The following is a 55,546-nucleotide window of genomic DNA, read 5'->3' on the forward strand; positions in this document are numbered from 1 at the left end:
AGCACAAATTCGTTATTTTTTCTCCTCCGTGTCTAAATCTGAGGCTTATTATATTTTAAGAATTCTTTTACAACAGAATCAAAATCTTTTATATAGTTAGAAGAATTTCCATAAGCTGTATCACGTGCAATATCAACAAAATTATTTACATAGGATTTAAAAATATATGGTGTATTATTACTAAAACTTTTCTTTAACTCATTTAAAAATTGTATTTTTTCAGCTTCGTAATTTACAGTTCCTCTTATTAGGTTATAAAATATTCCGACTAGTTCTGGCTTCTTTCCAAAAATTGTCTTTGCAATTACAGAATCTTCATTTTTATCATTTTCACAATAATCTGAATAAATTCTTTCTACAACTTTTATATAATGAACAACTCCATTTGTACTCAAATGATCCAAAACGGAAGGAATCAAATAATAATCGGAACTTAAAAATGCAGATTGTGTAATCACAGTATTTGAAGGCGGACAATCAATAAGTATATAATTATAATCATTCTTAAATCTATTCAATAAATCTCCTAAAATTGACAAATACTCAAGATTAGGCAACATCTGCATTGCAAGAGTATCAAGTCCCACACCTTTTTTATAAAACAAACTTGAAGGAATAAAAAAATAGTTGTCATCTCTTTTATGAATTATCTTTTCTGGAAAAGGAATATTTAAAGCCGGATATTTTTTTATTTTCGTTATATATAAATCAAAAATGTGATTCAAAACTTCATCATCTTCAAGTTCAGCCAAAGTTTTTGATAAAAAACTTGATATTTGTATTTCACTTAATGAAGATTGAGGATCAAGGTCAATGGTTAAAACTTTATGCTCTTCTTTTGAAAGATAATTTGCAAAATTTACTACAGTCGTAGTCTTCCCGACTCCGCCCTTGTAATTTCCAATAAAAACAATCTTACCCATAAAAATACTCCAACTTATCTCTTCAAAAACTCATCAAGCATTTTTTCATCCAGCTTTTCATACACTGCAGGGATGTCTTCTTTCGTAAATTTATCGAACAAGGCGGCAACATCTATTTTTTCAAGTTTTTTACGAAGGCTTTCGTCCAGTCTGTACTTTATGAACTTTGCAGGATTTCCCCCGACTATTGCATAAGGCTCGACATCTTTTGTGACCACAGCACCTGCCGCAACAACTGCTCCCTGCCCTACCGTAACGCCTGAACAGATTATGGCATTTTGACCAATCCAGACATCGTCTTTTATAACAATATCTCCCTTGCTTCCGGCTTCGCGCTCTTCTCCAAAAAGCCGCACCTTAAACGGATAAGTCGAGATTGTGTCAAGATTGTGCTCGCCGCCCAACAGGAAAGTCGTTCCGCCTGCAATCGAACAGTAGTTTCCGATAATGAGCTTTGTATCGGCCGGCGAAAAATCTATCACGCTGATTGCCCCATAAGATTTTCTTCCAACCTGAACACGGTTCATGTCGCACATATTCACAACGCACACAAGATTGTGCCTGTTCCGCAGACGAAACAGCCTGTGGAAAATTTTGAGTTTTAAAACAGATAAAAGCATTGTTTTTCCTAACGAATGAGAAAATTATAGAAATTTTTTTTTTTTGTTTTATTCAGACTATTCCGAAAGAACGCACAGAATGTTTTTTGCTATTCTGTCCATTCCTATATCGCCAGGATGAGCACCGACTCCCGGCTTTCTGTATTTTTTATAGCTTGAAGCAAAATTTTCTGGGTCAATTCCGCTTCCTAAATGACTCAAGTCACAGATTCTGCTGCCAGTTGAAAAAGCGACATCGGTAATTATGTTTATTTTTTCTTTTACTGGCCAAAAAGGAATGCACACAACCCTTTTTGAATTTTTAAAGCCTTCTATAAGTTCGCAATAACGGGTAAAGAAAACTTCTCCGTAAACGGAAATATCTTCATAACTTACATTTTCACCAATCTGAAAAACAACAACATCAGGATTCTTTACCTGTATGTTTTTTAGTTTATCTTTTGAAAAAACTGAATCTCTAAACCCGCGCTCAAAGTCCGAAATATTTACACAAGAAAATTTTACGTTGACTTCGTATTTGTTTGCATACATAGAAACAAGTTTATGAACATAGTCATTTTCGATCTTTGTAGAAGTAAGTCCTCGTTTTGTTTTATCCGGCTCTTCATCAGGAACACCGCAATATGTAAGAGAATTTCCAAGAAAAAGGAACTCAACGGTTTTAGCGTCTTGATTTACAATATATTCGTCATCCAAGAAATCATCATAAGCATCATTGTTGAAAGTCTTTAAAACTTTTTCCGAAGTCTGGGATTTTAGTTTTTGCTTCAGATAAAAGGTCTGAATTTTCAGCTTTACTGCATCAAATTTCCAAATCGCTATTGCCGAAAATAACAATAAAAATAAAAAGTTAGCAATAAGGGAAAGTTTTAGTACCCCCCCCGAATTTTAGATTAGTTTTTGTTTTCATAAAAAAAACTCCTTTTTTATCTAATTAAATTTTATAGATACAAATCTTTCAAGAACTTTTTTATTTCCGAAAAGACACTGTTTTCAAAATCGAATACATTCTTTGCAACCGCAACTCTTATGGTATTGCAAATTTTTGGCAGACCAGCCAAGTATGTCTGTAATAAAGCTTTATGAATATTATATTTTTCTTTATCTGATTCAGACTGCAACATCTTTGCATTCTGCACATAAGAGTCCGCAATAGGAAACAAACTTGTATGCTTTACTGAATCAAGACATAAATCTTCAAGCATTCCACTTCGTTTATTGTCAGGCATAATAAAGATTCCACATGCAATTTCAGCTTTAACAACATTGCCAGATTTCTTAGGTATACATTCTGCCGGAAATATTTTTTTCAAGTTAGATTCAAAACTTTGAAAAGTAGATTTTGCTTCATTCTTCTCTGCATCAAATACAAATCCAATATGGGTAACTTTGTCAAAATTTGTAATAATAGATAACGCTTCCAAAGTATTCTTTAGATTCTCCCGGCCAGCGACATTTATAATCTGAACAGTATTTATATCTAAGTATTTTAGTAATGCGGCAAAAAAGCCTTTTTCATCCTGTCCCTCAACTATTAAAAGCTGCTCACTTTCTATAGAAAGATTATTACTCTCTTCAAACTTCATCTAATCTCCCATCTTTTTGAAATAGCGTTTCTTGCAGCTTCGTTAGAAATATAAGTGCTTTTATGTTCAAAATTATTTCTTTCTATTCTAAAAATAGAAGAATTCTCAGTTGATGTAATTCTTGTAAAAGAATCAATACATTCATAAGAATGTGTTGTTGCAAAAATCTGATTATTTTGCCTTTCACACAACTCTGCAACTGCTTTCCACAATCCATCCATGGCTGTATAATGCAACCCATTCTCAAATTCATCAATTAAAATTATGCCATTTGAAATTGTCGCAATGCAAGAAACCAATCCAACGATTTTTTCTATTCCTTGTCCTACCATCCTAAGAGGCAACAATGAAGAAAGCCCTGTGTCAACAAAAATAGAACCATTTGAACCTAACTGAATATCCTTTATAGAAGAGTCAACGCTTACCAAAACATTTAGCAGCAAGTCTTTCTTTTTTGAGATTATCAATGACTCAAGTTGAGCAGTTGGATTAAAATTATTCCATTGAGCAGTCCAGTAAAAAACAGGACAACGCCCAGAATCTTTTTTTATTAATTCTATTTCATCAGAAGTAAAAGGAACTTTTCCTAAACCCCAGTCAGCTTGATTATATAAGACTGAATATTTATTAGAAAAATCGTCTATAGATATTTTAAAGCTAGAAATACGTTTTTCGTTCAATAACTGTCCAGTCATTGTTATATATTTAGAATCATTACCAAAAACACATTCAATATCTAATTTTCGTTTTTGCTCCCCATTTATCCTTGTAATTTCCACAGGATTTGAAACATCTATATTATGGAAAATAACACTTAAATCTTCATTAGTTCTTACCACATTGCTCCGGCAAGTATTAATCTGATCGAGCGGCATATTTGGAATATCGCAAGAAGCATAAACAGACTCCAACAATGTTGACTTTCCGCAATTGTTTTTTCCAATCAATAAATTAAATTGCTTACAATTAGCCAATGATAATTTTTTTATAGAGCGAAAATTCTTAATATCAAGTTCTGTTATAAGATTCATAATGTTTTTAATATACAAAATTATTTATAATTTCTCAATAATCGATTCAATGCAGTGTTTATCTCTCATTTTTATAAGGCTTATTTTAACTTTCCATCACTTTCAGTAAACGTTCAAAGAATTTCTGAATTCTTACATAGCTATCTTCAAGACTTTTAAAACCTATGTTAGATATTTCTCCATGCGCAATTTTATTGCGGTTGTCATAAATTGACTGCAAGGAATCCTTATATTCCTGATAATCCGCATCTTTTTTCAGTGTTTCAACCCAACACTCATCAAATTTACATAATATTTCTTCTATTTTCGTCATCTGCAAATTTGTTGTATGTTTTATTGAATTTGACAGGTATTTTTTAAGTTTTGGATGTGCTTTATTTTCAAAATATTTATTTAAATAATAAACAAACATTTTTTCTGTGTACCCTGCGATTAAAATACACAGATATTTTGAAAGATTAGAAATAATTTCATCACAATCATCTTGCTTGTACAAAGAATTGATCTGCTCAATAAGAGAATTAATTCTTCTTTCAAATGTCTGTTTTACTTCATTACTCATTGCATTCTTGAATTTTCTTAATTGCAATTTCTATGCGCTCTTTGAGCGGAATGCTGTGATGAGTCTTTCCAGTTTCTATATTTTTCTGAAAATCAGAGGAATTTACCATTGCCCTTATTGCAGAAGAATACTTATTAAAATCAAGATTTTTTCCAGTTTGCAAATATTTATAAGTTCCGACAAAAACAGCATCTAAGATTGCAAGGTTAAGTACTTTGCTTGGTCTAAAAATATTAAAGTCTAACTGACTTAAAAAACTAAAAGTCTGGTTGAATAAATTAACCTGAACAGAACAATCAGCTTCAGACTTGTTTTTATTTATGTCACAATACTGATTCAAGAATTCTTTCATATTTCCAGTATATTCTTCATAAGAATTAGCCAAAGAAAGCAATCTAATAACAATTTCCTGATCTTTTTTTCTTTTACTGGAAACAATTAAAACTTTTTTAAAATTTTCATCTTTTACTAAATTCTGAATAATCTTTTGGAATGAACCATGATAAACACAAGAGCGAATTTCCTGCGGTGTAAGATTTACTCCGCCTGTATTCAATCTTTCAAAAATCAGATAGACAGCGTTATAATTCTGTTCCTGCGGCTCATCAGCTTTTACAACGGTTGCATGAATCAAAGTGTCATCAAGCTTTAACCTTAGTTCTTCATCCAAATCCTCAATAGTTTTTCCCTCAAATGAAGAATTTACAGAAACTAAAGCAAATTTAGAGCCATCGGAAAATTTCTTGCTATAAAAAAGCCGGATACTTTCAAGACGCTGAAAACCATCTATAATAATCTGCTTGTTATCTTCTTCCTTGTACAAACACACACTAGGAATCGGAAGCCCCAATAAAAGTGATTCTATAAATTTTGAAGCCTTCTTTTTACTCCAAACATAATTTCTTTGAAAATCTGGCAAATAAATAGAATGTGAGTTCTGCCGTCTGACCAAACCATTGACATCAAAATCTATTCCATAACTATTAAGTTTATATGTTGTAGTATATTCGTGTTCTTCAGTCTCGTTCTTTTCTAGTTCGTCGAGTTCGTTTTTTGATTCTTCCATAAAGCTATACCTTCTTTTAATTTCCGCAATCAAAATCTTTTATAGATTCCTTTTTCCAAATGTCGCAATTTTCAGTAAGTTCAGGCTTTACTATATGATTCAATGTCAGCAAAACTTTCTCCGAGCAAAAAAATGACCTACTGGAGATACACTAAAAGTGTTTTATATAAAACCTCGTTTTCGGTCAGTTAGCAATAATGCACAAAAGCAACATATTTTTGTCAAGGTTTATATTATTTCTTGTAAAAATGGTCTTTTAATGTATTTTATGCAATTAAAACACACAAATAATCACTGTTATTATATTAATAATCATTTTTTTCAAGTTCATTTTTTATAATAGAAACAATCGCTTCAAATTTTTTATCATCAATGTCTTTTAAAATAGAATGTAAATCCGAAATTCTTTTTATACCCTTTTTAAAATTTATTCCATAATTCATTTCATTTTCATCTTTTAACGGTATCATATTCTGATACAATGATGTATAAGCTCTTCCTATTGCTCCTTCAAAAAATACTAATTTTGGTCTGTTTTTTCTATCTCCATTATTTAGAATCTGACTTTCTGAAATTCCTGGATAAGGATCTATAGCATAAATCGTTTTTATTCCAAGCTGAAAAGCTTTTTTTGAACATAATTCACAAGGACTAGCTGTAGAAAAAAGAATGCCCCCATCTTTTAATTGAATTCCATTTTTTACTAATTGCAGGAAAGCATTTTCTTCTGCATGAAGTGCCCTTGTATATACTTGATTTTTATCATTCTTAAAGCCGTTATATGTATCCTTAAAACAAAATGGAACGATTCTTTGTCTAGAAATTTCTTTATCATTTATAAAATTGCTCTTTACAAAAGTTCTATAGTTTTTATCTTTCAGTTCAAAATCACTAAATGCCTCTTTATCATTATTGGTAAGCAAATGATTAATATCACATAAATTGCATGGAACCTGCCCTTTTGGAGCATCGTTCCAACCAACAGAAAGAACAGAAAAAACTTTATTAGTAACAACAGCGCCAACTTGCCTAGAAATACAACCTGAATTAACTTTAGTATTATAAGCAATTTGCATACAACGCTCTTGTGCTGTTGGTGCTACAAGACCAGGGTGAAGAATCAAAGCATAATAACGAATAATCAGCGCTGCTAATTCTGATAAATCCGCAAGATTGTCTCCATTATTATGAAAATATATATCAGCTAATTCTAAACAACGAGGAATATCCTGCGATATAAAATACTTTTCACCTTTTTTTGACTCTTCATTGTTTTTTGCCTCATAAAAATTCTTATAATCAATCCCCTTTTTAAAAAGTCTTTGTTTCACTAAGATTTCAGTAGCAGATATTGCAAGTAAATAAAAAGAAGAATATCTCTCTTTAAAATAAAAAATTTCAAAAGGATTTCGAAAAGCGTCTATAACTACATGCACAACTTTATCATTATCAATCGTTCGTTTTCGCAAAATTTTTATAAACATATTCAATCGTTGTGCAAAGAGAAACATTTTTTCAGGCTGAAATAAAGAATTAAAAGCTTCACCAGAAGAACGAATATTATCTCCAATTTTTTGCCATAACTTTGTGTAAATTCCTTTGTTAACTCTATCAAAAGAATCACGAATTTTCTTATGAAAAGCAGGAAGTTTGTCAAAATAGAAATCAAACAAGTCTGGTTTACACAGATTATTTTCTTTATCTTTTTCTACAAGTGCTTTCAACTCAAGTCTTTTTTTATTAAGTTCATTATACTCTTTTTCAAAAAGTGAAAACTCCTTTTCTATTTTATTTTTTACTTCTATCTCATCTTTATATTCATTAAGTACAAAATCTTTAAATTCTGAGAATTTATTTTCCAATATGAAAGTTAAAATTACAGAACTTGCAGTTATAACAGTAAATTTTTTCCATCTGCTTTTTGCATAATCATAAAGAATAGCGTAACTTCTGTCATCTTTTCCTTTATAACAGTTACTTTTAGGAATCGGTGCATTTAAATCCTCAAATTCTGATGAGAATAAATTAGCTACAGTTGAACAGCCGGAACCAGTATATCCTGTTAATCCAATTATAATAAACTTATCCCTTTCTTTGTATATTTCATCTATATATTTATGTTGATTACTCTGATTCATTTTCATCTTTATTTAATTATTTCATAAAACTTCCACAACATCTGGAGAAACATTCAGTCGCTTTGCAATATCATTTTTCATCTCATATTCAGAATGATATTCCGTATTATCTACAACATTATCATCATATTCACTATGACCTTTGTCATAAACAACTTCGCACAAGCCACATCTAATAATTCCGTCCATATATTCAGGCATATTTTCATCTAAATATACTTTTACTTTTTCAATTTTCATTATGACATATCTCCTTTATTTGTTTTATAAGCATATTTCATTTTTTATCCTCTCATCTCCTTCAAAAAACCAACAACTCTTTTTCGTCCCAAAATTCCAGCAACACAAATAACACCAATCACGCACCATCGAACGATAGAATTCATATACAAAGCGGGCATTATTCCTACAATCAAAATCAATACACTGCTCAACAAAAAAATGAATTTATTGTCATAAATATTTTTATTGAAGTTGTGCTTTTTCAAAACAAGATTCATCGCAAAAAAATGGAAGAGCGACATTGTCATATAACAAAAAAGTGTTGTATAAGCTGCTGCTATAAAGCCAAATAATTTTATGAACACAAAGTTTAATATAACATTTAAGGCTGCCGCAAAAGCAGTTGCGAATGTAACATATTTACGTTCCTCAAAATAAAACTCTACAGAACCAAACATCGGGTACAGAAACATAAAAAAAACTGCTCCGATAACAGGAGGTATAACCCATATAGCAGAATAATAAGAATCTGGCAGCAATAATTTAAAAAAGTCAGGAATTAGACACATTGCAAAAACTGACAGCACCATTAAAAAGACAAGCAAAATATCCATATTTTTCTTCATCTTCAAAATTGAATTTTCTTTTATTGCTTTATAAATATAAGGCGTCGTTGAAGATTCAAGTCCTGATGTTACCAACGTTAAAAGCATTCCGAATGTGTATGCTACACTATAAATTCCCGCATCACTGCTTCCGCAGATTTTATTTATCATAAGTCTGTCTGACTGGCTTAAAACTTGCATTGAAAGATAATGCGGTATCAAAACAACATTAAATCTAAAAGCATATTTCCAAATAGCTTTATCAAAGAAAACTTTTCCGTTCCGCAAGTTTATAAGGAAGAAAGAGATTCCTAAAATGCAGTTTACGATAAGCTCGGCAAAGATTCTCGCCTCAGCTTTTCTGTCTGTATTTATTACAAAAAAATAGCCAAGCAATGGATTCAAAACACTTGTGACTACCGTTATTGCCACAAGCATTTTATATTTATAAGCAAATCTTTGTTTTGCCGACCACAAAAGAAAAGGAATTGTCGCAAGAATATTTATAAAAACAGAAACAGCAAGAAAAGGTGACAAAGCCAACAATGACGACGAAACTGTTTCAAAAACAATAGAAAAAGCCAAAAAGACGGCTGTTATTGTTATCGCCAAGCCTTGAAAAGCCGCAATATATTTATTCTGATTATCAGGATTTTTCACCATAACAACATTGAATACGCCACCCCAAAGAGTCAATGTCGTAAATATTGTGAAAATAGAAATCCATGAATGATAAACTGACATTTCCCCATATTGCTCTGTCGTCATCAATCGAGAAAACAAAGGCAACGTAATGAATGAAATTCCGCGAAGCATTACATTGCTAACAACGAACCAAAAGGAAGCCTTTGCAGGTGCTGAAAAGTTTCTGTATTTTTCTAAAAATTTATTAGGCATTATTATAATTAAGAACTTTTCTTATTTATTAAATCCATAGCAATCATATTTTCACTTTTCTGATAGTTTCTTTTTCTAAGAGAGTAAATAAAATCAGGAATAAGAAAACATTGCTGTCTATGTTCATAAATAATATCTTGAAAACAAACTACATCTTCAAGGTTTTCCTCTTGCAGGCACTCCAAGTTATTTAGTTTTATAGACATTTTTTCAAGTCTTTTTACATCTTCGGTTAGCTTATGAATAGAATCAAGCAGACAGTCTACAATGATAAGAAGAAAAGACGAATATCTCATAAGTTGATTAAACTTTTCATCCAAAATAATTCCATAAAATACAATTCCTAGAAAAATTAAAGCCATAAAGATTTTCAAGATTCTACAACAATATATTCTTACTTTTCTATCCCATCTGATATTTTCTTTTTGAGAAAATAAAATTTGTTTGTAAGCTGATAATTTTGAATAGTTACTATACCAATTTCTTACTTTGCTACAATCTTCTAACTTTACAGAAGATATTATTTCAGCAATTTCTGAATCAACAAAAATATTTTTCTCGGATATCAATTTTTGACCAGAAACACAATTAAAGCAAGTCGCGTCAATATATTGCTGAATTCTAGCAGCATATCTTTGATGTTTTGCCACAAAATTGTCAAAATATTTTGTAAAAATCAAAAGTATAATTGTGGACAAGGTTAGCATTGAAGAAAGCATATCATTTTGAAAAATGCCGTCTAATACTGTGAGTATTGTAACAAGTACGACTGAAACAAAAATTTTTATGCTCTTAAGCCTTTTTACAAATGTATACTCTTTGCGTTGTGCAAAAAGGCATTTTATAAGTTTATCTTCATTTTGTTTTTCGTAAATACTAATCATCGTATTCAGGAAACTCATCGCCAAAAATATCTCTCCAAATATTTATAGCTTTTTGCTGATTAACTTCTTTTGTTTCTGCCTTATTAGCCTCTTTTGCTTTTTCATAATCTGAACTAGCTCTATTTGCAATATTAATTTTATCAGAAAAATCTAATGTATTTATATCGCCCTGAATTCCCTTCACATCTTCTACAGCATTATAAATACCTGTGCGTAAAAAATCTAAAAAATTAATAAATCTAACTTCAATATAATCGTTTAGCTTATCTACAGATGAACAATAATCAACAATAAGAGTCTCAAATAAGTATGATGGAATTGTTTTTACATGTTTAATCTTATTCCATTTCTTGCACAATCGAATTAGTTGAAGCACTTTACCATCTTTTGATTTATTAATATCTGAAAGATATTTTTTATCTATATTGGGATCTGTTTTTAACCATCCTCCGCTTCCATTTGGAATTAAATAATAAGAACGACCATCATATTCTTCTACAGTATGAAAGCATGGAACAATATCAAAATTCCATTCTTTTGACAGAAGCGTTAAAGTAACTGCTTGCCCATTTTTATGCAAATCAGAATTCAAATATTCTCTTACTTTCTCAAGTTTATTCCTAAAAGAATTTATGACTTTTGTACTATTAAGAGTTCCATCTTCATTAGAACACTCTATCTGTTTTTTATTTGTAGTACTAGCTGTAATTGCAACATCATTCCATGTGGCAGAACCATCATAAGTTGCACCATCAGCAGAAATACCAATCATTAAATCTATGTCATCAAGTTTACGACACTTTGTTTTTCTGGCAAAAGAACCATACTGAATATTTATTTCTTTCCACAAATGAAAAAAATCATCATTATCAAATTCATTTATATTTTCTAGAAGATTATCCCGGCTTTTGCGAGCCTGTGCTACGACATCTTTATCCAAATCTACAGAGTTATACATAAATTCATCAAATGCTTCATTTACAGTTTTTATTGACATATCCTAGTACCTCAAAAAAAATCTTATCGAACTACTAATAAATGGCATTATAACCTTTTTCTGTCAAAACCAACATACCCAATTGATTAAAACATATATAGCCTTCTTTTGCTAAGCCGATTACGGCTTCCTGCGCATACTTCTGTTCTACGGGATTCAGAGTTGGCATATACATCAGGGTAATCCATTTTTGTTCCAAAGTATCTCCAACACGACTATTATTGTGAGCAAACTGTTCTAAAATAGCTTTTTGAATTTTCTGAATTATATTTTCTCTGTCATCATCATATATTGTATCAAAGCCTTTTTGTGTAAGAACCAGACATACCATGCCAGCCCGTTTTTCAATTTCTATAAATCCATTTCTTTCTAGTAACTCTATTGCATCGTTTACAGAGTCTTGCTCTTTTGTATTTAATTGTGGCATAAGCTTGAATTGAATCCATTTCTGGTCAACAACATGATCAACTTTTGAATTTAACTCTCTGAACCGATTCATTATTTTATTTGCTATATCTTTTACTGACATAAAAAAAACCTTTATAAGCTTTTGACTTTATTTTTTAAATTTATATCTATGTTTAATAACAAAAGAAATATTGCCTATTTTTTTCTGATAAACTTACAGGGAAAAACAATTTCAGTGTGTGGGAGAAATTCAACTTTGTTTAATTGTATTCCATATCGTTATACATATTTGAATTTTTCCGATTTCAAATAGAGCAATATTTTTTGTATTATAAGAAAAGACAACATCACTTACACCGATAATCAACTTTTTTCACAATTGATTTCTTCCTTTATAAATTTTGCAAGCTGTGTACTGCTGATTCCATCTGTATGTGGCAAGAATTCAACTTTTACCTCAACGGCTCTTAATTTTTCCTCAATTTCATTATACATAGATGAATTTTGCCAGTCGCTTCCATGGAACATAACATTATAATGAAACTTCTCCCATGCCTTGAATTTATCCATCTCCGCCTGCTCAACCACATAGTCCACGTAACGGATTGCCTTAACAATCTGAATACGTTCCGCAAACGTCACGGTCGGCACTTTATGCTTGTAAGAAAACACGGCTTCGTCCGTACTTACGCCTACAATCAGTTTGTCACAGCGTTCCTTTGCACGGCGAAGTATATTCAAATGCCCGATATGGAACAAATCGAATACGCCAGTTGTATACCCTATACTACCATACCCCCCCCGTTACTATGAATAGCATTTATTTCTTCAAGCTCCTTTTTTATAAAAGCTGTGAGTTGAGTACTCGAAATACCATCTGTATGCTGAAGATAAACAATCTCAACACCAAGCGGCCTAAACTCCTCTTCAATTTTTTTCCACTGCGGTGTACCCTGCCAGTCAGAGCCAACAAACATTTTGTCAAAATGAAACTTTTCCCAGGCTTCCTTCTTATTCTTGTTTTCCTGCGGAACAACCTGATCAACATAGCGGATAGAGCCGACAATCTCGGCGCGTTCTGCATAAGGAATTACAGGAGTCTTATTTTTTTCTTTCTGAACAAGCTCGTCCGTGCTGACTCCAACAATAAGGTAATCGCACATAGACTTTGCTTTTTCCAGAATATTCAAATGCCCGATATGGAACATATCATATACACCTGTGGTGTAGCCTATGATTTTCTTTTCCATTCTACCCTCGCCTTAAAATCTTTTTGATTTTCGCTCGTGCTGTTTTAGGAAGGAGCCTCCAGTATTTGCCAACAACTTTTCTTGCATAAAAATTTGCGTACTGCTTCCAATACACTTTATGGATTGCCTTATCAAAGCCGATTTTGTAAATCAGTTTCCAAAGTCTTTCTCTTTCTTCATGCGTTTCTGTTGGCTCTTTTAGTGTCGTGTTTTCTTTCAAAGCCTCTTCAAATGGACGCTCAAAAAACACAAGCCGGTCTTTTATCTGGTCAAAAAATTCTTGCCCGTTTTCTGTATGAGTTAAAACCAGGCTTTCACCTTTTCCTTCTGCCTTTACAAAAATCTCTTGAGTTAAACCTTGAAAATCTGCAAGCGTTATGTCCGAAATTCGGCGGGCTTCTGCAAACGGACATCTATGGCAAACAGGCTGGTACAAAGTATGCGCCATAAATCCAAAGAAATATTCATCCTCAAACTGACCTTTACGGTAAATTATTTCATCGCCACTATATGCAACATACTGGCAGTTATATTCCCCACCTCTGAATGTTACATTCGTAATTTTTTTCTTATATTTCTTTTCAAGCCCTAGCAAGTGTATAGACATGGCGAAAGGGGAACTTCCGCCACGACATAACAAATGTATACACATTTGTTATGTCGTGGCGTCCCGCTTTAAAATATTCGTATAACGCAAATACTTCGCAAGACACGCCAATAAACAAAACTTTTCTATGCTTACTTACCTCTGCCACTGCCTTGTATATATCATCTTTATTAGAATGAACATATTTTGATTTTGAAAGTTTTTGTAAATCTGTAATAGTATCTACAATTATATGTTTTGCTGTTAGAAACCCATTTACAACTTCAAAAGAACACCCCGCAACACAACCTCCATTTTCTATAAACCATTTAGAAAGTTCATAAGCAAGTCCACCACTAGCTGAATTGAAATGAGTTATCTCATCTTTGCTCCAGCTTGCATAACAGTGCATTGTAGGTCTTTTTAGAGTTTCTGCATCAGCAATGTTGTTTGCAGGGCAACTCTTTTTGCATAAACCGCAATCTATGCATTTTTGAGAGTCTATTACTGGCCGCCAAAAACCGCTTGCACAGCTTATAGTTATGGCATTTTTAGGGCAGAGGTCGTGGCACAGAGAACAACCAAAGCAATTGTCGTAAGAGCAGATTTCTTTCATGTTTACTCTGTCCTGTCTGTCATTTCGTTATATTTTTTTACTGCCTGTAAATATTTTTGCTGATACCCATTTATAGAAATATCATTTATCACTTTTATTATGTCGTCTGCTGATTTGCAACTTGTAAATCCCAGTTCTGTAAGACCACAGAACAAATCACGCCTTGTTGTAAGATTTACCGAAGCAAATGGAATGTTTTTGAAAGCTGCATCAATCATAGAAACAGAATGTTCACCAAAAACGATGTCTGCCTGCTTCAAATCTTCTTCCAAAGAACTGCGAGGGAACGAAAGGAGTTTCATATTCGGAATATTTACAGAAAGCCTTATGTTCGGGAGTTTTGTCCATTCAAAATATTCAGCAACACGGTTTATAGAATTTACACCTACATGCACTGGATAAATCCATGTAGGATGTGCTCTGTATATAATCTGCACATCTGGCAATCTTCGGGCTACTTCTACAAATGCCATAACCATAAGGTCATCATCTGAGCGGTTTTTCTGAGCAGTCCAGTCGCCGGTGCCGCTTGTGGCAACAAGTACGGTCTTTACTTTTTTAGGGAAAACAGGTTCTGGCATATAGAGCTTGTTTCTAAACGGCATTATAGAAACCGGAATGTTGTGATATTGGAAGTGGCGGCTTCCCATAATATCCCATGAATAGTATTCAACATTTTTTGGAATGTACTTCAAATCACAGGCTGAATAATTCGGCGGAAGGTAGCCGTCCTGTATATAGCGAACATCATAATCAGGCGAATCAGGTACATTACATTTTGTACGTTCATGAATGGAAGTTATATATTGGCATTCATCTTTTTTGTGGTATATATGATTATCAAGATTTCTTTTTTCTGTTTCATCTTTTTTTAAATCAAGACCAATTCTATAACCGACACGTTGCAATCTTCCTATGAAAATGATTTTCTTTTCATTCCAAACAGTACTGTAAACATCATCACCATAAGGAGTTTCATTTTGTCCTCTAAGTTTTCTATACAAAGAAACTGCAAAAGGAATCTTTTTAAGACACACTTTTATACATGATTTTAATCCATTTGTTTTCGGCCAGTCATAATAGTATTCCAAAGAAATCTTTTTAAAGCCTTTCTTCAACCAAACAGATTCTTCTATCCCCAAATCGTTAGATAGAATATATTTATCTGCATCTTTATACTTTTCACAAATTATATCTGAAATTCTCTGATTCTTAATCAATCGCACCTGATTATAATAATCAAAAACATCTTTTACATTTTCATTATCTGCTGCTTTATCTATTTCTTCTTGCTCAAAATCATTTAAAAACATTGAATAGCAAATATATTCGAAGTCGCCAAAAATGCTTTTTAAGTATTCAATCTCATTTTCAAAAAGATGATGAGTTGTAAATAAAATTATTTCATCACCTTTATTCCAATAAGGCTTTAAATTTTCAAAGGATGATAATTTTACATTTTGTGAAAATAAGAAAAGCTTTTTCATATTTAGTTCCACCTGTTAAGCACATCAATCACATACCGCACCTGCTCATCTGTCAAAGTAGGACTCATCGGAAGACTCAGCTCCTCGGCATGGATTTTTTCTGTAACTGGAAAGCACAAACCGTTCCATTCTTTATAGGCAGTCTGTTTGTGCGGAGGAATCGGATAATGGATTATCGTTCCTATTTCTTTTTCTTTTAGGTACTGCTGAAGCTCATCCCTTCTTTCTGTAAAAACCGGGAATATATGGAAAACGTTGCTTTCGTCCGCCTTTATTTCAGGCCACCTTATAAGCGGATTTTTTATTCCTTTATAATACATTTTTGCGATTTGCTTTCGGCGGTTGTTGTCGTCGTCCAAATGCTTCAATTTAACATCAAGAACAGCCGCATCCATCTCGCTTAAACGGCTGTTTTCGCCAATGTAGTCAAAAACGTATTTTTTTGAAGAACCATAGTTTCCAAGGACGCGCACAAGACTCGCTATTTCTTCATCATTTGTCGTTATTGCGCCTGCATCTCCAAATGCCCCCAAGTTTTTTCCAGGATAAAAACTGTGCGCGGCAACTGTACCCAAGCTTCCAGTCTTTCTTCCGCTATAAGAGCAGCCGTGAGCCTGAGCATTATCCTCAAAAAGCTTAAGATTATGATTTTTACATATTTCACCAATTTTTTCGTTATACAGGCATCTTCCATAAAGATGAACCAGCATAAGCCCGCAGGTCTTGGGAGTTATCGCTTTTTCAATCGCCTCAACATCAAGCTCCAGAGTGTCTGGATTCGGGTCAAGAAGAACTGGCTTTAAATTATTCTGAGAGATAGAAAGGATTGTTGCAATGTAAGTGTTCGCCTGAACAATTATTTCATCCCCATCGTTCCAGCCGTTCAAAATCTTACAGGCGCGAATCATAAGCTCCAAAGCCTGAAGTCCGTTCGCAACGCCAACACAATACTTTGTGCCGATATATTTTGCGTAATCTTCCTCAAACCTCTTGTTTTCATTGCCCTGCAAATACCAGCCGGAATCAGTAACACGAAGAACCGCCTCGTGCAACTCATCGGCATATTTCGCAGTAATATCTTTCAAACTTAAAAATGGAACTTGCATAGCTTTCTTCCTATTTTTTACCGTGATGATAATTTTCTGAAAAATCTAAACGGAAATTTTATTGCTCTTTCTATGAACATAAGCTTTGCAGCATTTCTGATTTCTTTATCTGAATAAAACACTCTCAAAGACTCTTTATAGCCGCTCAAATCGTATGAGCATTTTCTTTTTAAGATTATGTAATCCAAATAGAGATTCGCCAAAAATGTTCTGTTCGCGTTTTTTACACAGACAAAAGTTTCAGGAGTTATATCCTTGTTTCTTAGCAAGTCGCAGATAATTCCAGGATATTCAACGCCAAAAGCATTGAACAAGTTGTACCTGCCTTTTGGAATTTTGCCTTGAGGAATTTCATCAAGAAGGATTTTGTCGTCAATGACATATTTTTTTCTGTTTTTTTGGCTAAAAAGAATTGTTGTGTGAGGAAACAAGAAATTGTATACAGTGTCCTTTGGAATTGAATCAAAATCTTCCTTCCAAAATGCCATTCCCGTTGACCATGAAGACCAGTAAGAAAGTCCTCTTACAAATCCGTCAAAACTATCAAACTCAAAAGTTTTTTCTTTACCAAGCACACCGTTTGTAAAATACACAAACGGCTTTTCCTCTTTATTTTCGTTTATCCAGTTTATAAAATACTCAAGGGCGCCCGGAACAAGCTTTGTTCTATGGTTTATAAATTTTATGAACAGCCCCTTTGCATTCTTATAGGAATCAGGCTCGCTCAAAAACTCATAGCCAGAACTTCTAAAATAGAAAAGATTTTCATGATTTTTCTGATATTCATCAAATTTGGCTTTAAATTCCGCATTGTTTCCGTTGTCCGTAACAACAACCTCAAAAAGCTCATTATCCACACTTTGGGAATAAATGCTGTCAAGAACCGGAAACACCCATTCAATCACGCCATTTGTCGGAATGCAGAGTGAAATTAAAGGCTGGCTCACCTATATTCTCCTCTTATTTTTCAGTAAAACTCTTTCTAAAAGCATTTTTTATATTCAGTATCAAAAACGCACCTAAGCAAGAAAGTAGAAGCACAAGAATTGCTCTAACAAAAAATCCGAAGAATGAATCTAAATGAAAACCAAGATTAAATTTTATATTGGCTTTCATCATAAGAGCTAAAACTATCCCCTCTAGCACATAATGAATCAAGTAAACATAAAAACTCATTTCCGCAAGTTTTAACAAATTCTTTTTTATCTGCAAATTTGAAAACAGATAAAATATACAAACAGAAAAAAGCAGATTAAATATTTGAAGTGTTTCCGGATCAACAACAATATTGGTTCTTGTTCCGTCATGAATCAAAAAATAAATAAACTGATTTTTAGAATTTTGCAAAAGTTCTAACTTCAGCAAATACTCAACAGTTAATAAGACAATAGAAAAAACAAGCACCGTAAAAAAAAGAAATCTGTTACTGTGCTCTTTATTTATTTCTTTTACAAGGTCTCCTGTCATTATTACAGGCAGATAAAAAATCCATCTAATATAGTAAGGAGAACTTATTTCAAATATATAAAACTGTCCAAAAGCTACAATGTATAGTGTTATATATATATATATATATATATTCTTATAGTAATTTTTCAAAGCCACAAGCAGTGGTGCAACAGCATAAAAGAATATGATTACGCTCATGAACCATAAATGATAACCATTTCCTGGAATTCCTGTAGCAATCCATTTTTCCAGAAGCAGGAAAAAGAAATTTCCAGCACAGGAAAATCCTTCTTTCCTGACTTTCAAGAACACTTCCCACAAAATATAAAGAAATGAAAATATTAATGTCGGAAGTACAATTTTATAAAACTTGTTAAGATAATATTTCTTTAAATTTTTTAAGATTTTTTTATTTCCAAGTGTAAACGCACCTGAAAGCATAAAAAAGACCGGAACCGCACATCCGGAAAGAGTAAGAACAAACTGCTGCAATTGATTTTTTTGGGACGTTACGGCATGGATAAAGACGACCGCCGCCATGCATAAAATTCTAAGCAAGTCATACTGATTTTCTCGCTTTGAACAATTTGCAGCTGAATGCTCATTTTGATTCGACAGTTCGCCTTTCACTTCTTTACACCCATAATCTTCAAGTATTCATCATAGTCGCGGATATATTCCTTTCCATCATAGTGCGTGCTTGCAAGAGCAAGAAGAACTGAGTCCGGAGAAAAATCATACATATCTTTCCAGACCATTTTGGGAAGATAAATTCCCTGCATCGGGCGGTTAAGTTCAATAACATGTTCGCCGATTCCGTCTGTAACACGCACCTTTGATTTCCCGGCAACATTGATAAGAACAAATTCGCTTTCCTTGTTCGCATGCTTTCCGCGGACTATTTCGTTATCAGAGCCATATATATAGAAGACTCTTTTTATTTCAAACGGAATATCCTGCGCGCCTTCCACAACAACAAGTTTTCCGCGCTCGTCGCCCAAGTCCTTAAAATCGAGAAGTCTACAAAGTTCCATGATTAATATTTCTCCAAAGCTGAATTAAAAAAAGACAAATTTCCCCTGGGGTCACTTATCTTCGGAAGCTGAATGATTTTTGGTTCTTTCATTGTTTTTTCGTGGGGATAGAGATTAATTTAATTATGTTGTTTTAGATATTTAAAAACATTCCATTGATAAAATAAAATATTTTGCAAAAAACTCTATTTTACATTTTGGTAAAAACAAGTGATTGACTATAATCTTTGTTTTAGCATATTGAAAGTCGGACACATATTTTTTAGGAAACATTTTACTGCAAGAATTCGCGAAGTAAATATAGTTAGAATTTGCTGCAATTTTTCAAAAGATTACCAGCCGACTATCTTTAAGAAACACTGCAAGGTCAAGCCCGATAATGACATAAAACTATAAAGTCTGATGTTCAGGTTAGTCTTGCGTTGTTGAAATTTGATTATTAATTAAGTTTTTTTATATTATAGCTGTAAGTCAGGAAATGAAACTAAATTTTGATATTTAGATTCGTTTCCACGCCTTCAACCGTCAATTCCGCATACACCTCCGCCCTTTCCGCCATGGGGAAAATCCCAGCGTACTAAAAAAGGCTTGGAGCTGTACACGTTTACGTCCCTACCGGACATCAATAAACAGTTGCAACGTATTTTGTAGATTATAAATCAAATATTAAACCGCTGTCAATGAAGAAATTAATAAAGCCTGTCTGCCATTCTCATGACTGTACATCAGTAAAAACCTCTGCATTCCGATGAAGAACATTTCCTTGCGTAGGAATAACTGGCTGCTTTTTTTTATTTTCGTCAAAAACTTCTGGCAATAGCTTTGTTTATAACGGCTGAACGAGGTCGTACATAAGGTCGATTTTTTTTACGTTGGGCATCATGTCCAGCTGGATTGTTACGCGGCATCTTTTTTTGTTTACTGCGATTATTTTTCCTTCAAGGCCTTGGAGAGGTCCTTCAACGACTACGATTTTTTTTCCTGGCTCAAAGTACAGCTTTGAAAATCCCAGCCGCTCGCCGCACCGCTTGAACTGCTCCACAACCGCAAGGTCAGCTCCCTTGAGCTCTGTTATGTCGCTGTTGGACTTTAAAAAGTGATAAAAATTTTTCACTGTCTTTAGAGTTGTAACGGACTCTGTGTTCAAGCAGTCCGCCTCTAAAAAAATGTATCCTGGAAAAAGCGGCTCTTCAAAAGTCTTGCCTTTGCTTGTCCGCATCATTTTCTTGAAGAAGTAAAACTGAATCTTGCTGCTTTTTTCTATTTCTGAAAGTCTGCTTGCCGCCTCTTCCTTGAACTTTTCCTCGCTTCCAGTCTGCACCATTATGCAGTAATTTTCCATCTTTGCTCTCCAGTGAGAAATTTAAAGAAAAGTTTACCATTAAGATTTTTTATTTGCAATCAGTTTTAAAGTAAAAAAATCCTGCCAGTAAAAACCAGCAGGATTTTTTGACATAGTTTTTTATATTTCAGTTCCGCTGCCTATAAAGCAGCCGATTCCTTCCGTAATAAAGAGCTTTCTAAGCTTGACCACAATCTGCTTGATTTTTTCAGCTTCTTCCTCGCTGCAGTAGATTATGTACATTGTGTTGAGCTGCGGCCAAACTGCGTCTCCCAAATGCGGATTGCTGTAGCCTGCTCCCATTACAGGAGAAATTTTTGTGTAGTGCTTGCCTACTTTGTTTTTTTCAAATTCCTCGGCAAAGTCTTCTTCAAGCGCCTGGGAACATATTATTTCAACACGCACACGCTGTATATTTTTTTCGTATTCATCAGCCATAATTTTCCTCCAACCAAAAACTAAGCGTTGTTTGCTTCAAGGGCTTCAAGCTTCTTTTGCTGAAGTGCTTCTTTCTTGGCAGCTTTTTTTGCGGCCTTTTTCATTCTTCTTGAGTTTATGATGTAGTAAATAGAAGGCATAAGGAACAGTGTCATTACTGAACCGAATGTCATTCCGCCGAATGTTGTAAGAGAAATCGGCTGCATTGAAGTTGAGCCTTCGCCTGGGAAAAACGCCATTGGAGCAAGAGAAATAACTGTTGTAAGCGTACTCATCAAGATTGGACGAAGTCTGTTTCTTGCGGCTTCAACACAAGCTTCCTCAAGTTCGTAGCCACGTTTGCGCAAAAGGTTCGTATAGTCAACAAGAACGATACCGTTGTTTACGATTGTTCCGACCAGAACGAGCATACCCATGATTGTAACAACGCTAAGACGCTGGCTGACCATTGCATAAGTCATCATAACTCCGATGAACGAGAACGGAATTGTAAGAATAACAATGAATGGGTCAATCAATGATTCAAACTGGCTTGCCATAACAATGAAAACCAATGCCGCGGCAAGAATAATAATCGCGCCGAAGTTCACAACTGCTTCCATCATGTCTTCGTAGTCTCCGCTTATGGAGATTGTTACGGCGTCGTCTTTTGGAATGTTGTCGTTTATGATCTTTAAAAGCCCTGTCTGAACAACGTCAAGTGAAACTCCAGAAACAGGCTTTGCCTTGACATGGACAATTCTTGACTGGTCTTCACGAAGGATTGTAACAGGCGAAAGGTTTTCCTCATAATGCGCAAAACTTGAAAGAGGAATTCTTTGTCCCTTTGAATTCACTACAGAAACCTGGTCAATATCAGCGAGCTTTTTCTTGTCTTTTTCTGCAAGGCGCACAATAACATCAATGTCGTCTCCAAGTTTTGTGTAGCGGCTGGCGGTTTTTCCGTTGATTGCGGCATTGATTTCAGAGCCTACGTTATAAATGTTCAAGCCAAGTTCGTACATTCTGTCGCGGTCAACTACGATTTCTGCCTGAGGAAGTCCGTCTTCAACATCGCTTGAAACTTCTGTTACAAATTCAGCCGCCTGCTCCTTGAGGATTTTTTCAACTTGGGCAGCTGTGTTGCGGACAAGGTCAAGGTCGTTGCTGCGGATGTCGATGCTCATTTCTCCAGAAGACGCGCTGTTTGAATTTGTTGCAAATGAAAGTGTTGCGCCTGGAATTGTGTTAAAGTATTTTCTAAGCTTGTCTTTTGCAGACTTTTCGTTGTCCCAGCCTTTTTCACGATCTTTTGCTTCGTACAAAGTCCAAGTGATTGCGCCTGTGTTTGTTTCTGAGCTTGAGGAAATTACGCTTGTTCCGCCGACTGTTACAGATGTGTATTTTACGCCTACAAGTTCTTTCTTTCCGATTTCCTCAAGAGTTCTCAAAGTGTCTTCTGTAACTTCAAGAGTTGTTCCCATTGGAAGCTCGACTTCAATTCCGACTGTGTTTGAAGCGGATTCAGGCATAAAGATAAAGCCTACAAATTTTACGCTTACTATAGAAAGAACAAAACAGCAGACAAGAACAATAATAAATGTCTTTCTGTGGTGAAGAACAAAGCGGACTCCTTTTGCATATCCGTTGTCGAGGTTCAGGAAGAATTTGTTGAATGCCTGGTTTATTCCGTAGCCGATTCCGCTTTTCCTTTCGTCAACAATCTTGTCGATTTTAAGATAGCTTGAGCAAAGAACTGGAACAAGGGCAATCGCAACAATCAGCGAGCACATCAATGAGAAAATAATTGTGTAAGCAAGGCTGTCGAACATCTGTCCCATGATTCCAAGTTTTTTTCTAAAGAGAATCATCGGAAGGAAAACACATACAGATGTCAAAGTTGAAGCGGTTATGGAAGTTACCATTTCCTGGCTTCCGAGGATTGCCGCTACTTTTGGCTTGGCGTCTCTTTGGCGGTAAGCGTAGATGTTTTCAAGAACAACGATTGAGTTGTCTACAAGCATACCGATTCCAAGGAGAAGTCCCGCCATGGAAATCATGTTTATTGTCATGCCTTTAAAGTACATGAGCATGAGTGTTACAAATACCGAAATCGGAATTGAAAGTCCGATGATGAATGTACTTTTTAGAGAGCGCAGGAATATGAACAAAACTGCAACGGCAAGAAGCGCGCCCTGAACAACAGAAGAAACAACTTCATTGATTGTCTGCTCAATAATGTCTACTGTGTTTGAAGTTTCAACAAGCTCAACTCCAGCAGGAAGATCCGCCTTGAGTTTTATAATAGCTTTTCTTACGTTCTTTGCGGCTGTAACGGAATTCTTTCCGCTCTGCTTTTGAATCATAAGCATTACACAAGGCTTTCCGTCCAAGTAAGCAAGAGTGCTTTCGTCTTTGTAGCCGTCATAAACATCAGCAATATCGCGGAGCTTTACTGTAACAAGTCTTGAACTGTCCAGGGAATCAGGCTTGTAAGTGATTACCGTGTTCTTGAGGTCTTCTATGCTTTTATATTTTCCGCTCGTTTTAATAGTATAGTTTTTATCGCCAGAAGTGATTGTTCCGCCTGAGCTTTGAACGTTCTGCGCGCCAATCATCTGTGCGATTGTGGAAATTGAAAGTCCGTAGGCTTCAAGTCGGTCTCTAGGAATATCAACGTTTATAGATTCCTCGCGTCCTCCGATAACATTTGCAGAGGCAACACCGTCAAGCTGCTCAAGACGCGGCTGGATTGTGTCCTCGGCGATTGTTCTGAGCTCTTCCGGGGTCAAGTCGCCCTGAACTACAATGTTCATAATAGGCATCATTGAAGGGTCAAGCTTAAGTGTGATTGGAGAATCTGCGTCATCAGGCAGATAGCTTCGTACAATATCAATCTTGTCGCGGATTTCTATAGCCGCTGTATCGAGGTTTGTTCCGTAGTCAAACTCAAGAGAGATAATGCTTGCGCCAGACTGAGACTGCGACTGCATTTTTTTAAGTCCGCTAAGTCCGGAAAGAGAGCTTTCCATCGTTCTTGTAAGGCTCTGCTCTACTTCTTCCGGACCTGCATCGTCATAAGCTGTATAAACAAGCATATACGGTAAGTCCATGTCTGGATACATATCTACCGGCATATCGAATATACAGAAAATTCCCAGTGCGACCATTATAAAAAAGATCAACACTGTTGTTACTGGTTTATTTACACATTTTTCTGAAAATGTCATATTTTAGTCCTTGTTTTCAGTTTTGCTTTCAACCGCTTTTCCAGAAATTGAAAGAATCTTTACTTTGGAACCATCGCTCAAAAGAGACTGTCCTTTTACAATTATAACGTCTCCTTCTTTGAGTCCTTCCTGAATTTCTGTCTTGTTGTCTACGGAAAGCCCTTCCTTTACAGAAACCATGTTTACGCTGGATTCCGCGCTTTCTGATTTTGCTGTGAATACGTAAGGCTTGCCGTCACGGTAAACAATGGCGTCATTTGGAATAACAACAGCTCCTTCAATTGTGTCAGTGATGAGTTTTACACGGGCGTACATTCCTGCCTTTATTCTTGAGTCAGCTGGCTCAACCTTGAGCTTGGCAAGCATTGTGCGGCTTGTTGTGTCCAAAACCGGAGAAACTTCAAAAACGCGCGCTTTGAATTCAACTCCAGGATATGCGTCAAAACTTACAATAGCAGTCTGGTTTTCACGGATTCTACTTATAAAGCGTTCAGCGACATTTACCTTTATCTGAAGTTCGTCTGTGTCGCTGATTTTTGCGATTGAATAGCTTTGTGAAACCATTGTTCCGATTGTTGGCGGAAATGAAGTTACTCTTCCTGAAATTGGAGCTTTTACAGGGTTTTCACTGTAGTTCATTCCAGGGCGGCTCGGGTCAACATAAGCTATAATCTGGTCTTTTTTTACAAGGTCTCCTACAGAAACTCTTATGCGAGAGATTTTTCCTGCCGCGTCCGGGTAGACGTCAACTGCGGAAACAGAAGAAACATCTCCGCCGAATTCCAAGTAGTCGTCAAGGTTTCCGGCTTGAACAATGTCTGCGTTTACCGCGTAGATTGTTTCAGTTTCTTCTTCCTTTGCAGTTTTTTCTGATTTTCCCTTGCAGGAAACCAATGCGGATGACAAGATTGCCGCTGCCATCAAGATAAAAGGTAGTTTTGCGCTTGTTTTTTTCATTTTATTTTTCTCCTCCGGTGAGTTTTGTATTAAGAGTTGTTTCCAAGTCAAGCAATGCTGAAATATAATTGAACTTCTGGTTTGCAAGTCCGAGTTTTGCAGTGTTAAGCTGGTTTTCTGCATCGCGCACATCAAGAAGTTCTCTTGTTCCGTTGCGGTAAGCGCGCACTGTCATGTCATAAGAGCGCTGGGCAAGTGTTATGCTTCTGTTCATGGACTGAATCTGCTCGCGCGCCTGAATCAATGTGTCTACAGATTTGCGGACTGTCATTTTCTGGTTTTCAAGGAGCATTTCTCTGCTTACCTTGAGCTTGTCAAGATTCGCCTGCAAGTCTTTTGCCTGCTGTCTGTTTGCCGAGAACGGAAGAATGTTTGTAAGGTTCCAGCCAATCGTAAAGCTTATAGAGCCAGAATCTGTCCAGTCTCCGCCAGTTGGGAATCCGCCTTTGTCTGCGTCAAGGAAATCTGTGAGCATTGGCTTAAATCCGTAGCTAATATTGAAAAACGGAGTGTAAATGCTAAGGTTCAATGCGTCAAGATTGCGCTGAAGCTGCTCAATGTTCTTGTCAATTGACTGAAGGTCTAGGCTGTTGTTTCCGTAGCGTTCAATAAGAGTGTCGTAATGCAAGTCAACATAAAAAGGCTCAATGCTTCCCTGCAAAACAATGTCCGTTCCTACTGGAAGACCCAAAAGAAATGCAAAAGTGTCAAGCTGCTGGCGGAATTCACGTTCCATCTGGGCAACTTCCGGGCTTTTGTTCTGGTATGTAACCTGCGCCTGGAGCATTGAAAGCTCTGGAACCATTCCGTTTTTAAAGTTCGCTTCTGCCTGAACCATGCGCCTTCTTGAATTTTCAAGAGTTGTTTTCTGCAAATTTAAATTTTCCTGCTGTAAGAGAAGTCCGTAGAAAAGTTTTTTTACATTTACTTCTGTTTCAACAAGGCTCTGCTCATAGCTGATTTTTCCTGCTTCGTAGCCTGCTTTTGCCGCTCTTATCTGCTGAATCATTGCAAGGCTGAAATTCCAGTCAACTGAAAGTGTTGCAATTCCTGTCCATTTCATGCTGTCTGTTTCTTCAATTTCAGGAAGCCCGTGAAGTTTCATCATTGTGTTTGTTCCCGCCAAATTTGAAGAAATGTCTGTAGTTCTGTTGAGAGTTCCCATTGCCTGAACTGTCGGAAGCAAAACATTCCAGGCGTTCTTTCCTGCGCGCTCCTTGATTTCAAGGTCAATGTCGGCAGTCTTGAGCGTGTGGCTGTTTTCGAGCGCGTAATCCACGGCTTCGTAAATTGTCAATTTTACAGTTTTTTTGTCAGGTTCACTCTGCTGCTGGGCTTCCTGCGCAAAGACAAAAGCTCCAGACATAGCAAGCAAGACTGAAATCTTAAAAAACGTCTTTTTGCTGAAAATCATTTCTTTCCTCCTGAAATATTATTTTCTTTATTATCAATAAAATTAATTCCTTTTTCCATGCAATAGAAAAAATCCTTCATTGCGGCGTGAACAGATTCCTCTGGAAAATTATGAAGCTCGTTGTGCAGCAAGAAAAAAATCGGCATGTGGAAAATCCACGAAAACATAATCTGTACATCCATCTTTGGAGTTCCAAAATCTGGTACCTGGGTTATAATGTCGGCATTGAGAATAAAAGATGTAAAGTCAAGCTGCTCGTCTTTGCCAATTGCCATTTCCCTTTTTTCGTGCATCTCCTTGATTTTAAAATCATTCTTTGAATTCTGGAAGGTGAGCCAGTGGCAAACATAAAGCAGGCCCTTTCTTTTTAGGAAAAATTCAATTTCAGTTTCCATAAAAATGTATATACATTCCGCGCTGTTTTTTGCGTAAAGAAGATTCTGCTTGATAACGTGAAACAAATTCAAACATTCTTCCTTTATAAGTGCTTTGAACATTTCTTTTTTTGAGCTGAAATTTGTATACAGGCTGCTTTTTGCAAGTCCAAGTTCTTTTGCAAGTTCTTCAATTGTAGTTCCTGAAAAACCTACTCTGCGCACAACGTTTCCGATTGCTGTAAAAAATTTGCAAGGCTCTTTTAAAGACTGAATTTCTTTGCTGCAAAGAATGTCAAGCTGAGAAAGCCGGAGCGCGTCAATGTTTTTTATGTCGTGCCCAAGTCCGCCAAACTTAACAAAGCTGGCAAGTTTTTCTGCATATTCCTGAATATTTTCATCTGTGTCCTGAAGTTTTTTGTCTAGCAGGATAAAGTCTCTTGCGCCTTGGAAAAAAATTATTGTGGCGGAAATATAAAGAACTTTTTTGTAAACTTCAATATCCGCAATGTTTCCGCAGCTGTCAAAAATATTTTCTAAGTTTAAATCTGAAATTCCGTTTTTTTCTATTTCAATCAAAAAGTTGTCAATGCTAAACTCAAGAGAATTTGAAAGTATAAAATAGAAATATGATTTTTTATTGCAAAGGAGAACTATAACTTTTTCAAGAACAGAAGCATCGTTTGGATTTTGTCCGCAGTTTTTTATTGTGTCTGCAATATCGCTAAGAATAAGCGACTTCATTGCATTTTCCAAGTCTTCACGGCTTTTAAAATGTTTGTAAATCGCAGGTTTTGTAATGCCAGCTTTTGCAGCGATTTTTGAAAGCGAAATTCTCTCAAAAAAAAGCATATCGTAAAAAGAGAATGCTGACTGAATAATTTTGTCTCTGGTTGAATTCTTCTTCTTTTCCATACTTGTCTATAGCGTTACCGAATAATCGGTAACTGAAAATATAAACGACATTTTATTGTAAGTCAATAAGATACAGAAAAAAAATTATTTTTTTTTGCGATATTGTTGTATAAGCTGCGGCAATGACAGGCAGTTGAAATGTTGGTAATGACAACGCAATTAGCAAGTTGAATATTTTATTGCCATTATCGCTTGACCCAATAATCATTGAGCTTTTATATTGTAAGAACATTCAACAATTTTTCCGGTCAAAGGGTGCGGAAATTTTAGGTAATCTGCAAAGAACTGCATTTCTTCATTTTGGCTGCAAAGCGGATTGTAAAGTTTGTCTCCGCGGACGGGAAAGCCAAGCCAAGCTAAATGGCATCTTACTTGGTGGCGGTAGCCTTCTTTTATAGAACATTTTGCAAAAAGTTTGTCTGTATCCATAAAAACTTCTGTTGTGTAAATTTTTTCACTGCATTTTTTTTGCGCTGCTTTTCCAGAATTGATTGTTACAGGCCGGACTTGCGCTGATTTTAAGGAAAAAGGTCTGAATTTTGAAGAAACTGTATATTTTTTTATACAATCTGATTTATTTTCTAGTAGAAATTCAGCTGGAGGAAATCCTTCTGGCATTTTTTCAATTTTCTGGCATTTTGCAGAATAGCCTTTTAAGAACTTTCCTTCATGTTGAAAATTTATAAACGCATTGTAGCATTCTTGTGTTGCGGCAATTAAAAGCAAACCTTCTGTTTCCGTGTCAATTCTATGCACAAGTCCGTGTTCTATTGCTTTTTTTCCGGAAACTTCTAAAAGATATGGGTACAGTTTGGCAGCTTGTGTAAACGCGCATTTGTCCCCTTCAAAAAGCGGCGCGCTTGGAAGTCCTCGTGGCTTTTTTATGACTACAAACGGATTTTCTTTTGTCGGCTCAATGACAATCTGTATCTGTTTTTCTGCATCCATTGTCTGTTACTTGTCCTTTGGAAGAATTACTTTTGTGTAGTCGCGCTTTAAAACTTTCATAACTTCTATAAAGCGTTCAGGCGTTGGAGATTTAAAAGTTGAAAGTTTTTCTTTTCCCGGAATTTTTATTTTCAAAAGCCTTGCATTCAGCATGAGAGTTGCCTTTGGAAATTTTTTATCCTGATGCGCATAGATTCCGTCGCCAAGAATAGGACAGTTCAGGTATTTCATGTGCACCCGTATTTGATGTGTTCTTCCAGTGTTTATCCGAACTTTCATCAAGGAATATTCTCCGTAGCAACTTATGCACTCGTAGTAGCTTTCGGCAGGCTTTCCTTCTTCCGTGCCAACTACAGCCTTGAATCTTTTTCTTTCTTTTGGGTCGCGGATTATATTTGTCTGAATAATTCCGTGCTGATGCTGAGGACGGCCAATGCAGATTGCAATGTATTCTTTTACAATTAAACTGTGGTTTCTAAATTGGGCTGAAAGGAATTCTTCTGTGTCGTGATTTTTTGCAGTTATAATTATGCCGGAAGTTTCTTTGTCCAGCCTGTGAACAATTCCCGGCCTGCGGTTTGAAAGAATTTTTGAAACCTGCCCTTCCTTCAGTTCTGGAATTGATTGTCTTCCCCAATGATATAAAAGCGCGTTTACCAAAGTGCCTTTCCAGTTTCCCGCGGCAGGATGAGTCACCATTCCCTGCTTTTTATTTACAACGCAGACATTTTCATCTTCATAAATAATATCAAGCGGAATATTTTCAGGCTCAATATTGTCTGGAACATTTTCTTCCCACTGAATATCGATTATATCATTTGCCTTTACTTGGCACGAAATTTTTTGCTTTTTTCCGTTTACTTGAATACAGACAATTCCGCTTTTCAGTTTGCTTCTGTTCATTCCGTTTGGAAGAGACGCAATGTATTTATCTAGCCGGATTTCGCCTTTGTAAGTTGGAGGAACTTTGTTTGTAAAAAAAGACATCTATTGCTCCGAAGTTAAGTTTTCATTTTTTGTATTTTCGCTTTCTTGAAACGGAACTACTATAATCTGATCGTGGCTTTCAAGAATTTTCTTCTGGCGTTTTTTTTCGTTGTGGCGTTTTACAAGATTTATCGCAAGGTCTGAAAATCCAATAAGCACACCTGCGCCAATTGAAGCGCAAAAAATTTTCATCTGCTCTCCTTCCGTAAAAGAAGTGCCTTTAGTAAAAGGAGTTTCAAAAGTTGAAGAATTTCCAGAAAAATACTGGTATGCACTGTAGCCCAAATTCACACTGATTGCGACAAACGGAACTGCTCCAAGAGAAACAATTTCAAACCGCCTCAAATCTTTTGACCACTGCGGAAATTCATTTTCGGTATATGGTTCTGGAGTTGAGTCTGTATTTTCCGAAGACTGAGAAAAAACTTGCAACGGAAAAAAAAGAGGCAAAATAAAAACAATTAAAATAAAATGAAAATTTTTCATCCTGCTAAGAGTAGTCGCGTTCTCCAAACAATGCTGTTCCTATGCGGACCAATGTGCTTCCTTCTTCGATTGCAATTTTATAGTCGCCGCTCATTCCCATGCTAAGCTCGTTTATTTCAAGTGAAGGAAATCTTTTATTTAGTTCATCTTTTAAATTTCGTAGTTCAGAAAAAGATGCGCGGATAAGTTTTTCGTCTTGAGTAAAAGGCGCCATTGTCATAAGTCCTTTTGGAACAATGTGCGGATAAATTCCATTTGCGCAGTTTTCTACTGATTTCAGCAATACGGACTTTTCCTTGTAGCCGCTTTTTGAATCTTCGCCAGTGTGAATTTCAAAGAACACTTCAATTTTCTTTTCAAATTTTGCGCATTGTTTTTCAATTTTCGCCAAAAGCTCTTCTCTGTCCACGGATTGAATGCAAGACGCGATTTCAACGGCTTTTTTTACTTTGTTTGTCTGGAGGCTTCCGATTATGTGGAGCTCAGGCTTGATTTTTGAAACTGAATTTATCTGTGTGAATTTTGCAAAAGCCTCTTGCACTCGGTTTTCACCAAAAAGTATTTGTCCAGTTTTTAGCGCAGCCAAAACATCTTCCGCAGGATGAAATTTGCTTACAGCGCAAAGTTTTACGCAGCCTTCATTTCTGCCGGATTTCTTTTCAGCTTCTTTAATCTGATTTCTAACTGATTCAAAATTTTCTGCAATTTGTTCCGCTGTCATTTTTTGAGCCTCTTTTTACATTTTATCAGATTGCTTGAGTTGGCTCAACATATCCGAAATCTTTATAAAATCTTCGACTGCTAAATTTTCCGCACGTTCACTTTTTGAGATTCCGCATTTTTTAAAAAAATCTTCCGCTGAAATATTTTCCGGGAGAAGTGGCTTTATATTATTCTGGATTGTTTTTCTTCTCGCGGCAAAAAGAGCATGGACAGTTTTTACAAAAAGCGCAGAGTTTCCGCTGAAAGGCTTTTCTTTTTTTGTCATAACAACTGCCTGAGACGAAACTGTAGGACGCGGCCAAAAACTGCTTGAGCCAAGAACAAGATCCAGTTTTACATTATAGCCCCACTGGCACAAAACACTGAATGCAGAATAATTTTCAGTTCCCTTTTTTGCTGCCATTCGCTGGGCAACTTCTTTTTGAACTGTAAAGACGCATTTTTCAAAAACAACATTTTCTGTGATTGTATCGGCAATAAACGTCGCTGCAATATTATATGGAAGATTTCCAAAAAGTTTTGAAGGTTTTTGCGGATTTTCTGCGAATGATTTTTTCCAGTTTTTTAAAACATCGCCTTCTACAATTTTAAATTTCCCTGCTTTTTCCTGCTGGCAAAAAAATTGCTTTAATATAGAAATAAAGCCTCTGTCGATTTCAAAGACTTCAAGGTTTGCGCCGCTTAAAAGAATAAGTTCTGTCATGCAGCCAAGTCCAGGTCCGATTTCCCACACAAGCTCGTCTTTTTTCAATTCAAGAAGAGAAATAATTTTTTCCCTTGCAGACTGGTTTATCATAAAATTCTGTCCGAATTTTTTTTGCATTGCCATTCCTGCCTGTTCAAGAAAAGCTTTTAATTCAGATGGCGAATTATAATCGGGATGATTCATGTTTGCTCCAAAAAATTAAAATTCTACAAGCGGCAAAAGCGCAAAAAGTTCTGCCGTCAATTTTATTATCTGATAAAGAAAATTCATTATAGCTCCAAAGAACGGAGAAAGAAAAGGTATCATAAAAGAAAGCAAAATTGCAACCATGGCAAAAGTCAAAAATATGCTTACGAGCGGACAAACTGCAACTGAAGCAAGAATTCCTCCGGGAGCTGCTGATTTAAAAAGCGCAAGGCTTACAGGAAAAGTCGCGCTCTGTGCGCCGGCAGAAGCTGAAAGTGAATCTGAAATTTTTTTAGGAAAAAATGATTGAAAAAAACATTTAAACGCATTTCCAAAAAGAAGAATTCCTGCAAGTGCGCCATAAGAAAGTATAAACGCCGCTGAAAAAATATCATCAGGAAAAATCATGCAGTGAAGCAAAAATACAAAGCAAAGAACCTTGAAAAAATTTACTTGAACGCAAAAGAAAATTCCGCAGAAAAGCAGAATCAAGGAACAAAGCAATGCTCGGAACAACGAAGGCGAAAGTCCTGCGAACCATACAAAAAATAAAATTCCAAAAAGCCTAAGCCAAAAGTCAAATTTTTTTCCAAGAATCTTTTTTCCAGTTCCGCCTGCAATTGATGAAAAAAAAGAAAGATGCATTCCGCTTAATGCAAGAACGTGGGAAAGTCCTGCATTTCTAAAAGTTTCGCACAAGGAGCTGTCTGTGTATTCTCTTGAGCCGGAAAGCAAAGCCAAAATAAAACCGCCTGCGCTTCCCCAGCCGTACATGAGCCTTTTGAATGTAAGCCTGCAAAAAGACCTGAACCTGGAAATTTTTTGTTTTAATGTCGGAGCTTGCTCTAGTTGTTCTGCGCTTTCTGCTGAAAAAAATGATTTTGAAAATTTACCATAAAAAGTTACAGCTTCACCTTCTTCAATGATTACTTCATTTTTTGAAGATGAATATAATTTTCCAGGATATAAAGATTCAATGATTTTTGCAGGAACAAGAACTGAAATTTTTCCAGATGCCTGCGAATTTATTTTTACGCCGGAAATTTCACCTGAAACAGAATTAAGTTTTATTTTAAGAATGTAAGACTTTCCAGAAGAAATTTTTGAAGGATTTGAGCAAATTATGCCGGACGCAGTGTCTATTTTTTCCAAAGGAATCAGGCTTTTATACGGAAAACGCTCTTTGCATTTAAAAAAGCCTGAGTAAATAAAAATACAGAATATTACCGCCGCTAGAACAAAAGGACTTAGAAAATTTTCTTTTAAGAATTCTACCACTTTAATTTTGCAAGGGCATTTTTTGCGGCAGCTATAACCTCCTCTGGATAATCAAGATAAGTTGCATAAAGCAGGCTGTCAAAAGCGGCCTTGTCGCCCATGTCCCCCAGTGAATTGATTAAAGAAAGCACAACGGCTTTGCTAGGAGGCAGATTTTTTTCAGTTTGCTTGTTTAGAAAATCAAGATAAGATGAAAGCGCCGAAGAAGTTTCCGCAGAAGAAACAGAAGCCATATTTTTTATTGTAGAAGAAAAGTCTTCATCAGAAAGATTTCCGTTTTCATATTCTTGTCTAATTCCATTAAAGCATGAAGCAATCAAAGATGCGGCTCTAGTCCATTGTGTGTCAGAAAATACTTGAAGGCAGACAAGAGTCAAATCCAGTTTGCTTCCTGAAAAATCAGGTTTTGCTCCTTCAATATTATATATAACTGAAGACAATGCGTTTTCTGCAGCTTCTCCGCAAATTTTTTTTGAAACTTTTGGATTTTCATCAAGTCTTCTTAAAATCAGAATCTTTTTTTCAATTGGAACAGTTGACAAAAACTGAAGAATTTCCTTTTCACTTTCGTTTGCAAGTCCGCCGTAAGATGAAGCCAAGATTGCGCTGTAAGACGGCCAGACATCGAGAATGTCAGCAATAAAAAGCATATTGAACGATGCGGAATTTCCGTAGGAGCCCATGAAAAGAACTGCCTTTAAAAGAGCCTCGTCCATTTCCTGCGATTTTTGCATTTTGCTGTAGAAAAAATCATTTACAAGATAAAGATTTTCCGGCGACTGAAAAACAGAAAAAGCGTCAATAACTGCAATCTTTATTTTTGAATCGCTGAAGATTTTAAAAATTGTCCTGAGTTTTTCAGAGATGATTTTTTCCTTGCCTTTACTGTTTCCTGCTGTAAGCGATTTTACAGAAGTTTCCACAAGGTTTATAAAATCAGCATCTGAACTAAGAGCGTCATAGGCGGAAATTGAAAAGTCAAGAGATGCGATTGCAATTGAAGAATCTCCTGCTGCGCTTGAAGACTCAACAACTTGTTTTTTTTCAACCAAGTTTCCTTTGTAAAAGTCAGACATATAAGATTCCTGCGCATAGCAAAATCCGCAGACTGAAAGAACAACTAAAAATATTTGTTTAAATAAATTTTTTTTCATAGCAAATCTTCTTTAATAAATAATATAAAATATATAGAAAAATTTCTATACTTTCATGTATCCTCAAAAACTACTGGCTTGAATTTTCCTGCTTAATGTTTTCCTCGTTGCTGTTTTCTTCTTGAGTTTGATTTTCTTCCGAAGAAGCCTGCTCAATCGCCTGATGAATTTCTTTTTGCTCCTGCGGAATCACGTTGTAAACAAATGCGAGAACTGTGTTTCTCATGCCTTTATCAATGTGCGTGCATTCAAAATGAATTCTTGATTGGCCAAGCTGGCTGTTCCACTCAACTGCTCTTATTACGCCGTGCATGACAACGAGCGCGCCGTTTATTTCAAACTGGATTTTTATGCGGACATTTGATTTTCCTTTTCCGCCGATTCTTATCATAGCTCCGTCTTCGCTTATATCTTCAAGAAGGCACTTGTATCCGGGCGCAGTTTCAACTTTGTCGTATTCAATTTTTTCGCCTTGCTGGACAATGTACATCTGCGCATAAATTTCGCATTTGCATCTTATTGACTGTCTTTTTTGAGTGCGGTCAAGTTTTGTTGAATGCATTAAAAACAAAGCCTTGTCGCTTCTGAAAATTCCAGTACCTATAACTTTTGTGTCAAACGCATATCCTGCGTCTCCGTTTCTCCAAAAGTAAACTGAAATTTCTTTTCCGTCCCATTCAGATTCAGAAAGAAATTCCGGCCGCTTGGACTGCTTTGAAATTTGATATGGAAGAAGAATTATTAGCTGAGTCCCGTTGTTTAAAATGCGCGACTTGAAAACGCCTTTGCCTTTTAAAATGACGCTTAGCTTTTGGTTTGTGTCAAGTGATTTTGTGCTTTCTATTCCGCGTTTGTTTTCCTTGTCAAGAATTACGCGCGTTTTGAATTTATAAAGCTTTTCAAGAAATGCCTGAACCTGCGTTGAGTCTTCCGCGCCTTTTTGCTTTGCTTCTTCGATTACTGAAGAAATGCATCTGTTCACGGAATTTTCTGAAATGTAAAGTGAAAGCGGCTCTTCAATTCCACATTTTTTTGCAAGCTGCCATAGCGCGGAAATTTCAGAATGCTTGAATCCGTAGTCAAAGCCCTTTGAGAAAAAATTCATTTTTTCAGTTGAAGCCTTGTATAATTTTAAAAGCGCAAAAATAAAAGCAAGAGTTATAATTACGGAAATTACAGCAGGCACAAAACCACCTCCAAGAATTTTATGCGTTTACGTATTTATTATAGTAAATTTTGCAGTTTCTTGATAGTATTAACATACCAAAATGAAAAAAAGATACATTTTAGCAGAGTTTTTAGTTGTTTTTGTTTTTTTGCTGATTCCGCCGATTTTTGCAGATAAAGGGGCTTATTTTAGCGAAGAATTTTCTTTTTCTGTGCTGGCTGAATTTTTTATTGCGGCGGTTCTTCAGTTTCAATTTAAAATAGAAAACAAAGGTGAAAAAAAATCCGCAAGTGAAAAATTCATTTTTCTTGTAAGCTCATTGAAATGGGGCGCGCTCACACTTGGATTTTTAATGCTGATTTTCGCTGCCGTTCATGCTTTTTCCTTTGCATTTAAAATTTCTTCCGCTCAAACTGAAATTTTATTAAAAAATCCTGAAAACTTTTTGTCTTGGATTTTTCTTATTTTTACATTGGCAGCCGGAGCGTTTTTTGAAGAAGCTGTTTACCGGCAATTTGTTCCAGAAACTTTAAATTCACTTTTGGGAAAATGGAAAATCCCGGTGGAAATATTTTCAGTTTTAATTTTTGCGCTTGCCCACAGATATTTAGGCTGGATTTCTGTTTTCAATGCGGCTTTTTGCGGTGCGGTTCTTAGGTTTTGCAGAATAAAAACGGCTTCAATCGCGCCTTCTTTTGCAGCTCATTTTATCTACAACCTTTCGCTTATTGTATTTTCCGTGCTGTTGTAAAATTTTATAATCATTGGTATACTTTGAAAATAATTTTCGCATGAGGAATTTTATGAAATATACAGATACAAGAGATAAAAAAGTTAGTGTTGATTTTAGAACTGCTGTTTTGAATGGAATGAATGCGGAAACTGGCGGACTTTATATGCCGACTGAATTTCCGCGTCTTGAAAATTCATTTTTGGAGCGCAATCCAGAACCTTCATTCCGCGAAATTGCTTATGAAATGGCAAAGCCTTATGTTGAAAATGAAATTCCAGACACAGACTTGGAATCTATAATTCAGGATTGCTATCCATTTTCTTCAAAAGTTGTTCCTATTGATCCTGTAACTTATGTGCTTGAGCTTTTCCATGGACCGACTTGCGCATTCAAGGATTTTGGAGCAAGATTTATGGCGCGTGTAATGTCATATTTCAACCGCTCGGAAAATGACAATCTTCATATTTTGGTTGCGACTTCCGGGGACACTGGTTCTGCTGTAGGAAGCGCGTTTCACAATGTTCCGGGAATTGATGTTACAATCCTTTATCCAGATGGAAAAATTTCGCCATTGCAGGAAAAGCAGCTTTCAACTTTTACAGGAAATGTCCGCGCGTTGAAAGTAAAGGGAACTTTTGACGACTGCCAGAAGCTTGTAAAAACTGCGTTTACAGATAAAGACTTGAGATCTAAGTTCAGACTTTCTTCTGCAAACTCAATAAATATTTCTCGCCTGTTGCCGCAGTCTTTCTATTATATGTATTCATCTCTTGTTGTAAAAAAGAGAATTCCGTTTGACAGCAAAAATGGAGGTGAAGCAATCATTGTTGTTGTTCCGAGCGGAAACTTTGGAAACCTTACATCAGGACTTATCGCGCGTGAAATGGGAGCGCCTATAACAGGATTTGTTGCCGCGACAAATTCAAATCACACAGTGCCGGATTGGATTGCAAGCGGTGATTATAAAACTCGCCCTTCAGTTGCAACCTTGAGCAATGCAATGGATGTTGGAGCTCCTAGCAACTATGAAAGAATTGCCGCAATGTATTCACTTGACCAAGTAAGAAATCTTTTTGCTTCATACTGGACTGATGACGAAGGAACAATTGACGGAATAAAAAGCTGCAAGAACAAAACAGGATACGTAATAGATCCGCACGGCGCAGTTGCCTGGAAAGCGTGGAATGACATTCGCGGCGGTGAAATGGAAAAACTTGTAAACGGTCAGAAAAATGATTTTACAAAGCCTGGTCTTACGCCGAATGTTCCTTCTTGGGCAAAGGCTGTTGTAGACAAAAAAGCATCTGCAATAATTCTTGAAACTGCGCATCCTGCAAAATTTGGAGCGACTGTTTACAAGGCAATTGGACAAGAGCCTGCACTTCCTGAGCGTCTGGAAAAAGTTATTTCTCTTCCTGACAATGCTATTCCAATGAGCAAAGATTACGACTCATTTAAGGAATGGCTGGTTTCAAACTTGTAGAAGCTTAAAAAATATGATGACATAAAAATAATTTTTATGTCATCATCAAAGTTATACTTTCTGTTTAGAGATTGTCGTATCAAGTACGACAATGACATTCTGAATTTATTGGGCATTTTTTTTCAGCAAATGCTAAAAAATTTATTCAGTTTTATATATAAGATTTCTTTTTTCAAGTTCCAAAAGAATTTTTTCTACTATTTGCTCTGGGCTGAATGAAGCTGTATCAATTTTTAAATCTGCAAAGTCAAAACTGTTGTTGTCAATGTTGTAAAGTTTTTTATATCGGCGGCTGTCTTCTGAATCTCTCATCGCAGTGAAGCTTTTTATTTCTTCAAGTGAACCGCCTTCTCTGTTTAGAATTCTTTGCGCGCGGACATTATCATCAGCAATAAGATAAACTTTTAAATCAGCTTCTTTTAGCATCCAAATTGCAAGACGGCTTCCAAGAACGCAGCTTTCTTTTTTTGCAAGCTCAACCTGTCTTGTGTCAACTGCAATGTCATAGCTGTCATCGGTTTTTGCATTTTCAATTACCTGGGCAAGTGTAAGATTTTTTTCTGCTGCAAGCTGACGGAAAGTAAAGTTTATAAGTTTTACATTCAGTTTTTGTGCAAGCAAAGTGCTTACGGTTGTGTTTCCGCAGCCAGACTTTCCGCTTATGGCAACTCTAAGTTCTTTTCCCTGAGGAATTTTATAATTCATAACAACTCCTATTCAATATTTTTGCCCTGCTCTCTTATGTTTTCAAGGGCGTTCTTTGCATCAATTACTTTTTCACCGACTTCTGTAAACTGATTTTTGCTTCCGATTGTATTGATTTCGCGGTTCGCTTCCTGACAGATAAAATCAATTTTTTTACCCGGAATCGGATTTTCATTGATTTCTTTTCTAAGAGCCTGCAAGTGGCTTTGAAGCCTGATGATTTCCTCATTGATTGTGTATTTTACAATCATCGCCGCAGTTTCAGTCATTATGCGGTTTTCGTCTGCTTTGTCGGCAAGAAGCTCATGGAACTTTGCTGAAATTTGCTCGCGGAATCTTTTTTCCATTTCTGGCTGCCACATCTTAAAAAATGCGGCGCACTCATCAAGTGTAGAAAGTTTTTCAAGCAAATCGCTTTTTAAATTTTCACCTTCACGTTTTCTGTCTTCAATAAATTGCGAAAGAACTTCAGAAAAAACACCTTCAATTTTTTTCCAGTAAGATTCAGCGTCGTATTCATGAGAAACATTTAAAACGCCTTCCTGCGAAACAATCAGGCTCAAAGGAATTTCGGATTCTGATTTTCCCAAGACTTTTGCAATTTCTAAGATTGCATTGCTGTACATTTTTGCCGCGGCTGGATCTGCGCTGACTTTTGCAGTTGAATTGTTGTCGCGGATTCTGATTGTCAAGTCGATTTTTCCACGGACAATTTTTTCGCTTACAGTCTTTCTGATTCTTGCTTCAAGCGGATTCAAAAAAGACGGAATGTTTACAGACAAATCCAAGAACCGTGAGTTGACTGATTTTATTTCAACACTTATCTGCGTGTTTTCTACAATGGCTTCTTTAAAGCCGTAGCCTGTCATGCTGTTCATATATTTTTCCTAAACTTTAAATTTTTCAAGAACCATTTGTCCGACTTTAAAATTGTCGCCCGCTCCCATTGTAACAAAAACGTAACCGTCTTTTGCATCGGACTTTTTGTTCAGCTCGCTTTCTATGATTTGTGCGGCTTCTTCAAATTCTTTTGCATAGACAACATTCGGATGATATTTTTTTGCGTGCTCGGCAAGAATTCTTCCGGTTACGGTTGAGCTGTCTGCTTTTTCGCGCGCGCTTCCGTAGATTTTATTTATGACAACCATGTCTGCGCTTTCAAAACTTGATGCGAACTCTTCAAGCAAAGCCGCAGTCCGTGTGTAAGTGTGGCTCATAAAGTCAACGATAATTTTATGATCTTTATAAAATTGCCTGAATCCAGCCAAGGTTGTTTTTATTGCTGTTGGATGATGTCCATAGTCGTCAATAAAAATTATGTCCTGACCGAATTTATTTTTTGCGCGTCCTACAATTTCACTTCGGCGTTTTCCACCTGAAAATTTTTCAAGGCCTTTTTTTAGCTTGTCAAAATATTCCTGCGGATTTTTTCCTGCAGTCTTTAAAAGTCTGCAGCACAGAGCAAATGCCGCTGCTGCATTTCTTGCGTTGTGTTTTCCGGGCACATGAAGAGCACATTCAGTTTTTCCAATTGTAAAATACTGTTTTCCGCATTCAACTTTTCCAAACAAAATTTTAAAGTCGCCTTCCGTTTTTTCTCCATAAGGAATAAAATTTATGTCGCTTCGTTTTTTCTTTGCAAGAGCGGCAGTTTCGCAAGCGCCTTTGTCATCAGCGCAAAAAATCAAGTCGCCGTTTTGTGGAAGCTTGCAGATGTAGTCAACGAAAGCATTTTGAATGTCGGCAAAAGTGGGATAGTAATCCTGATGGTCGCTTTCAACGGAAGTTAAAATTATTTTCTGCGGACAAAAAGACATAAAGTGCCGCTGATATTCACAGGTTTCCGCAACAAAATATTTTTTTTCATCTGAATCTGAATTTGAAAAATCCGAGGAAGTCATTGTGCATGAATTTCCGAAAGAAGAAATAATGCTTCCTGCTAAAACTTGGGACGGAAGGTCAATCTCCTTTAGCATTGTTCCTGCAAGACCTGTTGTTGTGGTTTTTCCATGGACACCGCAAATTCCGCAGCTGTATGCAGTCCTTGAAATTTCACCTAAAGCCTCGCTGTACAAAAGAAGCGGAATGCCAAGTCTTTTTGCCTGCGCAAGGTCTGGATTTTTTTCAGGTGAATATGCGCTTGAATAAATTACAAGCTGAGTTTTTTCTGTAACATTTTTCTCGCTGAACGGCAGTGCTTTGATTCCAAGTTTTTCAAGAATTTCGTCTGTGTAGAATCTTTCAGAAACATCGCTGCCTGTAATTATAGCTTTTCGGGCGGAAAGAATTTCCACAAGGGCCGCCATTCCAGTTCCCTTGATTCCAACAAAATGTATATGAACTCCAGCTAAGTTCTGGGGAAGAATCGATTTTTCCATGGAAGCCATTTTACAATAGAAACAATGTTTTTGCAAATAATGGAATTATGTTGAAACTTTCGATTGAATTATAAAAAAAAGCAGCCATCGGGAAAACTCCGAAGACTGCTTTTTTTCATTTATCCAAGGCAAATCTGGTTGAGGATATTTTCGTAAAGCTCCTGCTTGCCGGAAGTTTTTGCGACTTGCTCATAAGGCTTTGCAAGTGAAGCGACCTGATCAAGTGTGAGTTTTCCTTCAGCGAAGGCTTTTCCGTTGCCAGATTCAAAACTTGAGTAGCGTTCTTTTACCATTGAAGGAATGCGTCCGTCTTCGATAAGCTGAATGGCTTTTTCAAGTCCGCGCGCAAAAATGTCCATTCCGCCGATGTGGGCAATGAATAAATCTTCTGGAGCAACAGAATTTCTTCTGACTTTTGCATCGAAGTTCAAGCCGCCTGTTGTGAATCCGCCCATTCTGATTACTTGAAGCATTGCCTGTGTTGTTTCGTAAATGCTTACCGGGAACTGATCTGTGTCCCAGCCGTTTACAGGATCTCCGCGGTTTGCATCGATTGAGCCAAGCATTCCGTTGTCTACGCAGACTGTAAGTTCATGCGCAAATTCGTGTCCTGCAAGTTCGGCATGGTTCGCTTCAATATTCAGCTTGAAGTCCTTGTCGAGTCCGTGGGCGCGGAGGAATCCGATTACAGTTTCTGAGTCATAGTCATACTGATGCTTTGTCGGCTCCATTGGCTTAGGTTCGATGTAGAAGCAGCCTGTGAATCCCTGTTTTCTTGCGTAGTCGCGTGCCAAATTGAGCATCATGGCAAGGTGCTCTTTTTCTGCCTTCATGTCTGTGTTCAAGAGGCTCATGTAGCCTTCTCTTCCGCCCCAGAATGTGTAGCCTGCTCCGCCAAGTTTGATTGTGTTGTCAATTGCGGCCTTTATCTGGCTTGCTGCCTGCGCAACTACATCGAAGTCAGGATTTGTTGCGGCTCCGTTCATGTAGCGCGGATTGTTGAATACGTTTGCAGTTCCCCAAAGAAGTTTTACGCCTGTTTCTTTCTGACGCTCAAGCAGAAGGTCTGTGATATGTGAAAGTTTTTTCTCGCTGTCTGCAGGGCTTGTTCCTTCCGGGCAGATGTCGCGGTCATGCCATGCGTAGTATCCGCAGCCGAGCTTGGTTATAAATTCAAATGCCGCGTCAACTTTTTCTTCTGGATTTTTCCAAGTGAATTCGCGTGTTCCGCTTCCAAATGGATCTCCTCCGTCGGCGCAGAAAGAATGCCAGTAGGCTACTGTGAATTTGAGCCAGTCCTTCATCTTTTTGCCCATTACAACTTTTTCAGCATCATAGTATTTAAAAGCAAGCGGATTTTTTGACTCCGGGCCTTCATACTTGATCTGACCAATTCCTGGGAAATATTCTTTTGAACCTTTGAAAAATGACATAAGTCCTCCTAAAAGCCTGATAAGCTTTCTTTTATTTTAAAGCCTGCAACGCAAGTTTTTTTATTTGTACAATGGCGAAAGCTGGTTCACCAAAATTTTATATTCTTCAAATGCCTTTGTGTATTCCTGAGCATTTTTTTCATTCGGCAAAGTTGTCTTGGATTCATCAATCTCAACGTGTGTTTCTGCGAGGCTTTCCATTGAAACTGGACTTCCTTGCAATTTTTTTAAGCACCACAAAGCTTGCAGTGCAGCACCGAACGCTGCGGCTTCTGACGAAACTGGAACTTTTACAGGAAGGTTCATAATGTCTGCTGCAATCTGCCTCCACACTTTGCTTTTTGCGCCTCCTCCAGTCAGCCGAAGTTCTTTTGGCGTAAAACCGTGCTTTTTAAATGAATCAAGTCCTGCTCGCATTGAATAAACTGCGCTTTCAAGTGCCGCCCTTGCGATGTTGGTCCGGTTGCAGTTTGCTACAGTAAGTCCTGTTATGCTTGCTTTTCCGTGCGGTAGATTTGGAGTTCTTTCTCCATTAAAAAACGGAAGCACAAAAACACCATCACATCCTGGCTTTGACTTTTCTGCTTCAGCATCGAATTCCTTTACATCAAGATTTAAAAGCGTCCTGATTTCTTCGGAAGCGACGGTGCAGTTCATTGTGCAAAGAAGCGGCAAATATCCGCCGGAAGAAGAGCAGAATCCAGAAATGCCTTCCGCAGGATCAGCAACAGAAGAATCACTGAATCCGTACAAAGTTCCGGAAGTTCCCATGCTCATTGTAAGTGTTCCGCTTTTTACAGCTCCAGTTCCGATTGCGCTCATCATGTTGTCTCCGCCGCCAGAAGAAACAGGCGCGCCCTCTGGAATTCCAAGCCAGTCAGCGGCTTCTTTTGAAACAAATCCTGAAGGCTCGTCGCTTGCAATAATTTTTGGAAGTTTTTCTATAAGCGACTCATCAATTGAATCGCAGATTTTTTGAGACCATTTTTTTTCTTTTGAATTGAACAAGGCAGTTCCTGAAGCATCGCCCTGCTCCATCACATAATTTTTTGTAAGAAGAAAATTCAAATAATCATGAGGAAGCATTATGTAATGAAGTTTTTCAAAAAGCTCTTTTTTATGCAGCTTGAGCCATAAAATTTTTGGAGCTGTAAATCCTGGCAAAATAAAATTCTGAACTTCTTTTACAACTTCATCTTGTCCACCAGCAGTGTTTGTAATAAGCTCGCATTCTTTTGCAGTTGAAGTGTCGTTCCAAAGCTTTATATTGTAAAGCGGATTTCCTTCTGAATCTAAAGGAACAAAACCGTGCTGCTGCCCTGAAACTCCAAGTGCCTGTATTGATTTTTTTCCTTCCGCAGAAAGTTTTGAAAAGCAAACCTCAAGTCCTTTTTTGTACCATTCAGCTTTTTGCTCTCTTGTTCCGTCTGACTCAGAAATCAGTTCCATTGGGCAAGACGAGCTTTCCAAAGTTTTTTTATTTTCGTAGTCATAGAGAACAACTTTCATGCTTTGTGTTCCCAAGTCAATTCCAGCGACAGTTTTCATAAAAACCTCCAGAAAAATTAAAATTCATTTCGCTTGTAAAAATAGTATCAGCCCGAAATGCCTATAAAGCAATACAGAAAACTGATTTTATATATCCAAAATTGATTTTTCATGCTAAAATATTTAAAATAAACAGGAAAAATGTTGTGGAAATAAAAGAAACTGCCTTTATTTACAAATTGATTGCCGGGGAAAAACTTGCCTGGCATGGACGCTATCATTCACATGGAGAAATGGAATTTGAAATTCATTTTTTTTCTGAAGGAGAAGGCACTTTTTTTTCAAACAGAACTTCTTACAGCATAAGGAATAACACATTGTTTCTTGTTTTTCCGCGCGAATTTCATTCAATTCTTCCAAAAGAAGTAAAAAAGCCGCTTACCTACTATGCAGTTCTTTTTTCACTGAGCAAATCCGAAAAAAAACTATATCAATTATTGATAAATTCTTCGAGCAGAAAAAAAAATCAGCCTGTCGCCAGCAACGAAACTGCTTCAATAAAATTTATACTTGAAGACATAATGAAGTTTTCAAAGTCGGATTCTGCGGACTTAAAAAAATCTGCGGAGCTGCTTCTTGAAAGCTGCCTGTTCCGCTGGTTTGGAAAGCAAAATAAAAGTGAAGGAAAAATCGCAGAGCAAAAAAAATCAAAATCAGCCAAAAGCTATGTCGAGCATTCGATAAAATTTATGAAGAAAAAAGTTTACGCAAGATGCACTGTTTCAGAAGTTGCGAATTTCTGTGGAATTTCAGAAGAGCATTTTATCCGCATTTTTAAAGATGAAATGCAGATGACCCCGCACCAATATTTTATGCGGCTTAAAATTCAAACGGCTGCTCTCGCCTTGATAAATTCCTCGAGCACAATTTCTGAAATTGCAGATGAATTTTCTTTTGAAAATCAGTTTCATTTTTCAAGAGTATTCAAAAAATGCACGGGACTTGCTCCGTCTTCTTACCGAGCTGCATTTTCATCGTAAAACTAAAAAGACTTCATTAAAAGCTCGTAGGCTTCAACAATCATTCTGGTTTTATTTGTTGCAACTTTTTTTAGCACAGGATTTTTGTCATATTTGTCTGGATGAAAATATTTCAGTTTTTCTTTGTAAGCTTTTTTTACGTCATTTGAATTTGCAGAAGTCGTTATATCAAGAAGTCTGCAAGCGCGTTCAATTTCTGGTGTTATTTTTTTTAAATATGAAACTTTATTATTTAAATACTTTGTTTGATTTTTTTGTTCTGTTTTTGTTTTATTTTTGCTGACATTTTCTTTAGAAAAATTTTCTTCTGATTTTTTTTCTTCATGCGGAATTTCTTTTTGAGGATATTTTATTTTCTTTTTAAACTTTACTTGCCCGGATTTTAAAGTTTCATTTAAAAGATCACCGAGCTTGTCATACATTGTCTCCATCTGATTTTTCCTCGTCTTCGCCCCACTCTAAAAGTTTTCGCTGCAATGTTTTTCTTCCGATTCCAAGAATATCCGCAGTCTTGCTTTTGTTATTTTTGTTTGATGCCAAATTTTGCTGAATGATTATTTTTTCAGCTTCATCTAAAGTTATTCCGAATGGAATTGCAATGCTGTTTTCCTGCGAGCTTTTTGCTACTGCCGGCGGAAGATCTTCAATATTTATTTCATCTCCTGAACTCATTACAACTGCGCTTTCAACACAATTGCGAAGTTCCCTTATGTTTCCTGGCCAGTCATATTTCATAATTGCAGCTTTTGCTTTTCCAGAAAATCCTTTTACTGTTTTTCCATTTTCTTTATTAAACTCTTCCAAGAATGCTGAAATTAAAAGAGGCAAATCACTTTTTCGTTCCCGAAGCGGCGGAACATGAATATGAATTACATTCAGCCTATAATACAAATCTTCCCGAAACCTTCCAGCTTTTATTTCTTCCTCAAGATTTTTATTTGTCGCCGCAATTACACGGACATCAACTTCTATAGTCTGCTCACCGCCTACACGTTCAAATTTTTTTTCAGCAAGAACTCTAAGAATTTTTATCTGGACATTTTGATTTATTTCCCCGATTTCATCAAGAAAAATTGTGCTTCCGTGGGCAAGTTCAAATCTGCCTTTTTGCAAATGATCTGCGCCTGTAAAAGCTCCTTTTTCATGTCCGAAGAGCTCGCTTTCCAAGAGAGTTTCACTTAGAGCCGCGCAGTGAACATTTATCATAGTTTTGTCATGCCGCGGAGACAAAGCGTGAATGGCTCTTGCAACAACTTCTTTTCCAACTCCGCTTTCACCAGTGATAAGAACACTAGCTTTAGATGCAGCAGCTTTTTTTATTGTCTCTTGAATTTTTTGCATTACGGCGGAAGAGCCTATCATTTCTTTTAATGCAGAATTTTCAGCGACTTCTTTTTTTAGTTCCTGATGTTCAATTTTTATTTGACGGCTTTCCAATGCACGCTTTACAATCATTCCAAGTTGATCAAGATTTAAAGGTTTGGTAAGAAAATCATAAGCGCCATGTCGCATTGCATCTACTGCGGAATCTATGCTTCCGTGGCCAGTAAGAATAATGACGGGAATTCCCGGGGTTTCTGTTACAACATGATTTAAAACTTCTTCGCCTGAAATTCCCGGCATTCTTAAATCCGTAATTACCAAATCTATGTCGCCTTTTGAAATCAGCTCAAGTCCTTCTTTTCCTGAAGCCGCTGTTTTTACATTGTAATCTTCAAGTTCAAAATTTGCCGCAAGTCCTTCTCGAATATTTTTTTCATCATCTATAATTAAAATTGTGAATTTCAATTTTTCCTCCTAAAAAAAGAATCAATTAAAATCAATAAAAACTTTACATTAAAGCAAACGTTAGGTTTAGAATTATTCTTCAAGAAGCATTGTTTCTTTTTGCGGCACAGGAATTTGCACAGTAAAAACAGTGCCTTCATCAAGCTCTGAATTTACAGTTATTTCTCCACGAAACTCTTTTACAATTTTATAAACAGTTGTAAGCCCTAGTCCTGTTCCATCAGCTTTTGTTGTGTAGTATGGCTCAAAAATTCTTGAGCAAGTCGCTTCATCCATTCCGCAGCCATTGTCCGCAATTGTAAGTATATAATGGTCATTTTTTATAAAAGAATTTACAGCAAGTTTTCCGTTGTTTTTTTTGCTAGAAAGAATTGCAGCTTTTGCATTTTGCACAATGTTTATAAAAATTTCACGGAAAAGTTTTTCATCAATTAGAAGTCTATTTCCTTCACCTTGCAAATTTACAGAAACTTCTATTCCGCAGTTTTCAAATTCCGGCATGAAAAAATTTATTGATTTTTCTATTATTGAGTCAGGCTCAGAAAGTGTCATGTTTACTTTTAATGGCCGCACAGCAAACAAAAAATCCATTACTATTTTGTTCAAGTTTTCAATTTCTTCATTTACAACGGAAAGATATTTTTCCATGAATTTTTCATCAGGAAGCTGACCGTCGCCTTCTCTGCATTTCTTTATCGATTTTTGCAAAAGCTGAATATGAATGCTTATTGCGCCAAGCGGATTTTTTATTTCATGTGCAACTGATGCCGCGAGATTTGTCAGGCTTTTTAGGCTTTCCATTCTATGCAACAAAATTTCCTGCTGGCGTTTTGCAGTTATGTCTTCAATAAAAATAATTGTTCCCGCAATTTTTCCATCGCGAACAAGAGGTAAAATTGAAACAACAATAAACCGTGCTTTGTCATCTGCGGAAACTATAGAAAATTCTTCGCTCGTATTAGAGTTTTGTTCCTGCGCGCAAAATGAAATAAAATTTGAAACTTCCTCATCCGCTATAAGATTCCAAACAGGCTCTGACTTTATCTGATGAAGATGAAAAAAATGAAGATAACGTTTTGCAGATTTATTTATTTTTGTTATGCACCAGTTTTTGTCAACTATTACAAGCCCAGAAGGAATGCTTTGAATTATCGAGTCGTATATTTCGTTTTCCTCGCGGACTGTATTTAAAAGACGCTCAAGCTGCTCATCAGAAAGCTTCGTAATTTTTTCAGATGCCTTTTCAACAAAATCTGTCATTTAAATTTTCCTCAAAAAAGTCAAGCGAATTTCTTTAGAATTCCGTCATTCATATAATTTATGTGCATTAAATTTCTGGCCAGTTCTTCAAGACAGGCTGAAGGATTTTGATTGAAAATTTCAACATTGTTTAATGAAGTTCTAAGCTGTTTTAAAATCATAAAGGAAACTTCTGAACCTGCGGCGGATGTTTTTAAATTTTCCTGCGATTCAATAATTCCACAAATAAAAATTTTAAAAAGAAGTCTTGGTTCAAACGAAGCGCAAGTTGAAATTATTTTAGGAATATCTGGAACGTGGCCTTGAGCTACATTGCTAAAAAAGTCAGCAGCGCAAGATTTTACAAGTTCAGGTTTTACTGTTAAAAATGACTGCAAGAATTCTGTTATGCTGCTAAATTCTTTTCCATCATTGAAAACAGGTTCATAGTGAAAAATTCTATTTATGACATTTTTCTGCTGTTCTGGCGAGCGTTCAAAAAAATTATAAGTGCGGACTCTGGAAAGTATTGTCGGAAGCATTGCGCCGCGTTTTGTCGTTGTAAGTATAAAAACTACATTCTCTGGAGGCTCTTCAAGAATTTTCAGCAAGGCATTTCTTGCGCTGTCTGCCATTAAATCTGCATTTTCAATAATTAAAACTTTTTTTCCATTGCTTGAACTCAAGTGCGCCCAGGAGGAAAAATTTCTTATTTGCAAAACAGGAAGCGAACTGTATAAAAAACTGCTTTCAAGTTTTGCGCAGTCTTTTTCAATTGAGTCTAATATTTTTCTCAGTTCTTCGTCGTCTGGAAGAATTCTCCCTGGTTGAATTTTTTCAAGACCTTCTTCTATATTTTGTAAAAGCGGAGAAAATTTTGAAAGCTTGTCATCTCCATCCCAAAGCACAGAATTAAATTTTGAAATAAGTTTTCTTACCGCGCGTAAATAAAGATACCTTGATGCTTCAAGATGTTTTGTATTTTGAATATTTTGACTTATTAAAGTTTTTTTAGCGGCAGCAATTTCCAACGTTCGGTTTCCAGCACCGCAAATAAGGAGGTTTTGACTTACCATAGCTTTATGCTGACGGCAGTTTGAGCAAGTGCAGTTCCATTCACCAGAATTTGAACATGAAAGAACTCTTGCAGTTTCCAAGGCGCAAGAAAGTTTTCCAGAAGATGAAGGACCTGAAAACAAAATGGAATTTGGAAAACGTTTTTTTTCAATATCATCTTGCAAAAGTTTTGTCGCGCTTTGGTTCAAAATATTTTCAAACATTTTTAATTTCCTTGTACCTGTTCAAGCGGAATGGCAAGCGGAACTGATGAATTTTTTTCAACTGCTTTTGAAAGGCTTTCAAGCGGAACTGAAATAACCGGACTTAATATTCTTGAAAAAAAACTTCCGTCTAGCAGCGAGTCAACTTTAAACCAAGGCTGAGCTTTCATTAAAATCAAAACGACTCCAACAACAGCAAGTCCTTCCGCAAATCCAAAAACAAAACCTAAAAATCTATCCAAGTCTTTGAAAATTTCTCCGCCAAAAATATTTTTTATTGCAGTCTGAAGAATTTTCATGACTATAAATGCAATTATAAAAATCAGCAAAAAAGAAAGAACTACAGACACCAAATGAATTTTCAAATGCTTTTCAATTGGAGAAACAAGCCGTCCGTAAAAAATAATCGCAACCCAAATGCTTACGACTGGAGCCGCTTTTCCAAATACTTCATTTAAAAATCCGTTTATTGCTCCAATAATTGCAAATGTCAAAACAACAAGCAAAAAAACAATATCAATTGCAGGAAACATCATTTTTTATCTGCTCCAAAATCAGATTTGCTATAATTTCAGAAGGCTTTTTTTCTTTGCAAATGTACTTGCAATTTTCAGCGAATTTATTTCTAGTTTCTGAATTTTTCATTTCAGCTAACGCATTAAGAAGATTTTCTTTTGTCGCATCTTTTCCTGTTAAAGTGATGGCGGCTCCTTTGCTTGCAAAATATTCCGCATTGTCAACTTGGTCGCCTCTTGTTCCTGCTCCGCACAAAGGAATTAAAATCATCGGCTTTGAACAAACTGCGCATTCCCACAAAGAATTTGCTCCAGCTCTTGAAATTATTACATCCGCAGATTGGATTACAGAAACCATTTCGTTAAAAATAAATTCATAAGGCTTGTAGCTGTCATCGCCGGAAGACATAATGTCAGGATTTTCCTGTGCGAATTTTTTTCCAGTCTGATGAACAACAATGTAATCTTTTTTTAGCTCATCAAGGCATTCAATTACAAGATTATTTATTTGGCTTGCTCCAAGACTTCCGCCTAAAATTAAAAGAATATTTTTTTTGCAGTCATTTTTTATGCCAAGAAATTTTTTTCCGGCTTCTGAACTGTCGTTGTAAAATGCCGGGCGAACTGGATTTCCTGTGGTTATGCATTTTTCTTTTTGAAAGCCGCTGAAATATTTTTTTGTTTCTTCATAAGAAATTAAAATTCTTGAAGCTTTTTTGCTGTTGATTCTTGTGGCAAGTCCCGGCGTAAAATCGCACTCGTGAGTAAAATATGGAATTTTTAAAATAGCGGCGGCAGCGCACGGAGGCACGCTTACAAATCCGCCTTTTGAAAAAAGAAAATCAGGCTTTATTTTTTTTAAAATAAAAAACGACTTTATAAATCCTGCGAATATTTTAAAAAGGTCTGTGAAATTTTTTAGTGAAAAATAACGCCTAAGTTTTCCGCATGGAATTCCATGAAAATAAGAAATGCTTCCGCCTGATGATAAAAGATTTTTTTCAATTATTGCAGAATCCATTCCTTTGGAATTTCCAATCCAATGAATTTCTGTTTCAGTTGATTCACTTGAATTTTTTTTCAATTCATCAGCAATGGCAATTCCTGGATATATGTGTCCGCCTGTTCCGCCGCCTGCAAAAGCGATTACGATTTTCTTTTTAGACATTTTTCTTACTTTGTTTCCATAAGTTTCATAAGCTCTTCATTTTTGAAAAGCGATGCATATCCACGCGCGCTCATTCCCATGCTGTCCTTTACGTCAGGATCTGCGCCGGAATCCAAAAGCAGTTTTACAATTTTTGAATTTCCGTTTCCAACCGCAAGCACAAGAATAGACTGCCCGTCTGAACTCATTGTGCTCAAGTCTGCGCCGCGGTCTATAAGCAGTTTCGCAATTTCATAGTTTTTCCGCCAGACAGCATCCATCACAGGCGAATATCCTCTGTCTTCGGAAACCTCATTTATGTCCGCGCCTTTTTTTAGAAGAAGCTCAAGCATTTCCTTGCTGTCGTTTCTCGTTGCGACACACAAAAGCGGAACTCCTTGCAGCGTTTTTGAATTCACATCAATTCCAGAATTTAAAATCGATTTGCAAATTTCAGTTTTTTCTTTTTCAAGATAAAATTCAAAGCTGTCAGCATTGCATGAAATTCCCTGCTCCAAAAGTGAATTTCTATTTGCGCGTTTTAAGCAGTCTGATTTCAGTTCATCAATATTTTTTTCAAGCCAATTGAAAAGTTCGTTTTCAGAATAAAAATTTTTTAAAGACAACTTTTCATTTTCGGAAGGAAATAATTCGCTGAATTTTTTTTCTTCATCAAAAATAAGAACTGGCATTTTTTTTCCATGGCAAAAACCTAAAACGAAAGACAAAATCAACGCAGAATTTTTAACATCAGTCAAAAACAAAAAGCCGTCAAAATTTGGAATTTTTTCAAAAATATCTTTTAAATTTTTTTCATCTTGATTGAAATCAAATTTTTCAAAATCACATTTATTCGAAGCAAAAAATTTTTCAGCGCGGCTTGCATTTTCTTTCTGTGCCGACTGTGCAATAATCAACCATTTCATTCTTAAATTATAGCTTAGCTTTGTTCAAAAGTCTATTGCCTTAAAAATTTCATTTTGAAAAAAAATAAATTTTCTCTCTTGACAAAAAAGCGCATCGGATATATGTTTCTACTAACAGAAACAAAACAAACAGGAGCTTTTTATGAATGAAAACGAAAATCTTGGTGAAAAACGTGTTCTTGAAACTTCAGAAAAAAAAGGACTTCAAATCCGTGACTTGATTCTTGTTGCCGTTTTGCTTGCGGCTGGAGCGGTTCTGAAATTTTTTGTAGGCTCGCTAATTAACATCGGCGGCATGAAACCAAACTTCATTATCGCAATGTACTGCATGGCGATTGCATTGATTAACGCGAATGTCGCAGCGGCGGCGGTAATCGGAATTCTTGCAGGCGCAATCTGCCAGTTCTTTCCGGGAACTCCGTACTTGAACTTTGCAAGCGAATTTGCGGGCGCAATCGTGATGTCGCTTCTGATAAAAATTCCGCTTCCTAAGCTTGGAAAAATCGATTTCAAACCGGCAGTCGCAACTTTGTTCAGCACATTTGTGAGCGGCGGACTTTACACAGTTCTGCTGATTTTTGTGCTCGGCGCAGACAAGGCGACACTTGCGGCTTACATTCCGATTGTTCTTTGCACAGCCTGCATTAACGCGGTTCTTGTCCAGCTGCTTTATATTCCGCTGAAAATGACTTTAAAATAACCTGAAATAATTAGGTGGCAAAATGATAAGCATAGAAAATTTAAGCTTTGCGTACAGCGGAAGTTCAGTTCCTGCGTTGAAAAATATTTCAATGGAAATTCAGGACGGCGATTTTGTTGGAATAATCGGAGCATCTGGAGCCGGAAAGACAACACTCAGCTGCGCAATAAACGGAATCATTCCGCACCACTACAAAGGCGAATATTACGGAAAAGTCTGCGTAAACGGAAAAGATGTTTTTGAAAACGATCCGTGCAGCATTGCGCTTGAAGTTGGAAGCGTTTTTCAGGACATCGACAGCCAGATGACTTGCTCTGTTGTTGAAGATGAAATTCTTTTCGGACTTGAAAACTTCGGAATTCCAAAAGACGAAATCGAAAGTCGGCTTGAGTGGGCATTAAAAGAAACCGGAATTGAAAATCTCCGCAGCAGAGAAATTTCTGGACTTAGCGGCGGACAAAAACAGAAAACCGCAGTTGCCGCAATTCTCGCGCTGAAGCCTAAAATTCTTGTGCTTGACGAGCCGACCGGCGAGCTTGACCCGGCATCCAGCAGAAACATTTTCAGAATTCTAAAAGACCTGAATGAATCTTACGGAATGACAATTATTGTAATAGAACAAAAAATCATGCTGCTTTGCGAGTTTGCAAAAAAACTTGCCGTGGTTGACAAAGGCTCTTTAAAGTCTTTCGGAAATATCCGCGATGTTCTAAAAAATTCCGACGAGCTTGCTTTGCTTGGCGTAAATTATCCGCGCGCAGTTGATTTTTACAAAAGCCTTCTTTCACGCAAAATGATAACGCCGGAAAAAGAAATTTGTATCGACACAAAAGAAGCCGTTTCGCTTGCAGGAGGACTTTTATGATTGAATGCGATTCAGTCCGATTCGGCTACGGAAAAACAAAAGATGCCGAGCTTATTCACGGAATTTCACTTTCAATAGAAGACGGAGAATTTGTCGCGCTCACAGGAGAAAACGGAGCCGGAAAATCAACATTCAGCAAACTTCTTGCGGGAATCTTAAAGCCTTCCGACGGAAAAATCAGCGTAAACGGAATCGACACAAAAAAAGCGAAAAACAGCGTGCTTGCAAAAAACACTGGCTTTCTTTTTCAAAATCCTGACCGACAGCTTTGCACTTACACAGTCCGGGACGAAATTGCATTTGGGCAGAAAGCTTTGAAAACTGGAACTGAAGAAGAAATTTCTAAGCGCACAGAAAAAATTATCGAGCGATTTGGATTCAATCCGGATGAAGCGCCATTTTCACTTAGCCGAGGACAAAGGCAGCGGCTCGCATTGGCTTCGATTATCGCAGTCGAACCGAAAGTCATGATTCTTGACGAGCCGACAACCGGGCTTGACTACAAGGAATGCATGGAAATCATGAGCGCAGTAAAAGAGTTGAACAAAAACGGAACAACTGTAATCATGGTTTGCCACGACATGGAGCTTGTCCTTGACTTTGCACGGCGGATGATTGTTCTTGCCAACGGAAAAATCGAGGCGGACGGAAAAACTCTTGAAATAATGCGCAGCAAAAAAATATTGCAGAAAGCGAGCCTGCTTCCTCCGCAGATTATTCAGATTGCGCTTGAGCTTGAAGAAAAATTTCCTGGCAGATTCAATTTTGAAAACGTCCGCACAGCAGATGAACTTGCCGCAAAAATTCAGGAGGCGATAAAATGAAAGGACTTGTCGATTACGTTCCGGGAACTTCCGTTTTCCACAAAATGAATCCGGTTTCAAAGCTGATTTTTTCAATGGCGGTTTGCGCGTCGTGCTTTATTTCCTCGTCCGCTGAAATTCTGGTTCTGCTTCTTGCCGTTGACATTGCGACTGGAATTCTCTGCGGAATTTCAGCAAGGACATTCAGGCTTTTGAAAGGGCTTGTTAAAATTTCAGTTTTCCTTTTTATTCTTCAGATTTTGATAATAAGAAGCGGAAATGTCGTTTACCAGATTTCGTTTTTGAAAATAACAGACGCCGGGCTTGCAACTTCGCTGAATCTTGTGCTTAAACTTTGCGGCGCAACTCTTCCGCTTGCCCTGATGCTTTCTGTTACAAAACTTGCCGACCTTTCGAATGCGCTTGTTGAAAAGCTTCACGTTCCGTACAAATACGCATTCACGCTGACAACTGCAATCCGTTTTATTCCGGTTTTTGCGCAGGAAATGGAAGGAATTCAGGAAGCCCAGACTTCACGCGGAATCCAGCTGGACACAAAAAATCCGCTGAAAAAACTTGCGCTGATTTTGCCTTTGTGCGCGCCTCTTTTGGTTTCTTCTGTGCGGAAAACAAGCGGAACAGCAATTGCGGCTGACTTGCGCGGATTCAAACTGCGGACATCCGGCTGCTGCCTAAAAAAATATCCATATAAAGCGCGGGACTTTGCGTGTTTTGCCGTGTCTTTTGCCATGATTGCGATTAGTATCTTGGAAAAATTTATAAAATGAAATTTTTTTCAGAAATTTTGCACTTTCTGCTTGACCAATGAAAGTAATTCAGATATATTCTATTTCGTTGATTGCATGGTGCCTGTAGTTCAGGGGTAGAGCGCCAGATTGTGGATCTGGTTGTCGTGGGTTCAAATCCCACCAGGCACCCGGATTCCAACGTGGAGCCGTGCAGCAGGACGCGTTCGTAGCTCAACTGGATAGAGCAGTGGACTTCGAATCCGAAGGTTGCACGTTCGAGCCGTGTCGGACGCATAAAATCGGGCGATTAGCTCAGCTGGTAGAGCAACAGACTCTTAATCTGTGGGTCGGGAGTTCGATCCTCCCATCGCTCAAAGGATTTTGAAACACTCTGTGTAGGTCAAAAAATTCACGCGAGAGTGGTGAAATTGGCAGACACGCTAGACTTAGGATCTAGTGCCCTAGGCGTGAGGGTTCAAGTCCCTCCTTTCGCATATTTTAATCTTCTTTTTAAATGAAAAG

Annotated in this window: 55 protein-coding genes and 4 tRNA genes; 11 read left to right on the forward strand and 48 right to left on the reverse strand. The window is 36.7% G+C overall.

Translation table 11 applies throughout. From position 1 onward, the window contains the following. Nucleotides 1–32: 32 nt before the first annotated feature. From Q0N70_RS08110 to Q0N70_RS08285, 36 genes are all read right to left on the reverse strand, one after another. Nucleotides 33–923, reverse strand: a complete 891-nt coding sequence (locus Q0N70_RS08110) for a ParA family protein (RefSeq protein WP_294015669.1) — start codon at nt 921–923, stop codon at nt 33–35. A gap of 14 nt (nt 924–937) precedes the next feature. Further along, nucleotides 938–1,543, reverse strand: coding sequence for a CatB-related O-acetyltransferase (locus Q0N70_RS08115; RefSeq protein ID WP_294015671.1), 606 nt, complete (start codon nt 1,541–1,543; stop codon nt 938–940). A 57-nt stretch (nt 1,544–1,600) separates the two neighbouring features. Then, the gene (locus tag Q0N70_RS08120) at nt 1,601–2,380 is read right to left on the reverse strand and encodes an SGNH/GDSL hydrolase family protein (protein WP_294015673.1); all 780 of its coding nucleotides are present in this window, start codon (nt 2,378–2,380) and stop codon (nt 1,601–1,603) included. Nucleotides 2,381–2,484: 104 nt separating this feature from the next. Then, entirely contained in the window at nt 2,485–3,129 is a 645-nt protein-coding gene (locus Q0N70_RS08125) for a DUF3226 domain-containing protein (RefSeq protein ID WP_273464550.1), read from the reverse strand. After that, nucleotides 3,126–4,160, reverse strand: coding sequence for an ATP/GTP-binding protein (locus Q0N70_RS08130; RefSeq protein ID WP_294015677.1), 1,035 nt, complete (start codon nt 4,158–4,160; stop codon nt 3,126–3,128). Before Q0N70_RS08130 ends, Q0N70_RS08125 begins: the two co-directional genes overlap by 4 nt. Nucleotides 4,161–4,245: 85 nt before the next feature. Continuing rightward, nucleotides 4,246–4,722 (reverse strand): HEPN domain-containing protein, encoded by a 477-nt coding sequence (locus tag Q0N70_RS08135; RefSeq protein ID WP_294015680.1) that lies wholly within the window; start codon nt 4,720–4,722, stop codon nt 4,246–4,248. Then, entirely contained in the window at nt 4,715–5,788 is a 1,074-nt protein-coding gene (locus Q0N70_RS08140; protein WP_294015683.1) for a DUF262 domain-containing protein, read from the reverse strand. Before Q0N70_RS08140 ends, Q0N70_RS08135 begins: the two co-directional genes overlap by 8 nt. A gap of 305 nt (nt 5,789–6,093) precedes the next feature. Continuing rightward, the gene (locus Q0N70_RS08145; RefSeq protein WP_294015686.1) at nt 6,094–7,932 is read right to left on the reverse strand and encodes a hypothetical protein; all 1,839 of its coding nucleotides are present in this window, start codon (nt 7,930–7,932) and stop codon (nt 6,094–6,096) included. Between the two features lie 15 nt (nt 7,933–7,947). Then, nucleotides 7,948–8,166: a hypothetical protein gene (locus tag Q0N70_RS08150; RefSeq protein WP_294015688.1), complete on the reverse strand. Its 219-nt coding sequence runs from the start codon at nt 8,164–8,166 to the stop codon at nt 7,948–7,950. 44 nt (nt 8,167–8,210) lie between these two features. After that, the gene (locus Q0N70_RS08155; RefSeq protein ID WP_294015690.1) at nt 8,211–9,650 is read right to left on the reverse strand and encodes an oligosaccharide flippase family protein; all 1,440 of its coding nucleotides are present in this window, start codon (nt 9,648–9,650) and stop codon (nt 8,211–8,213) included. 8 nt (nt 9,651–9,658) lie between these two features. Then, nucleotides 9,659–10,552 carry an S-4TM family putative pore-forming effector gene (locus Q0N70_RS08160; protein ID WP_294015782.1) on the reverse strand — a complete coding sequence of 298 codons (894 nt, stop codon included), beginning with the start codon at nt 10,550–10,552 and terminating at the stop codon, nt 9,659–9,661. Next, nucleotides 10,527–11,531: a hypothetical protein gene (locus Q0N70_RS08165; RefSeq protein ID WP_294015692.1), complete on the reverse strand. Its 1,005-nt coding sequence runs from the start codon at nt 11,529–11,531 to the stop codon at nt 10,527–10,529. The genes Q0N70_RS08160 and Q0N70_RS08165 overlap by 26 nt, the downstream gene beginning before the upstream one ends. A gap of 34 nt (nt 11,532–11,565) precedes the next feature. Next, nucleotides 11,566–12,060, reverse strand: a complete 495-nt coding sequence (locus tag Q0N70_RS08170; RefSeq protein ID WP_294015694.1) for a hypothetical protein — start codon at nt 12,058–12,060, stop codon at nt 11,566–11,568. Between the two features lie 242 nt (nt 12,061–12,302). Continuing rightward, the gene (locus Q0N70_RS08175; RefSeq protein WP_294015784.1) at nt 12,303–12,725 is read right to left on the reverse strand and encodes an adenylyltransferase/cytidyltransferase family protein; all 423 of its coding nucleotides are present in this window, start codon (nt 12,723–12,725) and stop codon (nt 12,303–12,305) included. Further along, nucleotides 12,722–13,189: an adenylyltransferase/cytidyltransferase family protein gene (locus Q0N70_RS08180; RefSeq protein WP_294015696.1), complete on the reverse strand. Its 468-nt coding sequence runs from the start codon at nt 13,187–13,189 to the stop codon at nt 12,722–12,724. Before Q0N70_RS08180 ends, Q0N70_RS08175 begins: the two co-directional genes overlap by 4 nt. A gap of 1 nt (nt 13,190) precedes the next feature. Continuing rightward, on the reverse strand, nt 13,191–13,796 hold the full coding sequence (locus Q0N70_RS08185; RefSeq protein WP_294015698.1) for a Coenzyme F420 hydrogenase/dehydrogenase, beta subunit C-terminal domain: 606 nt from the start codon (nt 13,794–13,796) through the stop codon (nt 13,191–13,193). After that, nucleotides 13,771–14,391 carry a 4Fe-4S dicluster domain-containing protein gene (locus Q0N70_RS08190; protein ID WP_294015701.1) on the reverse strand — a complete coding sequence of 207 codons (621 nt, stop codon included), beginning with the start codon at nt 14,389–14,391 and terminating at the stop codon, nt 13,771–13,773. The genes Q0N70_RS08185 and Q0N70_RS08190 overlap by 26 nt, the downstream gene beginning before the upstream one ends. A 2-nt stretch (nt 14,392–14,393) precedes the next feature. Beyond that, on the reverse strand, nt 14,394–15,878 hold the full coding sequence (locus Q0N70_RS08195; protein WP_294015703.1) for a hypothetical protein: 1,485 nt from the start codon (nt 15,876–15,878) through the stop codon (nt 14,394–14,396). Nucleotides 15,879–15,880: 2 nt separating this feature from the next. Then, a complete protein-coding gene (locus Q0N70_RS08200) occupies nt 15,881–16,984 on the reverse strand; it encodes a DegT/DnrJ/EryC1/StrS aminotransferase family protein (protein WP_294015705.1) in 1,104 nt (367 codons plus the stop codon). Between the two features lie 17 nt (nt 16,985–17,001). Further along, complete coding sequence (locus tag Q0N70_RS08205; protein ID WP_294015707.1) at nt 17,002–17,931, reverse strand: hypothetical protein; 930 nt, start codon at nt 17,929–17,931, stop codon at nt 17,002–17,004. 13 nt (nt 17,932–17,944) lie between these two features. Further along, nucleotides 17,945–19,063 (reverse strand): acyltransferase, encoded by a 1,119-nt coding sequence (locus Q0N70_RS08210; protein ID WP_294015709.1) that lies wholly within the window; start codon nt 19,061–19,063, stop codon nt 17,945–17,947. Then, nucleotides 19,060–19,467 (reverse strand): FdtA/QdtA family cupin domain-containing protein, encoded by a 408-nt coding sequence (locus tag Q0N70_RS08215; RefSeq protein ID WP_277291869.1) that lies wholly within the window; start codon nt 19,465–19,467, stop codon nt 19,060–19,062. Before Q0N70_RS08215 ends, Q0N70_RS08210 begins: the two co-directional genes overlap by 4 nt. A gap of 826 nt (nt 19,468–20,293) precedes the next feature. Continuing rightward, nucleotides 20,294–20,809, reverse strand: a complete 516-nt coding sequence (locus Q0N70_RS08220; protein ID WP_294015713.1) for a transcription termination/antitermination NusG family protein — start codon at nt 20,807–20,809, stop codon at nt 20,294–20,296. A 120-nt stretch (nt 20,810–20,929) separates the two neighbouring features. After that, entirely contained in the window at nt 20,930–21,247 is a 318-nt protein-coding gene (locus tag Q0N70_RS08225) for a PG0541 family transporter-associated protein (protein WP_276752243.1), read from the reverse strand. 20 nt (nt 21,248–21,267) lie between these two features. Next, nucleotides 21,268–24,456: an efflux RND transporter permease subunit gene (locus Q0N70_RS08230; RefSeq protein WP_294015716.1), complete on the reverse strand. Its 3,189-nt coding sequence runs from the start codon at nt 24,454–24,456 to the stop codon at nt 21,268–21,270. A gap of 3 nt (nt 24,457–24,459) precedes the next feature. Continuing rightward, the gene (locus Q0N70_RS08235) at nt 24,460–25,413 is read right to left on the reverse strand and encodes an efflux RND transporter periplasmic adaptor subunit (RefSeq protein ID WP_013701462.1); all 954 of its coding nucleotides are present in this window, start codon (nt 25,411–25,413) and stop codon (nt 24,460–24,462) included. A gap of 1 nt (nt 25,414) precedes the next feature. Next, entirely contained in the window at nt 25,415–26,827 is a 1,413-nt protein-coding gene (locus Q0N70_RS08240) for a TolC family protein (RefSeq protein WP_294015719.1), read from the reverse strand. Further along, complete coding sequence (locus Q0N70_RS08245; protein WP_294015721.1) at nt 26,824–28,116, reverse strand: TetR/AcrR family transcriptional regulator; 1,293 nt, start codon at nt 28,114–28,116, stop codon at nt 26,824–26,826. Before Q0N70_RS08245 ends, Q0N70_RS08240 begins: the two co-directional genes overlap by 4 nt. 204 nt (nt 28,117–28,320) lie before the next feature. After that, nucleotides 28,321–29,064, reverse strand: a complete 744-nt coding sequence (locus Q0N70_RS08250) for a pseudouridine synthase (protein ID WP_294015723.1) — start codon at nt 29,062–29,064, stop codon at nt 28,321–28,323. A gap of 6 nt (nt 29,065–29,070) precedes the next feature. Continuing rightward, nucleotides 29,071–30,051: an RluA family pseudouridine synthase gene (locus Q0N70_RS08255; RefSeq protein ID WP_294015725.1), complete on the reverse strand. Its 981-nt coding sequence runs from the start codon at nt 30,049–30,051 to the stop codon at nt 29,071–29,073. Next, a complete protein-coding gene (locus Q0N70_RS08260; RefSeq protein ID WP_294015727.1) occupies nt 30,052–30,537 on the reverse strand; it encodes a hypothetical protein in 486 nt (161 codons plus the stop codon). 4 nt (nt 30,538–30,541) lie between these two features. Then, a complete protein-coding gene (locus Q0N70_RS08265) occupies nt 30,542–31,258 on the reverse strand; it encodes a YggS family pyridoxal phosphate-dependent enzyme (protein WP_294015729.1) in 717 nt (238 codons plus the stop codon). Nucleotides 31,259–31,273: 15 nt separating this feature from the next. Continuing rightward, complete coding sequence (gene rsmA / locus Q0N70_RS08270) at nt 31,274–32,149, reverse strand: 16S rRNA (adenine(1518)-N(6)/adenine(1519)-N(6))-dimethyltransferase RsmA (protein WP_294015732.1); 876 nt, start codon at nt 32,147–32,149, stop codon at nt 31,274–31,276. Between the two features lie 15 nt (nt 32,150–32,164). Then, nucleotides 32,165–33,430 (reverse strand): ComEC/Rec2 family competence protein, encoded by a 1,266-nt coding sequence (locus Q0N70_RS08275; RefSeq protein WP_294015734.1) that lies wholly within the window; start codon nt 33,428–33,430, stop codon nt 32,165–32,167. Continuing rightward, nucleotides 33,424–34,584, reverse strand: coding sequence for a hypothetical protein (locus Q0N70_RS08280; RefSeq protein ID WP_294015736.1), 1,161 nt, complete (start codon nt 34,582–34,584; stop codon nt 33,424–33,426). Before Q0N70_RS08280 ends, Q0N70_RS08275 begins: the two co-directional genes overlap by 7 nt. A 70-nt stretch (nt 34,585–34,654) precedes the next feature. Continuing rightward, nucleotides 34,655–35,770 (reverse strand): PilZ domain-containing protein, encoded by a 1,116-nt coding sequence (locus tag Q0N70_RS08285; RefSeq protein WP_294015738.1) that lies wholly within the window; start codon nt 35,768–35,770, stop codon nt 34,655–34,657. A gap of 82 nt (nt 35,771–35,852) precedes the next feature. Between Q0N70_RS08285 and Q0N70_RS08290 the strand changes: the two genes are divergently transcribed. Next, nucleotides 35,853–36,503: a CPBP family intramembrane glutamic endopeptidase gene (locus Q0N70_RS08290; RefSeq protein WP_294015740.1), complete on the forward strand. Its 651-nt coding sequence runs from the start codon at nt 35,853–35,855 to the stop codon at nt 36,501–36,503. Nucleotides 36,504–36,555: 52 nt separating this feature from the next. Continuing rightward, complete coding sequence (thrC, locus tag Q0N70_RS08295; RefSeq protein WP_294015743.1) at nt 36,556–37,968, forward strand: threonine synthase; 1,413 nt, start codon at nt 36,556–36,558, stop codon at nt 37,966–37,968. Nucleotides 37,969–38,109: 141 nt separating this feature from the next. Here the strand turns inward: thrC and cmk are convergent, their stop codons facing one another. The 5 genes from cmk to xylB all read right to left on the reverse strand — a co-directional run bounded on the left by cmk (nt 38,110) and on the right by xylB (nt 44,032). Beyond that, nucleotides 38,110–38,673, reverse strand: coding sequence for a (d)CMP kinase (cmk, locus tag Q0N70_RS08300; protein WP_294015745.1), 564 nt, complete (start codon nt 38,671–38,673; stop codon nt 38,110–38,112). Nucleotides 38,674–38,681: 8 nt separating this feature from the next. Continuing rightward, nucleotides 38,682–39,551 (reverse strand): YicC/YloC family endoribonuclease, encoded by an 870-nt coding sequence (locus Q0N70_RS08305; RefSeq protein ID WP_294015747.1) that lies wholly within the window; start codon nt 39,549–39,551, stop codon nt 38,682–38,684. Nucleotides 39,552–39,560: 9 nt separating this feature from the next. Next, nucleotides 39,561–41,060 (reverse strand): UDP-N-acetylmuramate--L-alanine ligase, encoded by a 1,500-nt coding sequence (murC, locus tag Q0N70_RS08310; RefSeq protein WP_294015749.1) that lies wholly within the window; start codon nt 41,058–41,060, stop codon nt 39,561–39,563. A 110-nt stretch (nt 41,061–41,170) separates the two neighbouring features. Beyond that, nucleotides 41,171–42,484: a xylose isomerase gene (gene xylA / locus Q0N70_RS08315; protein ID WP_294015751.1), complete on the reverse strand. Its 1,314-nt coding sequence runs from the start codon at nt 42,482–42,484 to the stop codon at nt 41,171–41,173. A 60-nt stretch (nt 42,485–42,544) separates the two neighbouring features. Further along, complete coding sequence (gene xylB, locus Q0N70_RS08320; RefSeq protein ID WP_294015753.1) at nt 42,545–44,032, reverse strand: xylulokinase; 1,488 nt, start codon at nt 44,030–44,032, stop codon at nt 42,545–42,547. 146 nt (nt 44,033–44,178) lie between these two features. Here xylB and Q0N70_RS08325 point away from each other — a divergent pair, with 146 nt between their 5' ends. Then, nucleotides 44,179–45,012 carry an AraC family transcriptional regulator gene (locus tag Q0N70_RS08325; protein ID WP_294015755.1) on the forward strand — a complete coding sequence of 278 codons (834 nt, stop codon included), beginning with the start codon at nt 44,179–44,181 and terminating at the stop codon, nt 45,010–45,012. A gap of 2 nt (nt 45,013–45,014) precedes the next feature. Here the strand turns inward: Q0N70_RS08325 and Q0N70_RS08330 are convergent, their stop codons facing one another. The 7 genes from Q0N70_RS08330 to Q0N70_RS08360 form a co-directional block, all read right to left on the reverse strand. Next, nucleotides 45,015–45,443 (reverse strand): DnaJ domain-containing protein, encoded by a 429-nt coding sequence (locus tag Q0N70_RS08330; protein WP_294015757.1) that lies wholly within the window; start codon nt 45,441–45,443, stop codon nt 45,015–45,017. After that, nucleotides 45,427–46,800: a sigma-54 dependent transcriptional regulator gene (locus tag Q0N70_RS08335; RefSeq protein ID WP_294015760.1), complete on the reverse strand. Its 1,374-nt coding sequence runs from the start codon at nt 46,798–46,800 to the stop codon at nt 45,427–45,429. Before Q0N70_RS08335 ends, Q0N70_RS08330 begins: the two co-directional genes overlap by 17 nt. A gap of 72 nt (nt 46,801–46,872) precedes the next feature. Beyond that, a complete protein-coding gene (locus tag Q0N70_RS08340; protein ID WP_294015763.1) occupies nt 46,873–48,060 on the reverse strand; it encodes an ATP-binding protein in 1,188 nt (395 codons plus the stop codon). A gap of 20 nt (nt 48,061–48,080) precedes the next feature. Beyond that, on the reverse strand, nt 48,081–49,319 hold the full coding sequence (locus tag Q0N70_RS08345; protein ID WP_294015765.1) for a DNA polymerase III: 1,239 nt from the start codon (nt 49,317–49,319) through the stop codon (nt 48,081–48,083). 2 nt (nt 49,320–49,321) lie between these two features. Next, complete coding sequence (locus Q0N70_RS08350; RefSeq protein WP_294015767.1) at nt 49,322–49,855, reverse strand: CvpA family protein; 534 nt, start codon at nt 49,853–49,855, stop codon at nt 49,322–49,324. After that, a complete protein-coding gene (gene murG / locus Q0N70_RS08355; RefSeq protein WP_294015769.1) occupies nt 49,836–51,002 on the reverse strand; it encodes an undecaprenyldiphospho-muramoylpentapeptide beta-N-acetylglucosaminyltransferase in 1,167 nt (388 codons plus the stop codon). Before murG ends, Q0N70_RS08350 begins: the two co-directional genes overlap by 20 nt. 5 nt (nt 51,003–51,007) lie before the next feature. Further along, nucleotides 51,008–51,907, reverse strand: a complete 900-nt coding sequence (locus Q0N70_RS08360) for an ankyrin repeat domain-containing protein (protein WP_294015772.1) — start codon at nt 51,905–51,907, stop codon at nt 51,008–51,010. 142 nt (nt 51,908–52,049) lie between these two features. Between Q0N70_RS08360 and Q0N70_RS08365 the strand changes: the two genes are divergently transcribed. From Q0N70_RS08365 to Q0N70_RS08400, 8 genes are all read left to right on the forward strand, one after another. Further along, the gene (locus tag Q0N70_RS08365) at nt 52,050–52,607 is read left to right on the forward strand and encodes a tryptophan transporter (protein WP_294015774.1); all 558 of its coding nucleotides are present in this window, start codon (nt 52,050–52,052) and stop codon (nt 52,605–52,607) included. A 22-nt stretch (nt 52,608–52,629) separates the two neighbouring features. After that, complete coding sequence (locus Q0N70_RS08370; protein WP_273352850.1) at nt 52,630–53,472, forward strand: energy-coupling factor ABC transporter ATP-binding protein; 843 nt, start codon at nt 52,630–52,632, stop codon at nt 53,470–53,472. Continuing rightward, nucleotides 53,469–54,296 carry an energy-coupling factor ABC transporter ATP-binding protein gene (locus tag Q0N70_RS08375; RefSeq protein WP_294015777.1) on the forward strand — a complete coding sequence of 276 codons (828 nt, stop codon included), beginning with the start codon at nt 53,469–53,471 and terminating at the stop codon, nt 54,294–54,296. Before Q0N70_RS08370 ends, Q0N70_RS08375 begins: the two co-directional genes overlap by 4 nt. Next, nucleotides 54,293–55,063 (forward strand): energy-coupling factor transporter transmembrane protein EcfT, encoded by a 771-nt coding sequence (locus tag Q0N70_RS08380; RefSeq protein WP_294015780.1) that lies wholly within the window; start codon nt 54,293–54,295, stop codon nt 55,061–55,063. The genes Q0N70_RS08375 and Q0N70_RS08380 overlap by 4 nt, the downstream gene beginning before the upstream one ends. A gap of 78 nt (nt 55,064–55,141) precedes the next feature. After that, nucleotides 55,142–55,213, forward strand: a tRNA-His gene (locus tag Q0N70_RS08385). A 31-nt stretch (nt 55,214–55,244) separates the two neighbouring features. Then, nucleotides 55,245–55,318, forward strand: a tRNA-Arg gene (locus tag Q0N70_RS08390). 7 nt (nt 55,319–55,325) lie between these two features. After that, nucleotides 55,326–55,398: transfer RNA gene (locus Q0N70_RS08395), tRNA-Lys, on the forward strand. 39 nt (nt 55,399–55,437) lie between these two features. After that, nucleotides 55,438–55,518, forward strand: a tRNA-Leu gene (locus Q0N70_RS08400). Nucleotides 55,519–55,546: the final 28 nt, after the last annotated feature.

The sequence above is a fragment of the uncultured Treponema sp. genome (genome assembly GCF_945873775.1).
In the GTDB taxonomy this organism is placed as follows: domain Bacteria; phylum Spirochaetota; class Spirochaetia; order Treponematales; family Treponemataceae; genus Treponema_D.

Excerpts from the sequence above, each read along its gene's own strand:
- Q0N70_RS08110 (WP_294015669.1), bottom strand. The coding sequence starts at position 923 with ATGGGTAAGATTGTTTTTATTGGAAATTACAAGGGCGGAGTCGGGAAG.
- Q0N70_RS08115 (WP_294015671.1), bottom strand. The coding sequence starts at position 1,543 with ATGCTTTTATCTGTTTTAAAACTCAAAATTTTCCACAGGCTGTTTCGT.
- Q0N70_RS08125 (WP_273464550.1), bottom strand. The coding sequence starts at position 3,129 with ATGAAGTTTGAAGAGAGTAATAATCTTTCTATAGAAAGTGAGCAGCTT.
- Q0N70_RS08130 (WP_294015677.1), bottom strand. The coding sequence starts at position 4,160 with ATGAATCTTATAACAGAACTTGATATTAAGAATTTTCGCTCTATAAAA.
- Q0N70_RS08135 (WP_294015680.1), bottom strand. The coding sequence starts at position 4,722 with ATGAGTAATGAAGTAAAACAGACATTTGAAAGAAGAATTAATTCTCTT.
- Q0N70_RS08140 (WP_294015683.1), bottom strand. The coding sequence starts at position 5,788 with ATGGAAGAATCAAAAAACGAACTCGACGAACTAGAAAAGAACGAGACT.
- Q0N70_RS08145 (WP_294015686.1), bottom strand. The coding sequence starts at position 7,932 with ATGAAAATGAATCAGAGTAATCAACATAAATATATAGATGAAATATAC.
- Q0N70_RS08150 (WP_294015688.1), bottom strand. The coding sequence starts at position 8,166 with ATGAAAATTGAAAAAGTAAAAGTATATTTAGATGAAAATATGCCTGAA.
- Q0N70_RS08155 (WP_294015690.1), bottom strand. The coding sequence starts at position 9,650 with ATGCCTAATAAATTTTTAGAAAAATACAGAAACTTTTCAGCACCTGCA.
- Q0N70_RS08160 (WP_294015782.1), bottom strand. The coding sequence starts at position 10,552 with ATGAGTTTCCTGAATACGATGATTAGTATTTACGAAAAACAAAATGAA.
- Q0N70_RS08165 (WP_294015692.1), bottom strand. The coding sequence starts at position 11,531 with ATGTCAATAAAAACTGTAAATGAAGCATTTGATGAATTTATGTATAAC.
- Q0N70_RS08170 (WP_294015694.1), bottom strand. The coding sequence starts at position 12,060 with ATGTCAGTAAAAGATATAGCAAATAAAATAATGAATCGGTTCAGAGAG.
- Q0N70_RS08180 (WP_294015696.1), bottom strand. The coding sequence starts at position 13,189 with ATGGAAAAGAAAATCATAGGCTACACCACAGGTGTATATGATATGTTC.
- Q0N70_RS08185 (WP_294015698.1), bottom strand. The coding sequence starts at position 13,796 with ATGTCTATACACTTGCTAGGGCTTGAAAAGAAATATAAGAAAAAAATT.
- Q0N70_RS08190 (WP_294015701.1), bottom strand. The coding sequence starts at position 14,391 with ATGAAAGAAATCTGCTCTTACGACAATTGCTTTGGTTGTTCTCTGTGC.
- Q0N70_RS08195 (WP_294015703.1), bottom strand. The coding sequence starts at position 15,878 with ATGAAAAAGCTTTTCTTATTTTCACAAAATGTAAAATTATCATCCTTT.
- Q0N70_RS08200 (WP_294015705.1), bottom strand. The coding sequence starts at position 16,984 with ATGCAAGTTCCATTTTTAAGTTTGAAAGATATTACTGCGAAATATGCC.
- Q0N70_RS08215 (WP_277291869.1), bottom strand. The coding sequence starts at position 19,467 with ATGGAACTTTGTAGACTTCTCGATTTTAAGGACTTGGGCGACGAGCGC.
- Q0N70_RS08220 (WP_294015713.1), bottom strand. The coding sequence starts at position 20,809 with ATGGAAAATTACTGCATAATGGTGCAGACTGGAAGCGAGGAAAAGTTC.
- Q0N70_RS08225 (WP_276752243.1), bottom strand. The coding sequence starts at position 21,247 with ATGGCTGATGAATACGAAAAAAATATACAGCGTGTGCGTGTTGAAATA.
- Q0N70_RS08230 (WP_294015716.1), bottom strand. The coding sequence starts at position 24,456 with ATGACATTTTCAGAAAAATGTGTAAATAAACCAGTAACAACAGTGTTG.
- Q0N70_RS08235 (WP_013701462.1), bottom strand. The coding sequence starts at position 25,413 with ATGAAAAAAACAAGCGCAAAACTACCTTTTATCTTGATGGCAGCGGCA.
- Q0N70_RS08240 (WP_294015719.1), bottom strand. The coding sequence starts at position 26,827 with ATGATTTTCAGCAAAAAGACGTTTTTTAAGATTTCAGTCTTGCTTGCT.
- Q0N70_RS08245 (WP_294015721.1), bottom strand. The coding sequence starts at position 28,116 with ATGGAAAAGAAGAAGAATTCAACCAGAGACAAAATTATTCAGTCAGCA.
- Q0N70_RS08250 (WP_294015723.1), bottom strand. The coding sequence starts at position 29,064 with ATGGATGCAGAAAAACAGATACAGATTGTCATTGAGCCGACAAAAGAA.
- Q0N70_RS08255 (WP_294015725.1), bottom strand. The coding sequence starts at position 30,051 with ATGTCTTTTTTTACAAACAAAGTTCCTCCAACTTACAAAGGCGAAATC.
- Q0N70_RS08260 (WP_294015727.1), bottom strand. The coding sequence starts at position 30,537 with ATGAAAAATTTTCATTTTATTTTAATTGTTTTTATTTTGCCTCTTTTT.
- Q0N70_RS08265 (WP_294015729.1), bottom strand. The coding sequence starts at position 31,258 with ATGACAGCGGAACAAATTGCAGAAAATTTTGAATCAGTTAGAAATCAG.
- rsmA (WP_294015732.1), bottom strand. The coding sequence starts at position 32,149 with ATGAATCATCCCGATTATAATTCGCCATCTGAATTAAAAGCTTTTCTT.
- Q0N70_RS08280 (WP_294015736.1), bottom strand. The coding sequence starts at position 34,584 with ATGAAAAAAAATTTATTTAAACAAATATTTTTAGTTGTTCTTTCAGTC.
- Q0N70_RS08290 (WP_294015740.1), top strand. The coding sequence starts at position 35,853 with ATGAAAAAAAGATACATTTTAGCAGAGTTTTTAGTTGTTTTTGTTTTT.
- thrC (WP_294015743.1), top strand. The coding sequence starts at position 36,556 with ATGAAATATACAGATACAAGAGATAAAAAAGTTAGTGTTGATTTTAGA.
- cmk (WP_294015745.1), bottom strand. The coding sequence starts at position 38,673 with ATGAATTATAAAATTCCTCAGGGAAAAGAACTTAGAGTTGCCATAAGC.
- Q0N70_RS08305 (WP_294015747.1), bottom strand. The coding sequence starts at position 39,551 with ATGAACAGCATGACAGGCTACGGCTTTAAAGAAGCCATTGTAGAAAAC.
- murC (WP_294015749.1), bottom strand. The coding sequence starts at position 41,060 with ATGGCTTCCATGGAAAAATCGATTCTTCCCCAGAACTTAGCTGGAGTT.
- xylA (WP_294015751.1), bottom strand. The coding sequence starts at position 42,484 with ATGTCATTTTTCAAAGGTTCAAAAGAATATTTCCCAGGAATTGGTCAG.
- xylB (WP_294015753.1), bottom strand. The coding sequence starts at position 44,032 with ATGAAAACTGTCGCTGGAATTGACTTGGGAACACAAAGCATGAAAGTT.
- Q0N70_RS08330 (WP_294015757.1), bottom strand. The coding sequence starts at position 45,443 with ATGGAGACAATGTATGACAAGCTCGGTGATCTTTTAAATGAAACTTTA.
- Q0N70_RS08340 (WP_294015763.1), bottom strand. The coding sequence starts at position 48,060 with ATGACAGATTTTGTTGAAAAGGCATCTGAAAAAATTACGAAGCTTTCT.
- Q0N70_RS08345 (WP_294015765.1), bottom strand. The coding sequence starts at position 49,319 with ATGTTTGAAAATATTTTGAACCAAAGCGCGACAAAACTTTTGCAAGAT.
- Q0N70_RS08350 (WP_294015767.1), bottom strand. The coding sequence starts at position 49,855 with ATGATGTTTCCTGCAATTGATATTGTTTTTTTGCTTGTTGTTTTGACA.
- murG (WP_294015769.1), bottom strand. The coding sequence starts at position 51,002 with ATGTCTAAAAAGAAAATCGTAATCGCTTTTGCAGGCGGCGGAACAGGC.
- Q0N70_RS08360 (WP_294015772.1), bottom strand. The coding sequence starts at position 51,907 with ATGAAATGGTTGATTATTGCACAGTCGGCACAGAAAGAAAATGCAAGC.
- Q0N70_RS08365 (WP_294015774.1), top strand. The coding sequence starts at position 52,050 with ATGAATGAAAACGAAAATCTTGGTGAAAAACGTGTTCTTGAAACTTCA.
- Q0N70_RS08370 (WP_273352850.1), top strand. The coding sequence starts at position 52,630 with ATGATAAGCATAGAAAATTTAAGCTTTGCGTACAGCGGAAGTTCAGTT.
- Q0N70_RS08375 (WP_294015777.1), top strand. The coding sequence starts at position 53,469 with ATGATTGAATGCGATTCAGTCCGATTCGGCTACGGAAAAACAAAAGAT.
- Q0N70_RS08380 (WP_294015780.1), top strand. The coding sequence starts at position 54,293 with ATGAAAGGACTTGTCGATTACGTTCCGGGAACTTCCGTTTTCCACAAA.